This window comes from Aeromicrobium sp. IC_218 (assembly GCF_004336805.1).
GTDB lineage: Bacteria > Actinomycetota > Actinomycetes > Propionibacteriales > Nocardioidaceae > Aeromicrobium.
In genome coordinates, this window is record NZ_SJXM01000017.1 from 1 (window position 1) to 55540 (window position 55540).

53 protein-coding genes (1 of these 53 cut by a window edge) are annotated in these 55540 nt (G+C 72.1%); 30 read left to right on the forward strand and 23 right to left on the reverse strand.

The window, feature by feature from the left end; genetic code table 11:
- Window positions 1-73 precede the first annotated feature (73 nt).
- Window positions 74-1477 carry a VWA domain-containing protein gene (locus E0W78_RS14885; protein ID WP_131404721.1) on the reverse strand — a complete coding sequence of 468 codons (1404 nt, stop codon included), beginning with the start codon at window positions 1475-1477 and terminating at the stop codon, window positions 74-76.
- Window positions 1478-1487: 10 nt separating this feature from the next.
- The gene (locus E0W78_RS14890; protein ID WP_131404722.1) at window positions 1488-2369 is read right to left on the reverse strand and encodes a MoxR family ATPase; all 882 of its coding nucleotides are present in this window, start codon (window positions 2367-2369) and stop codon (window positions 1488-1490) included.
- Between the two features lie 50 nt (window positions 2370-2419).
- Here E0W78_RS14890 and E0W78_RS14895 point away from each other — a divergent pair, with 50 nt between their 5' ends.
- Together E0W78_RS14895 and E0W78_RS14900 are read left to right on the forward strand one after the other, a co-directional pair.
- Window positions 2420-2821: an SRPBCC family protein gene (locus tag E0W78_RS14895; protein ID WP_131404723.1), complete on the forward strand. Its 402-nt coding sequence runs from the start codon at window positions 2420-2422 to the stop codon at window positions 2819-2821.
- A gap of 43 nt (window positions 2822-2864) precedes the next feature.
- Window positions 2865-4160: a M20/M25/M40 family metallo-hydrolase gene (locus E0W78_RS14900; RefSeq protein ID WP_131404724.1), complete on the forward strand. Its 1296-nt coding sequence runs from the start codon at window positions 2865-2867 to the stop codon at window positions 4158-4160.
- 63 nt (window positions 4161-4223) lie between these two features.
- Here E0W78_RS14900 and E0W78_RS14905 read toward each other — a convergent pair whose 3' ends face one another.
- Together E0W78_RS14905 and E0W78_RS14910 are read right to left on the reverse strand one after the other, a co-directional pair.
- Window positions 4224-4406, reverse strand: coding sequence for a DUF5703 family protein (locus E0W78_RS14905; protein ID WP_019145684.1), 183 nt, complete (start codon window positions 4404-4406; stop codon window positions 4224-4226).
- On the reverse strand, window positions 4406-5359 hold the full coding sequence (locus E0W78_RS14910) for an aldo/keto reductase (RefSeq protein ID WP_131404725.1): 954 nt from the start codon (window positions 5357-5359) through the stop codon (window positions 4406-4408). The genes E0W78_RS14905 and E0W78_RS14910 overlap by 1 nt, the downstream gene beginning before the upstream one ends.
- A gap of 48 nt (window positions 5360-5407) precedes the next feature.
- On the opposite strand from E0W78_RS14910, the gene E0W78_RS14915 reads away from it, so the two are divergent.
- Both E0W78_RS14915 and E0W78_RS14920 read left to right on the forward strand, forming a co-directional pair.
- Window positions 5408-6238 (forward strand): undecaprenyl-diphosphate phosphatase, encoded by an 831-nt coding sequence (locus E0W78_RS14915; protein ID WP_131404726.1) that lies wholly within the window; start codon window positions 5408-5410, stop codon window positions 6236-6238.
- An 11-nt stretch (window positions 6239-6249) separates the two neighbouring features.
- Entirely contained in the window at window positions 6250-6636 is a 387-nt protein-coding gene (locus E0W78_RS14920; protein ID WP_131404727.1) for a hypothetical protein, read from the forward strand.
- Window positions 6637-6639: 3 nt separating this feature from the next.
- Here E0W78_RS14920 and corA read toward each other — a convergent pair whose 3' ends face one another.
- Entirely contained in the window at window positions 6640-7605 is a 966-nt protein-coding gene (gene corA / locus E0W78_RS14925; protein ID WP_207392780.1) for a magnesium/cobalt transporter CorA, read from the reverse strand.
- An 83-nt stretch (window positions 7606-7688) separates the two neighbouring features.
- On the opposite strand from corA, the gene mshC reads away from it, so the two are divergent.
- A complete protein-coding gene (gene mshC / locus E0W78_RS14930; protein WP_131404729.1) occupies window positions 7689-8912 on the forward strand; it encodes a cysteine--1-D-myo-inosityl 2-amino-2-deoxy-alpha-D-glucopyranoside ligase in 1224 nt (407 codons plus the stop codon).
- Here the strand turns inward: mshC and E0W78_RS14935 are convergent, their stop codons facing one another.
- The 5 genes from E0W78_RS14935 to metH all read right to left on the reverse strand — a co-directional run bounded on the left by E0W78_RS14935 (window position 8913) and on the right by metH (window position 16402).
- Window positions 8913-9755, reverse strand: a complete 843-nt coding sequence (locus E0W78_RS14935; protein WP_131404730.1) for a PAC2 family protein — start codon at window positions 9753-9755, stop codon at window positions 8913-8915.
- Window positions 9756-9814: 59 nt separating this feature from the next.
- Window positions 9815-11311, reverse strand: coding sequence for an FAD-dependent oxidoreductase (locus tag E0W78_RS14940; protein WP_131404731.1), 1497 nt, complete (start codon window positions 11309-11311; stop codon window positions 9815-9817).
- A gap of 11 nt (window positions 11312-11322) precedes the next feature.
- Window positions 11323-11535: a CDGSH iron-sulfur domain-containing protein gene (locus E0W78_RS14945; RefSeq protein WP_131404732.1), complete on the reverse strand. Its 213-nt coding sequence runs from the start codon at window positions 11533-11535 to the stop codon at window positions 11323-11325.
- Window positions 11528-12478 (reverse strand): iron-containing redox enzyme family protein, encoded by a 951-nt coding sequence (locus tag E0W78_RS14950; protein WP_131404733.1) that lies wholly within the window; start codon window positions 12476-12478, stop codon window positions 11528-11530. Before E0W78_RS14950 ends, E0W78_RS14945 begins: the two co-directional genes overlap by 8 nt.
- Before the next feature lie 150 nt (window positions 12479-12628).
- Window positions 12629-16402, reverse strand: coding sequence for a methionine synthase (gene metH, locus E0W78_RS14955; RefSeq protein WP_131404734.1), 3774 nt, complete (start codon window positions 16400-16402; stop codon window positions 12629-12631).
- A gap of 167 nt (window positions 16403-16569) precedes the next feature.
- Between metH and E0W78_RS14960 the strand changes: the two genes are divergently transcribed.
- Complete coding sequence (locus tag E0W78_RS14960; protein WP_131404735.1) at window positions 16570-17214, forward strand: HAD family phosphatase; 645 nt, start codon at window positions 16570-16572, stop codon at window positions 17212-17214.
- A gap of 108 nt (window positions 17215-17322) precedes the next feature.
- On the opposite strand, the gene E0W78_RS14965 is transcribed toward E0W78_RS14960, so the two are convergent.
- A complete protein-coding gene (locus E0W78_RS14965) occupies window positions 17323-18171 on the reverse strand; it encodes a PD-(D/E)XK nuclease family protein (protein WP_131404736.1) in 849 nt (282 codons plus the stop codon).
- 84 nt (window positions 18172-18255) lie between these two features.
- On the opposite strand from E0W78_RS14965, the gene E0W78_RS14970 reads away from it, so the two are divergent.
- Together E0W78_RS14970 and E0W78_RS14975 are read left to right on the forward strand one after the other, a co-directional pair.
- Window positions 18256-19188, forward strand: a complete 933-nt coding sequence (locus E0W78_RS14970) for a site-2 protease family protein (protein ID WP_131404737.1) — start codon at window positions 18256-18258, stop codon at window positions 19186-19188.
- A gap of 42 nt (window positions 19189-19230) precedes the next feature.
- A complete protein-coding gene (locus tag E0W78_RS14975) occupies window positions 19231-20151 on the forward strand; it encodes a tRNA (adenine-N1)-methyltransferase (protein ID WP_131404738.1) in 921 nt (306 codons plus the stop codon).
- 15 nt (window positions 20152-20166) lie between these two features.
- Here E0W78_RS14975 and E0W78_RS14980 read toward each other — a convergent pair whose 3' ends face one another.
- Together E0W78_RS14980 and E0W78_RS14985 are read right to left on the reverse strand one after the other, a co-directional pair.
- Window positions 20167-20709 (reverse strand): dihydrofolate reductase family protein, encoded by a 543-nt coding sequence (locus E0W78_RS14980; RefSeq protein WP_131404739.1) that lies wholly within the window; start codon window positions 20707-20709, stop codon window positions 20167-20169.
- Window positions 20710-20816: 107 nt separating this feature from the next.
- Window positions 20817-22127 (reverse strand): HNH endonuclease signature motif containing protein, encoded by a 1311-nt coding sequence (locus tag E0W78_RS14985; protein WP_131404740.1) that lies wholly within the window; start codon window positions 22125-22127, stop codon window positions 20817-20819.
- 567 nt (window positions 22128-22694) lie between these two features.
- Between E0W78_RS14985 and arc the strand changes: the two genes are divergently transcribed.
- From arc to E0W78_RS15015, 6 genes are all read left to right on the forward strand, one after another.
- Window positions 22695-24419, forward strand: coding sequence for a proteasome ATPase (gene arc / locus E0W78_RS14990; protein WP_131404741.1), 1725 nt, complete (start codon window positions 22695-22697; stop codon window positions 24417-24419).
- 50 nt (window positions 24420-24469) lie between these two features.
- Window positions 24470-24886 carry a GNAT family N-acetyltransferase gene (locus E0W78_RS14995; RefSeq protein ID WP_131404742.1) on the forward strand — a complete coding sequence of 139 codons (417 nt, stop codon included), beginning with the start codon at window positions 24470-24472 and terminating at the stop codon, window positions 24884-24886.
- 89 nt (window positions 24887-24975) lie between these two features.
- Window positions 24976-25659, forward strand: a complete 684-nt coding sequence (locus E0W78_RS15000) for a TetR family transcriptional regulator (protein WP_131404743.1) — start codon at window positions 24976-24978, stop codon at window positions 25657-25659.
- Complete coding sequence (locus E0W78_RS15005; RefSeq protein ID WP_131404744.1) at window positions 25656-26579, forward strand: TIGR01777 family oxidoreductase; 924 nt, start codon at window positions 25656-25658, stop codon at window positions 26577-26579. The genes E0W78_RS15000 and E0W78_RS15005 overlap by 4 nt, the downstream gene beginning before the upstream one ends.
- Before the next feature lie 54 nt (window positions 26580-26633).
- Entirely contained in the window at window positions 26634-28136 is a 1503-nt protein-coding gene (dop, locus tag E0W78_RS15010) for a depupylase/deamidase Dop (RefSeq protein WP_131404745.1), read from the forward strand.
- 50 nt (window positions 28137-28186) lie between these two features.
- On the forward strand, window positions 28187-28483 hold the full coding sequence (locus tag E0W78_RS15015) for a hypothetical protein (RefSeq protein WP_131404746.1): 297 nt from the start codon (window positions 28187-28189) through the stop codon (window positions 28481-28483).
- Window positions 28484-28487: 4 nt separating this feature from the next.
- Here E0W78_RS15015 and E0W78_RS15020 read toward each other — a convergent pair whose 3' ends face one another.
- On the reverse strand, window positions 28488-28895 hold the full coding sequence (locus E0W78_RS15020; RefSeq protein ID WP_131404747.1) for a VOC family protein: 408 nt from the start codon (window positions 28893-28895) through the stop codon (window positions 28488-28490).
- 92 nt (window positions 28896-28987) lie between these two features.
- Here E0W78_RS15020 and E0W78_RS15025 point away from each other — a divergent pair, with 92 nt between their 5' ends.
- From E0W78_RS15025 to E0W78_RS15075, 11 genes are all read left to right on the forward strand, one after another.
- Window positions 28988-29182 carry a ubiquitin-like protein Pup gene (locus E0W78_RS15025; RefSeq protein WP_131404748.1) on the forward strand — a complete coding sequence of 65 codons (195 nt, stop codon included), beginning with the start codon at window positions 28988-28990 and terminating at the stop codon, window positions 29180-29182.
- Window positions 29183-29998, forward strand: a complete 816-nt coding sequence (prcB, locus tag E0W78_RS15030; RefSeq protein ID WP_131404749.1) for a proteasome subunit beta — start codon at window positions 29183-29185, stop codon at window positions 29996-29998.
- A gap of 24 nt (window positions 29999-30022) precedes the next feature.
- The gene (gene prcA, locus E0W78_RS15035; RefSeq protein WP_131404750.1) at window positions 30023-30718 is read left to right on the forward strand and encodes a proteasome subunit alpha; all 696 of its coding nucleotides are present in this window, start codon (window positions 30023-30025) and stop codon (window positions 30716-30718) included.
- Between the two features lie 67 nt (window positions 30719-30785).
- The gene (pafA, locus tag E0W78_RS15040) at window positions 30786-32147 is read left to right on the forward strand and encodes a Pup--protein ligase (RefSeq protein ID WP_131404751.1); all 1362 of its coding nucleotides are present in this window, start codon (window positions 30786-30788) and stop codon (window positions 32145-32147) included.
- Window positions 32148-32240: 93 nt separating this feature from the next.
- On the forward strand, window positions 32241-33158 hold the full coding sequence (locus E0W78_RS15045) for an FKBP-type peptidyl-prolyl cis-trans isomerase (RefSeq protein ID WP_131404752.1): 918 nt from the start codon (window positions 32241-32243) through the stop codon (window positions 33156-33158).
- A gap of 12 nt (window positions 33159-33170) precedes the next feature.
- On the forward strand, window positions 33171-34133 hold the full coding sequence (locus E0W78_RS15050; RefSeq protein WP_131404753.1) for a WYL domain-containing protein: 963 nt from the start codon (window positions 33171-33173) through the stop codon (window positions 34131-34133).
- The gene (locus tag E0W78_RS15055; RefSeq protein WP_131404754.1) at window positions 34130-35116 is read left to right on the forward strand and encodes a WYL domain-containing protein; all 987 of its coding nucleotides are present in this window, start codon (window positions 34130-34132) and stop codon (window positions 35114-35116) included. The genes E0W78_RS15050 and E0W78_RS15055 overlap by 4 nt, the downstream gene beginning before the upstream one ends.
- Window position 35117: 1 nt before the next feature.
- A complete protein-coding gene (tatA, locus tag E0W78_RS15060; protein ID WP_131404755.1) occupies window positions 35118-35342 on the forward strand; it encodes a Sec-independent protein translocase subunit TatA in 225 nt (74 codons plus the stop codon).
- Window positions 35343-36158 (forward strand): twin-arginine translocase subunit TatC, encoded by an 816-nt coding sequence (tatC, locus tag E0W78_RS15065; RefSeq protein WP_242686374.1) that lies wholly within the window; start codon window positions 35343-35345, stop codon window positions 36156-36158.
- 10 nt (window positions 36159-36168) lie between these two features.
- Window positions 36169-37041: a diacylglycerol kinase family protein gene (locus E0W78_RS15070; RefSeq protein WP_131404756.1), complete on the forward strand. Its 873-nt coding sequence runs from the start codon at window positions 36169-36171 to the stop codon at window positions 37039-37041.
- A 29-nt stretch (window positions 37042-37070) separates the two neighbouring features.
- On the forward strand, window positions 37071-39794 hold the full coding sequence (locus E0W78_RS15075) for a DEAD/DEAH box helicase (RefSeq protein ID WP_131404757.1): 2724 nt from the start codon (window positions 37071-37073) through the stop codon (window positions 39792-39794).
- 110 nt (window positions 39795-39904) lie between these two features.
- Here the strand turns inward: E0W78_RS15075 and E0W78_RS15080 are convergent, their stop codons facing one another.
- Complete coding sequence (locus E0W78_RS15080; RefSeq protein WP_131404758.1) at window positions 39905-40837, reverse strand: 5'-3' exonuclease; 933 nt, start codon at window positions 40835-40837, stop codon at window positions 39905-39907.
- Between the two features lie 41 nt (window positions 40838-40878).
- On the opposite strand from E0W78_RS15080, the gene E0W78_RS15085 reads away from it, so the two are divergent.
- Both E0W78_RS15085 and lnt read left to right on the forward strand, forming a co-directional pair.
- A complete protein-coding gene (locus E0W78_RS15085) occupies window positions 40879-41970 on the forward strand; it encodes a Xaa-Pro peptidase family protein (RefSeq protein ID WP_131404759.1) in 1092 nt (363 codons plus the stop codon).
- Window positions 41971-42263: 293 nt separating this feature from the next.
- The gene (lnt, locus tag E0W78_RS15090) at window positions 42264-43742 is read left to right on the forward strand and encodes an apolipoprotein N-acyltransferase (protein WP_165570531.1); all 1479 of its coding nucleotides are present in this window, start codon (window positions 42264-42266) and stop codon (window positions 43740-43742) included.
- 86 nt (window positions 43743-43828) lie between these two features.
- Here the strand turns inward: lnt and E0W78_RS15095 are convergent, their stop codons facing one another.
- The 3 genes from E0W78_RS15095 to E0W78_RS15105 all read right to left on the reverse strand — a co-directional run bounded on the left by E0W78_RS15095 (window position 43829) and on the right by E0W78_RS15105 (window position 46461).
- Window positions 43829-44206, reverse strand: a complete 378-nt coding sequence (locus tag E0W78_RS15095) for an RNA polymerase-binding protein RbpA (RefSeq protein WP_131404761.1) — start codon at window positions 44204-44206, stop codon at window positions 43829-43831.
- Between the two features lie 90 nt (window positions 44207-44296).
- The gene (locus E0W78_RS15100) at window positions 44297-45673 is read right to left on the reverse strand and encodes an MFS transporter (protein ID WP_131404762.1); all 1377 of its coding nucleotides are present in this window, start codon (window positions 45671-45673) and stop codon (window positions 44297-44299) included.
- Window positions 45670-46461 carry a glycerophosphodiester phosphodiesterase gene (locus tag E0W78_RS15105; protein WP_131404763.1) on the reverse strand — a complete coding sequence of 264 codons (792 nt, stop codon included), beginning with the start codon at window positions 46459-46461 and terminating at the stop codon, window positions 45670-45672. The genes E0W78_RS15100 and E0W78_RS15105 overlap by 4 nt, the downstream gene beginning before the upstream one ends.
- A 60-nt stretch (window positions 46462-46521) precedes the next feature.
- On the opposite strand from E0W78_RS15105, the gene E0W78_RS15110 reads away from it, so the two are divergent.
- On the forward strand, window positions 46522-47142 hold the full coding sequence (locus E0W78_RS15110; RefSeq protein ID WP_131404764.1) for a hypothetical protein: 621 nt from the start codon (window positions 46522-46524) through the stop codon (window positions 47140-47142).
- Window positions 47143-47146: 4 nt separating this feature from the next.
- Here E0W78_RS15110 and E0W78_RS15115 read toward each other — a convergent pair whose 3' ends face one another.
- From E0W78_RS15115 to E0W78_RS15125, 3 genes are all read right to left on the reverse strand, one after another.
- Complete coding sequence (locus E0W78_RS15115; protein WP_242686375.1) at window positions 47147-48658, reverse strand: UDP-N-acetylglucosamine 1-carboxyvinyltransferase; 1512 nt, start codon at window positions 48656-48658, stop codon at window positions 47147-47149.
- Between the two features lie 87 nt (window positions 48659-48745).
- Complete coding sequence (locus E0W78_RS15120; RefSeq protein ID WP_131404766.1) at window positions 48746-49387, reverse strand: MBL fold metallo-hydrolase; 642 nt, start codon at window positions 49385-49387, stop codon at window positions 48746-48748.
- 91 nt (window positions 49388-49478) lie between these two features.
- Entirely contained in the window at window positions 49479-51107 is a 1629-nt protein-coding gene (locus tag E0W78_RS15125; RefSeq protein WP_207392782.1) for a M20/M25/M40 family metallo-hydrolase, read from the reverse strand.
- Between the two features lie 219 nt (window positions 51108-51326).
- Between E0W78_RS15125 and E0W78_RS15130 the strand changes: the two genes are divergently transcribed.
- Window positions 51327-52109 (forward strand): siderophore-interacting protein, encoded by a 783-nt coding sequence (locus tag E0W78_RS15130; protein WP_131404767.1) that lies wholly within the window; start codon window positions 51327-51329, stop codon window positions 52107-52109.
- On the opposite strand, the gene E0W78_RS15135 is transcribed toward E0W78_RS15130, so the two are convergent.
- The gene (locus tag E0W78_RS15135; RefSeq protein ID WP_131404768.1) at window positions 52106-52435 is read right to left on the reverse strand and encodes a hypothetical protein; all 330 of its coding nucleotides are present in this window, start codon (window positions 52433-52435) and stop codon (window positions 52106-52108) included. The two genes, E0W78_RS15130 and E0W78_RS15135, sit on opposite strands and share 4 nt — an antisense overlap.
- A 210-nt stretch (window positions 52436-52645) precedes the next feature.
- Here E0W78_RS15135 and E0W78_RS15140 point away from each other — a divergent pair, with 210 nt between their 5' ends.
- Window positions 52646-55024: an excinuclease ABC subunit UvrA gene (locus E0W78_RS15140; RefSeq protein WP_131404769.1), complete on the forward strand. Its 2379-nt coding sequence runs from the start codon at window positions 52646-52648 to the stop codon at window positions 55022-55024.
- 54 nt (window positions 55025-55078) lie between these two features.
- Here the strand turns inward: E0W78_RS15140 and E0W78_RS15145 are convergent, their stop codons facing one another.
- Window positions 55079-55540: the 3' portion of an SDR family oxidoreductase gene (locus E0W78_RS15145; protein ID WP_131404770.1), read on the reverse strand. 264 nt of this gene lie beyond the right edge of the window; 462 of the gene's 726 nt are visible here — the last part of the coding sequence; the start codon falls outside the window, past its right edge — the gene reads right to left on this strand; it ends in the stop codon at window positions 55079-55081.

Consider the following 55540-nt stretch of genomic DNA (forward strand, 5'->3'; position numbering starts at 1 on the left):
GGGAAGGGTGGGGAAGCTCACCGGTCAAGGATAGGTCGGATTCCCGGGAAACTCGCATCGGCGACCGGGTGTGTCAGGCGGGCAGCAGACGGGTGACGAAGCGGCTGAGCTGGTCGACGTTGCAGCACTCGTGCATGGGCACCACGTCGGCGTACTCCAGCGCCACGGAGTCGCCCAGTCCCCAGCGTCCGGCCGCCTCCGGGTTGAGCCAGAACGTCCGTCGCGAGCGCTGCGCGACCTGGTGGAGCGCCTCGAGGTTGGGGTCGAGGTTGTTGTTGCGGGCGTCGCCCAGCACCAGCACGGCCGTCCGCGGGCCGACGGCGTCGAGGTGGTCGGCGACGAAGTCCGCGAAGGCCTCGCCGTAGTCGCTGCTGGTGTGCCACTTGGTCACCCGGGCCTCGGCGCGGATGCGGTCGGTGAGGTCGTCGCCTCCGGCCTTGACCAGGTCGGTCACCTCGGCCATGGCGTTCACGAACGCGAAGACCCGGATCTTGCTGAACTGGTCGCTCAGCGCCTGCACGAGCAGCATCGTGAACTCCGAGAACCCGGCGACCGAGCCCGAGACGTCGCACAGCAGCACGAGCTCGGGGCGGGTCGGCCGCGGACGCTGCCAGGCGGGCTTGACCGGGACGCCACCGGTGGACGCCGCGCGGCGCAGGGTGCGGCGGACGTCGATGCGTCCGCGCCGGGCGGCCCGGCGGCGGGACGCGAGCCGGGTCGCCAGCTTGCGTGAGAGCGGCCGGACGGTGAGCCGCAGCCGGCGCAGCTGCTCGTGGTTGGCGGCCAGGAAGTCGACCTGGTCGCTGTTGCGCTGCACCGCGTGCTTGGCGACCACCTCACGTCCGCGGACCTCGGCGGTGCGGCGCCGCGCCTCGGCCTGCACGCGTCCGCGGAACAGCTCGACGGCCTCGCGCACCTCGGGCCGGTCCAGGCGGGAGGTGAACCCCGAGGTGGACGCCTGGCCCGTGCCGGCACCGGCCGAGGCCCCGCCGGAGCCACGCAGCTGCAGCGCGCGGGCGACCAGCGTCTGCGGCGCCAGCCGGTCGAGCGTCTGGTACGCCGACCAGCCGCCGCTGCCCTGGTCGCCGACACCGCCGAGCAGGTCGACGGCCACCTGGGCGAGCCGGTCGAGCGCCGCGCCGTCGCCGTCAGCGAGCGCCTCGGCCAACCGATCTCGGAGGCGGGCCAGGTCCAGGCCCTCCTCCTGGGCCTCGCGCACGGCCTCGCCGGCACCGACGCCGGCCGGGAAGTACAGGTCGAAGACGGTGTCGAACACGTCCCGCTGGCCGCCGCGGCGCACGAGCGCGGCCGCGAGTCCCTCGCGCAGCAGGCCGCGGTCGTGCATCCCCAGCACGCGCACCACGGCGGCCGCGTCGACGGTCTCGCTCGGTCCGGCCGGGACGCCCTTGGCCCGCAGCGCCTCGACGAACGCGACCAGGCGGCGGGGGACGCTCTCGGCGTCCGGCGACGTGCTCATGCGGCGCCGGTCATGAGGAGGCGAGCACCGTGTCGAGGTCGAGCCCGGCGGTGGCCCGCTCGATGTCGTGGGTGTGCTTGAGCACCACGTTGAGCGTCCGGCGGACGACGTCGGCGTCCAGCCCCGTGGCGCCCAGCGTCAGCAGCGTGCGGGCCCAGTCGACCGACTCCGAGACGGACGGCGCCTTGCGCAGCGGCATGGCGCGCAGGGCGTCCACCACGCGCACCAGCGAGGTGACGAGCACGTCGTCCAGCTCGGGGACCTTCAGCCGCACGATCTGCTCCTCGAGGTCGGCGTCGGGGAACCCCACGTGCAGGAACAGGCAGCGCCGGCGCAGGGCCTCGCTGAGCTCGCGCGTGGCGTTGGACGTGAGCACGACGAACGGCCGGCGGGACGCGGTGATGGTGCCGAGCTCGGGCACCGTCACCTGGAAGTCGCCGAGCACCTCCAGCAGCAGGCCCTCGATCTCGACGTCGGCCTTGTCGGTCTCGTCCACGAGCAGCACGGTGGGCTCGGTCTGCCGGATGGCGGTGAGCAGCGGGCGGGGGAGCAGGAACTCCTCGCTGAACACGTCCGTGCGCGTGTCCTCCCACGACTCGTCGCGGGCCGCGGTGATGCGCAGGAGCTGCTTGGCGTGGTTCCACTCGTAGAGCGCGCGAGCCTCGTCGACGCCCTCGTAGCACTGCAGGCGCACCAGGGCGGCGTCCGCGGCCCGGGCCACGGCGCGGGCCAGCTCGGTCTTGCCGGTGCCGGCCGGTCCCTCGACCAGCAGCGGCTTGCCCAGCTCGCTGGCCAGGAAGACGGTGGTGGCGATCGCGTCGGACGCGAGGTAGTCGGCGTCCGCCAGCTGTTGCTTGACGTCCTCGACGGACGTGAACGGCATCGTGCCCATGGGGGTCCTCTCGTCGGGCGGGAGCGCCGCCACGTTCCTACCATCGTGGCGTGGCGCTCATCCAGGTGGACCGTGACCCCGACCTCACTCCCGAGCAGGTGTGGGAGCGGGTGACCGACTGGCGCCGTCACGGCGACGTCGTCCCGCTGACCACGGTGACGGTCGACGGCGACCGGTTCACCGCGCGCACGGGCATCGGCCCGGTCGGGTTCGACGACGTGATGGAGGTCGTCTCGTGGGACCCGCCCCGTCGCTGCCGCATCGAGAAGCGCGGCCGGCTCGTGCGCGGGTGGGCCGAGATCGACGTCCGCCCCCGGGCCGACGGGGGAGCGCACCTGACCTGGCGCGAGGACGTCCACGTGCGAGGCGTCCCGCGTTTCCTGGCAGCGGTCGAGGCGTTCGCCGGACGGCTGCTGTTCACCCGCACCGTGGACGCCCTGCTCGCCGCTTGAGCCGTCCGCGCGCGGCTCGCGACCGCGCGCCTAGGGTGGGCACATGGCGCACGCACCGGAGTCCGAGACGGTCCAGATCGTCCGCGACCTGATCCGCATCGACACGTCCAACTACGGCGACTCGTCCGGTCCCGGCGAGCGCGAGGCGGCCGAGCTCGTCGCGACGCTGCTGGACGAGGTGGGCATCGAGTCGACGATCGTGGAGTCCGAGACCGGACGCGCGACCCTCGTGGCCCGCTGGGGCAACCAGGACAGCCCCCGTCCCGGGCTGCTGATCCACGGCCACCTCGACGTCGTGCCGGCCCAGGCCGCCGACTGGACGGTCGACCCGTTCGCCGCCGAGATCGTCGACGACCACCTGTACGGCCGCGGGGCGGTCGACATGAAGGACTTCGACGGCATGCTGCTCTCGGTCGTGCGAGCCCGTCAGCGCGACGGACGCATCCCCGACCGGCCCATCACGCTCGTCTTCACCGCCGACGAGGAGGCCGGCGGCGTCCTGGGCAGCCGCTGGCTGGTCGAGAACCACCCCGAGCTGCTGGAGGGCTGCACCGAGGCCGTCGGCGAGGTCGGCGGCTTCTCGACCGAGGTGGGCGGCAAGCGCCTGTACCTGCTCGAGACCGGCGAGAAGGGCATCGCCTGGATGCGCCTGACCGCCAAGGGCACCGCCGGCCACGGCTCGATGCAGCAGCACGACAACCCGATCACGCACCTGTCCGAGGCGCTGGCCCGCCTCGGCACCCACGCCTGGCCGGCCGAGCCGGGCCCGTCGATGCAGCACCTCATGGCCACCATCCGTGAGCTGACCGGCGAGACGTCCACCGACCCGGACGAGGTGCTGCGCCACGTCGGCCCGGCGATCCGCATGGTCGGCTCGGGCATCCGCAACTCGACCAACGCGACGATGCTGGCCGCCGGCTACAAGCACAACGTCGTGCCCGGCGAGGCCACCGCGTACGTCGACGGCCGGTACCTGCCCGGCCACCAGGACACCTTCGTCCCGGCCGTCCGGGAGCTGCTGGGCGACCGCGTCAGCGTCGACCTGCACCACACCGACGACGCGCTGGAGTACCCGTTCGGCGGCGACCTGGTGGACGCGATGACGGTCTCGCTGCTCAAGCACGATCCCGCGGCGCACGTCGCGCCGTTCCTCATGAGCGGCGGCACCGACGCCAAGGCGTGGGACCGGCTCGGCATCACGTCCTACGGCTTCGTGCCGCTGGCGCTGCCGGCCGACCTGGACTTCACCGCGCTGTTCCACGGCGTCGACGAGCGCGTGCCGGTGGCGAGCCTGGAGCACGGCTCCCGGGTGTTCGACACCTTCCTCGACCTGGTCTGAGGCCGCCGTTCCCTGAGCTTGTCGAAGGGCCCCTTCGACAAGCTCACAGAACGGAACCGGTGCTCAGAGGGTGGCGCGCATCCGGATGATCTTGCGGCGCAGCACGACCGTGCGCTTGCCGGTGCGGTCCTTGCGCAGCCGCGCGAGCTCCCAGCCCTGGTACTCGGCGTAGTCGGTGAGCAGCTTGCGCACGGCGTTGCGCGACTCGCTCCGGTCGATGGTCAGGTTCCGGAACTCGTACTCCACTAGCGCGCTCCTTCGGAGACGTCGTCCAGGGCCTGGACGATCTCGACGGGCAGCTCGACGTGCTCGGAGGCGAGCGCGTGCTCGAGCTGGTCGGTGGTGCGGGCGCCCAGCAGCGCGGACCCGACCTGGGGTCGGTCGCGGAGCCAGGCGAGCGCGACGTGCGTGGGGGAGACGTCCAGGCCCTCGGCGGCGCGGGCGACGGCCTCGACGATGCGCGAGCGCGCCGGCGTCAGGTAGGCGCCGACGAACGACTCCCACTCCGGGTGCGCGGCGCGCGAGTCACCGGGGACGCCGCCGCGGTACTTGCCGGTGAGCACGCCGCGACCGAGCGGTGACCAGGCCAGCAGGCCGAGCCCGTGCGCCGCGGCGGCGGGCACGACGTCGGTCTCGACCGAGCGGCGCAGCAGCGAGTACTCCACCTGCGTGGCGGCCACCTGGACGTGGTCGGGCCGGGCGGCGAGCCAGCCGGCGGCCCAGGACGTCTGCCAGGCGCTGAAGTTGGAGACGCCGACGTAGCGGGCGCGGCCCGTACGCACGGCGTGCTCGAGCGCGGCGAACGTCTCCTCGGCCGGAGTGGCGTCGTCCCAGACGTGGACGAGCCACAGGTCGAGATGGTCGGTGCCGAGGGCGGCCAGCGTGCGGTCGAGCTGGGTGAGCAGGTGCCCGCGCGACGTGTCGCGGACGACGTCCTCGCCGCGACGGCGCAGGCCGGACTTGCTCACCAGCTCGAGGTCGTCGCGGCAGCCGAGCTTGTCGACGAGCTCGCCGAGCAGGCCCTCCGCGCGTCCGTCGCCGTAGAGCGCGGCGGTGTCGACGAGCGACCCGCCGGCGTCCAGGAAGGCCGTCAGCTGCTCGCCCGCGGTCGCCGCGTCGACGCCGCGGCCCCACTGCATCGTGCCCAGGCCGAGGCGCGAGACCTCCAGCCCGGTGCGTCCGAGACGACGTCGCTCCATGCGGCCAGGCTAGTGGGCGCCCCGCGACGGCGTCGGTAGGCTCGCGCCGTGGATCTGTTCAAGACCGTGGTTCTCGGCGTCCTCCAGGGCCTGACGGAGTTCCTCCCGATCTCCAGCAGCGCCCACCTCGCGATCTTCCCGAAGTTCTTCGGCTGGGACGACCCCGGCGCGGCGTTCACCGCCGTGGTGCAGATCGGCACGGAGATCGCCGTCGTCCTGTACTTCTGGCGCGACATCTGGACGATCGCGACCGGCTGGCTGCGCGGCGTGGCGAAGCCGGACGCGCGCGACACGCTCGAGTGGCGCATGGGCTGGTTCGTCATCGTCGGCTCGGTGCCGATCGTCATCCTCGGCCTGCTGCTGCAGGACCTCATCGACAGCGAGTTCCGCAACCTGTGGGTCATCGGCACCACGCTGATCGTGCTGGGCGTCGTGCTGGGCGTCGCGGAGCGCGTCGGGCGCAAGACGCGGCCGATCGAGTCGCTCACCTGGGGCCACGCGGTGCTGTTCGGCCTCGCCCAGGCGGCGGCCCTCGTCCCGGGCGTCTCGCGCTCCGGCGCCACCATCTCGATGGGCCTGTTCCTGGGCTACGAGCGGGCCGCTGCGACCCGGTACGCGTTCCTTCTCGCCATCCCGGCCGTCGTCGGCGCCGGCCTGTTCAGCCTCAAGGACATCCCGGGCGGCGAGAACGAGTACGGCACCGTGCCGACGCTGGTGGGCACCGTCGTGTCGTTCGTCGTCGGTCTCGCGGTCATCCACTGGCTGCTCAAGTACGTCAGCACCCGCTCGTACGCGCCGTTCGTGGCGTACCGGATCGCCCTGGGCAGCCTGGTGCTGATCCTGGCGGGCGCGGGCGTCATCACCGCCGGCGTCGCCTGAGCGGCCGCGCGATGGTGTTCTTCCGGCGCCGGCCCGCCGTGCCCGAGGATCCCGCGGTCGCGCCGATCGAGGCACGGCTCGACGCGCGGGCGACCCGCCGGGAAGACCGGTCGTCCGTCGCCGCGACCCACGTGCTCTGGCTCTGCCTCTGCTACGCGGACGAGGCACCCACGTTGCTCGTCCACGACGACGATGACGGGCGTCTGTGGTGGTGCCGCGTGCCCGACCGGACGAGCATCACCGACCTCGCCGACGGCCCTTTCTTCGCCGGCGGTCACACCGATCCGGCGTACGTGCTCGACTGGCTCGAACGTCGGGCCCACGATCCATGGGCCGACGGAGGCAACGACCCCGACCCCGAGGTGCTAGACGCCTTCGGCCCGCGCCTGCGCGACTGAGTCCTACAGCCAACCGGAGCGCTTGAAGCGCCAGTAGATGTAGCCGCAGACCGCGCCCATGAAGGCCAGGCACAGCGGGTACCCGTACGTCCAGGTCAGCTCGGGCATGTGCTCGAAGTTCATGCCGTACACGCCGGCGATCGCGGTCGGGACGGCGAAGATCGTGGCGCCGGCGGTGAGCTTCCGCATGTCCGCGTTCTGCTGGACGCTGAGCTGGGCCAGGTGCGCGTTGAGCGCGTTGTCGAGCAGGTGGTCGATGTTGTCGATCGTGTCCGACGCGCGGTTGAGGTGGTCGGACACGTCGCGGAAGTACGGCCGGCTTGGCTCGGGCATCGCGCTGGTGGCGAACCGGTGCAGCGGCTCACGCAGGGGGAGCACCGCGCGCCGCAGCTCGAGGGTCTCGCGCTTGAGCCGGTAGATGCGGGACGAGTCGGACGTCCGCTCGCGCGAGAACACCGACGTCTCGACCTCCTGCACGTCCGTCTCGAGCTCGGCGGCGACCGCCTCGTACTGGTCGACGACGTGGTCCAGGACGGCGTAGAGCGCCGCGACCGGACCGTGCTCGAGCTCGTGGTCGGCCCGCTCGGCCGAGCGACGGGCCTCGCGCAGGTCGCCGCCCGCGCCGTGCCGCACGGTGAGCAGGTAGTGCTCGCCGAGGAAGGCGTTGATCTCGTGGGTCCGCACGTCGTCGTCGCGGTAGGTGACCGTCTTGACGCTGGCGAACAGGTGGTCGGAGTAGCGCTCGACCTTCGGACGCTGGTGCGCCTCGATCGCGTCCTCGACGGCCAGGGGGTGCAGCTGCAGCGGTCCGGCGACGGCGTCGAGCTCCTCGCGCGTGGGCTCGTGCATCCCGATCCACAGGAAGTCGCACGCGTCGTCCAGCTCGGCGAGCGCGGCCTCGAGGGCGGCCGGGTCGGTGCCGACCTCGTGCCGCTCGCCGTGCCGGTAGACCGCGCAGTCGATGATCATGTGCGCCATTGTCGCGGGCGGCGTCGAGCGCGGCGCGGCGGCGGGGGCCGTGCGGCTCGCGGACGTCCCGATAGGCTCGGGGCATGCGTTCGTGGTCGGCACCTGACATCCCCTCGCTCGACGCTCTCGGACTGGGCCGCGGCCCGGCCCCGCAGGTGCACGACACCGCCGCCGGCGCGCCCCGCGAGCTCGACCCCGAGGGCACCGCCCGCATGTACGTCTGCGGCATCACCCCCTACGACGCGACGCACCTGGGCCACGCGTCCACGTACCTGGCCTTCGACCTGCTCCAGCGGGTCTGGCGTGACCGCGGGCTCGACGTCACCTACGTCCAGAACGTCACGGACGTCGACGACCCGCTGCTCGAGCGCGCCGACGCCACCGGCGAGGACTGGGTCGCGCTCGCCGAGCGCGAGACCGAGCTCTTCCGCACCGACATGACGGCGCTGCGCATCATCCCGCCCCAGCACTACATGGGCGCGGTCGAGGCGATCGACCTCGTGATCGACCTGATCGGACGTCTGGAGGAGGCCGGCGCGGTCTACCGCGTCGACGACGACCTCTACTTCGACGTGCACGCCGACCCCGGCTTCGGCGACGTCTCGCACCTCGACGCGGCCGCGATGGCCGAGGTCTTCGCCCAGCGCGGCGGCGACCCCGAGCGCGAGGGCAAGAAGCACCCGCTCGACTGCCTGCTGTGGCTGGCCGAGCGTCCGGGCGAGCCGTCCTGGGACAGCCCCTACGGCAAGGGACGCCCCGGCTGGCACGTCGAGTGCTCGGCGATGGCGCTGCACCACCTGGGCACCGGGTTCGACGTGCAGGGCGGCGGGTCCGACCTGGTCTTCCCGCACCACGAGATGTCGGCGTCCGAGGCGCAGGTCGCCACGGGTGAGCCGTTCGCGCGGGCGTACGTCCACGCCGGCATGGTCGCGCTCGACGGCGAGAAGATGAGCAAGTCCAAGGGCAACCTCGAGCTCGTCTCGCGGCTGCGCGAGGCCGGCCACGACCCCATGGCCATCCGCCTGGCCCTGCTCGGCCACCACTACCGCACCGACTGGGAGTGGTTCGCCGGTGACCTCGAGGCGGCCGAGCAGCGCCTCGCCCGCTGGCGCGCCGCCGTCGAGCGTCCGGCCGGACCCGACGCCGGGTCGCTGGTCGCCGACGTCCGCGACGCCATGGCGTCCGACCTCGACGCCCCGCGGGCGCTCACGATCGTCGACGAGTGGGCCGCGTCCGAGGGCACGGACGAGTCGGCGCCCGCCACCGTCCGCGCCGTCGTGGACGCCCTGCTGGGCGTCGCGCTCTAGCTACTCGCCGGTGCCGCGCCGGCGCAGGTAGCGCTCGAACTCGCGCGCGATCGCGTCCCCGGACGCCTCGGGCAGCTCGCTCTCGTCGCGCTCGCTCTCCAGCGCCTGCACGTACTCGGCGACGTCCGGGTCGTTCTCGAGCAGCTCGTCGGCCCCGCGCTGCCACGCGTCGGACATCTCGGGCAGCACGCCCTGGGGGAGCGGCACCTGCATGACGTCCTCGAGCCGGTGCAGCAGCGCCAGCGTCGCCTTGGGGCACGGCGGCTCGGCCAGGTAGTGCGGCACCGCCGCCCACAGCGAGACGACGCCCATGCCCTGCTCGGCCGCGGAGTCCGCGACGACCGAGTTGATGCCCACGGGCCCGGTGTACGTCGACTCGGTGAGCGAGAGCCGGTCGGACATGACCGGGTCGGTGCTCTGGCCCTGCACGGGCACGGGGCGCGTGTGCGGGCTGTCGGCCAGCAGGGCGCCGAGCAGCACGACGTCCGTCGCACCCGCCAGGCTGGCCAGCCCGGTGAGCGTCGAGGCGAACAGGCGCCAGCGGTAGTTGGGCTCCAGGCCGCGCACGAGCAGGACGTCACGGTCCCAGCCGGGCGGGGAGGCGTAGTAGATGGCGCTGGTCTGCCACTGGATCACGCGGTTGCCGTCGTCGTCGCGCACCATGTGCGGGCGGCTCACCTGGAAGTCGTAGAAGTCCTCCGGGTCCATCTCGACCAGCGGCTTGGCGTCCCACTCGTCGATCAGGTGGTCGACGACGCCCGACGCGGCGTCGGCCGCGTCGTTCCAGCCCTCGAAGGAGGCGATGAGCCAGGGCTGGCGGAGCTCGGGGATCTCAGGTTCCACGTCTCCACCCTACGGGCCGGACGCGATGCGGCGCGCCGACGCGCAGGGCGGGACGTGCGTCAGGGCCGCGGGGACTCGGTGCGGGACAGCGGACGGGTCGCCGGCCCCTCGAGCACGGTGCCGTCGGCGCCGAACCGGGACCCGTGCAGCGGGCAGTCCCAGCTCTTCTCGGCGTCGTTCCACGCCAGGACGCCGCCGAGGTGGGTGCACACGGCGCTGACCGCGCACGTGCGTCCGTCGACGGTCGACACGGCGACCGGCTTGACGCCCCGACGGCCGACGACGCCCTCGCCCTCGGCCGGGGCCTGGGCGGGGAGCGGGGCCAGCTCGGCGCGGACGTAGCCCTTGGCCAGCTCCAGCCCGACCTTGGCGTTGGTCATCGCCGCCTTGGCCGCGCCGCTGAGCGTCGGGATGCTCGCCCGCATCGGGCGGGCCCACTCCGGGTCGTTGCCGAGGATCCAGGACGACACGGCGCGCGCCGCGGCGACGCCCTGCGACATGCCCCACTTGTCGTAGCCGGTGGCGACGAAGATGCGTCCACCCGACCCGGGCAGCTCGCCCACGTACGGGATGTGGTCGGCGGGGGAGTAGTCCTGGGCGGACCAGGCGTGCGTCTCGACCGCGCCGGGGAAGTTCTGCTGGGTCCAGGCGCGCAGCTCGTCCAGGTGCTTCGCCGGGCTCGGGTCACGGCCCACGTCGTGGCCGGAGCCGCCGACCATGAGGAGCGTGCCGTCGGCCCGCGGGACGTCGCGGACGGACCGGCTCGGCTGACCGGCCGACAGGTACATGCCCTCGGGCGCGTGGACGCCGGAGAACGTCAGCGCGTACGAGCGCTTCGGGTCGAGCCGGGCGAAGTGCAGGCCACGGTCGAGGAACGGGGTGCCGGTCGCGACGACCAGGTGCCGGCCGACGACCGTGCGTCCGTCGGTCACCTCCGCCCGCACCTCGTCGCCGTGGACGCGGACCTTGGCCACACGGGTGCCCTGCACGATCGTCCCGCCATGGGCGTGCAGGTCACGGGCCAGGGCGGTGACCATCTGGCCGGCCTCGACCTGGCCCTGGCCGGCCAGCACGGTGGCGCCGAACAGCTCGAACGGGACGTCGAGGCGGTCGTGCCAGCGCACCTCCAGGCCCAGGGACGACGCCGCCTCGTGCTCACGACGGACGGTCGAGACCTGCTGCGGCGACGACGCGTACGTGACGGCCGGGCGGATCTGCGCGTCGACGTCGTGGTCCTCGCAGAACCGCAGCAGCCACTGCTGGCCCTCGCGATTCGCCTCGACGTAGTCGCGGGCCACGGACGGCCCCCGGCGGCTCAGCACCTGCGAGAGCTTCGTGCCCTGCAGCAGCGACACCTTCGCGGTGGTGTTGCCCGTGGTGACGGCGCCGGGCGTGCGCGCCTCGACGACACACACGCTCTCGCCGGCCCGGGCCAGCAGCAGGGCGGTGGTGAGGCCGGTGATGCCGGCGCCCACGACCACGTGGTCGTAACGGGCGCCGTCGTCCAGCGGGTCGGACGGGTCGTGCGGGAGGTCAGCGGTCCAGACCGAGGTCATCGGGTCTCCGTTCAGGGTCGGTCGCGCTCGGGGAGCACCTTGTGGGTGCCGTCGCACCACGGCTGGAGCGCGGACTTGCCGCAGCGGCACACCGCGCTCACCGGTCGCCGGGTCTCGTGCAGGTTGCCGTCGGCGTCCTCGACGACGTGCTTGCCGCGCAGCAGCATGGGCCCACCGGGGCACATGACGACCGTCGGCGTGGGGCTCGGGGTGGGCTCACGCATCGACCGCACCCCACCGAGCGAGGGCCGCCTCCGCGAAGCGGTCCTCCAGGTCCAGGCAGGTGAAGGCACCGAGGACGACGTCCTGCACCAGCGACGGGTCCTCGGCCACGACCGCGCCGGCGATCGTGCGGACGGCGAGCTGCTCGTGGACGGCGTCCGCCTCGACGTGCTCGTCGTAGTAGGCCGACATCTCGGCCGGGAAGCCCAGGCGGCTCAGGCCGCGCGACATCCGCCGCGACGGGCCCGAGCTGGTGGCCTCGAACGCCGCCAGGTGACCCAGCGACGCCGCCCGCAGGCGGCGGTGCAGGGCGAACAGGCTCATCGCGTTGTTCTCCTCGAGCACCTCGACCGGGGCCTCGTCGATGTACGCGCCGTAGTCGGGACGCAGCCCGCTCGCCGCCAGCCCCTGCGCGAACAGGTGCGCGTGCAGCAGCTGCGGGTCGCCGTTGCCGAACTCGTCGTACTGCAGCTCCATGAGCGCGGCCTTCGGGCCGGGCGAGAGCCGCGGCACGACCCACGCCTGCGGGTCGCTCTCCTTCAGGTGGTAGATCGAGCGCCAGCGCAGCAGGTCCATGACCTGTTCGTGGGTGGCGTCGCGCTGCACGAAGCGGGCGACGGACGGTCCGTCGTGCTGCTCGATGAACGAGAACAGGCCGGCGGCGAAGTCGTCGCCCAGGTCGACCTCGGGGCACCGTTCGCGCAGGTCGGCCTCGAGCTCGGCCTCCAGGCCGGCCCGGACGGCGAGCAGGTCGGGGTGCCACTCGAGGGTGTCGTCGACGTCCTCGAAGCCGCGGTAGTGCAGCTCGTACAGCGACCACAGCGTGACCTGGGCGTCCTCGGGCCCGTCGGGCTCGACGTCGCGCAGCGTGGGGGAGACCTGACCGGACGTGAGAGCGGCGAGCACCTGCTCGCTGAGCGAGCCACGGGCCTTCGGGGCTAGCAAGCGGCACCTGCCGGGGGAAGCTGGTTCGTCATCGCGACCTCCATGAATCGACTGCTCCCACTCTGCCCGCCGGGGGGCGGGTCCGCTCGTCGAGACGGACGTGACGAACGGCTCCCGGACGAGGGCTGGAGGGGCGGTCGAGGAGGGCGGTCAGTCCTCCGGCTCGTAGCCCAGGTTCGGGCCCAGCCAGCGCTCGGCCTCGGCCATCGTCCAGCCCTTGCGCTCGGCGTAGTCCTCGACCTGGTCCTGGCCCACCCGGCCCAGGACGAAGTACTGCGACTGCGGGTGCGAGAAGTACAGGCCGCTCACCGAGGCGCCCGGCCACATGGCCATCGAGTCGGTGAGCTGGATGCCGGTCGCCACCTCGACGTCGAGCAGCTCCCAGATGGTGCGCTTCTCGGTGTGCTCGGGGCAGGCCGGGTAGCCCGGGGCCGGGCGGATGCCGCGGTACTTCTCGGCGATCAGCTCGTCGTTGCCCAGGCCCTCGTCGGGCGCGTACGCCCACAAGTCGGTGCGGACGATCTGGTGCAGCCGCTCGGCGAAGGCCTCGGCGAGACGGTCGGCCAGCGACTCGAGCAGGATCGCGCTGTAGTCGTCCAGCTCGGCCTTGAACGCGGCGATGCGCTCGGTGCTGCCGAGGCCGGCGGTGACGGCGAAGGCGCCGACGTGGTCGGCCAGACCGGACTCGTGCGGGGCGACGAAGTCGGCCAGGCTGCGTCGCGGTGAGCCCTCACGGCCCTCGGTCTGCTGGCGCAGCTGGTGCAGCACCGTGCGGACCTGCGAGCGCGACTCGTCGGCGTACACCGCGACGTCCTCACCGCCCACGCGGTCGGCCGGGAACAGCCCCACGACCCCGTTCGCGGTCAGCCACTTCTCGGCGACGACCTTGTCGAGCATCTGCTGGGCGTCGTCGTAGAGCTTGCGGGCAGCCTCGCCGGACGCCGGGTTGTTGAGGATGTCGGGGAACCGGCCGCGCATCTCCCAGGCGTTGAAGAACGGCTGCCAGTCGATGTACGGACGCAGGTCGTCGAGCGGGTGCTCGTGCAGGTGGCGGACGTACGGGCCGGTCTCGGCGCCGCATCCGTCACAGGCGGTGACGCCCTGGTCGAGCATCGGCGGGCGGGGCGGCTCGTAGCCGGTCCAGTCGATCGGGGTCGCCTGGGCGCGCGCCTGCTCCAGCGACAGGAGGCGGCGCTTGTCCTGACGTCCGGCGTGGCGCTCGCGCAGCTGGACGTAGTCGGCCTCGACCTCGGCCAGCAGCGCGTCCCGGCGGGTCTCGGACATGAGCGCGGAGACCACGGGCACCGAGCGCGACGCGTCCTTCACCCAGACGACCGGCCCGTGGTACTTCTGGTCGACCTTGACGGCGGTGTGCGCGCGCGATGTCGTCGCGCCGCCGATGAGCAGCGGCAGGTCCAGGCCCTGACGTTCCATCTCGGCTGCGAACGACACCATCTCGTCCAGCGACGGCGTGATGAGGCCGGACAGCCCGATGACGTCGGCGTCGTGCTCCTTGGCGGCGTCGAGGATCTTCTGCGCGGGCACCATGACGCCGAGGTCGATCACCTCGTAGTTGTTGCACTGCAGCACGACGCCGACGATGTTCTTGCCGATGTCGTGCACGTCGCCCTTCACCGTGGCCAGCACGACGGTGCCGGCGGTGTCGCGCGTGCTCGTGCCCTGCTTCTCGGCCTCGATGAACGGGATGAGGTAGGCGACGGCCTTCTTCATCACGCGGGCGGACTTCACGACCTGGGGGAGGAACATCTTGCCCGCGCCGAACAGGTCGCCGACGACGCCCATGCCGTCCATGAGCGGGCCCTCGATGACCTCGATCGGCCGGGCACCGCGGTCGGCGAGCTCGGCCCGCAGCTCCTCGGTGTCGGCCTCGACGTGGTCGTCGATGCCCTTGACCAGGGCGTGCGTGATGCGCTCGGCGACGGGCAGCGAGCGCCACTGCTCGACCGCGGCCTCCTCGACCGAGCCGTCGCCCGCGTGCTCGGCGGCGATCTCGAGCAGCCGCTCGCCGGCGTCCGGGCGCCGGTTGAGGATCACGTCCTCGATGCGGTCGCGCAGCTCGGGGTCGACGTCGTCGTAGACCACCAGGGCGCCGGCGTTGACGATGCCCATCGTGAGGCCCGCCTCGACGGCGTGGAACAGGAAGACGGCGTGGATCGCCTCGCGCACGGCGTTGTTGCCGCGGAAGGAGAACGAGACGTTGGAGATGCCGCCGGACGTGCGCGCGTGCGGCAGGTTCTCGTTGATCCAGCGGACGCCCTCGATGAAGTCCTGGCCGTAGGTGGCGTGCTCCTCGATGCCCGTCGCGACGGCGAAGACGTTGGGGTCGAAGACGACGTCCTCGGGCGGGAAGCCGACCTCGTCGACCAGGATGCGGTAGGCGCGGCCGCAGATCTCCTGGCGGCGCTCCAGCGAGTCGGCCTGGCCGTCCTCGTCGAAGGCCATGACCACCGCGGCGGCGCCGTACTTGCGGCACAGCCGGGCGTGGGCGACGAACGCCTCCTCGCCCTCCTTGAGCGAGATCGAGTTCACGATGCTCTTGCCCTGGACGTTCTTGAGGCCGGCCTCGATGACCTCCCACTTGGAGGAGTCGATCATCACCGGCACGCGGCAGATGTCGGGCTCGGAGCCGACCAGGCGCAGGAAGTGCACCATCGCCTCGACGCCGTCGATCATGCCCTCGTCCATGTTGACGTCGATGACCTGCGCGCCGTTCTCGACCTGCTGGCGGGCCACCTGGAGCGCGGTCGTGTAGTCGCCCTCCTTGATCAGCCGGCGGAAGCGGGCCGAGCCGGTGATGTTGGTGCGCTCGCCGACGTTGACGAACAGCGAGTCGTCGTCGACGGTCAGCGGCTCCAGGCCCGACAGGCGCAGCGCCGGCGTGACCGCGCTCGGCACCCGCGGCCTCGCCCCGGCGACGTCGCGCGCCATGGCCGCCACGTGCTCGGGCGTCGTGCCGCAGCAGCCGCCGACGAGGTTGACCAGACCGCTCTCGGCGAACTCCTGGACCGTGCCGGCGGTGTCGTCGGGCGCCTCGTCGTACTCGCCGAACGCGTTGGGGAGTCCGGCGTTGGGGTAGGCGTGCACGAAGCAGTCGGCCACCCGGGCGAGCTCGGCCACGTACGGGCGCAGCTCCTTGCCGCCCAGGCTGCAGTTGAGCCCGACCATGAGCGGACGCGCGTGCCGCACGGAGTTCCAGAAGGCCTCGGTGGTCTGGCCGGTGAGCGTGCGGCCGGACGCGTCGGTGATCGTGCCGGAGATGACGACCGGCCAGCGGCGTCCCTGCTCCTCGAACAGCGTCTCGGCGGCGAAGATCGCCGCCTTCGCGTTGAGGGTGTCGAAGATCGTCTCGATGAGCAACAGGTCGGCGCCCCCGTCGACCAGGCCGCGGGCCTGCTCGAGGTAGGCCTCGACCATGGTGTCGAAGTCGATGTTGCGCGCGGCCGGGTCGTTGACGTCGGGGGAGATGGACCCGGTGCGGTTCAGCGGGCCGATCGCGCCGGCGACCCAGCGCGGGCGCTCGTCGGTGGCCACGGCGTCGGCGGCCTCGCGGGCCAGCCGGGCGGACTCGAGGTTGAGCTCGTAGGCCAGCGCCTGCATCCCGTAGTCGGCGAGCGAGACCCGCTGGGCGTTGAAGGTGTTGGTCTCCACCACGTCCGCGCCGGCCTCGAGGTACTCGCGGTGGATCTCGCGGATGACGTCGGGCTGGGTCAGGCTCAGCAGGTCGTTGTTGCCGCGGACGTCGCTCGGCCAGTCGGCGAACCGCTCGCCGCGGTAGTCGGCCTCCTCGAGGCGGCGGCGCTGGATCATCGTGCCCATGGCGCCGTCGAGGACGAGCACGCGCTCGCGCAGGGCGGCGGTCAGTGCCTCGGTGGCGTCGGGGCGGTGAGCGGCAGAGACGTTCAAGGAGGGTCCTCGCAGTCGTGGGGCAGTGCCACGGTACTCGCGGCGGGCGACTTCGCACGGCACCGTCTCTAGGCGTGGTCTCACGTGTCGGTCAGGTGTCTCGCCAGACGGACGCGCCGGTCCGTGCCGGCCGTCGGCGCCCCGGCCCGTCTCCGTAGGCTGACGTCATGACCGCGCTCGCTGCCGTCCTGTGGGACATGGACGGGACCCTCGTCGACACCGAGCCGCTCTGGATGGCGGCAGAGGGACGCATCGCCGCCGAGCACGGCAAGGTCTGGACCGAGCAGGACGGGCTCGACCTGGTCGGCAGCGCGCTCGAGGTGAGCGGCGAGATCATCCGCACCAAGCTCGACCTGCCCCTGACGTCGGCCGAGATCGTCGACCGGCTGGTCACCGAGGTCGCGGCCGGCCTCGCCGGCGGCGACGCCTCGTGGCGGCCCGGCGCGATGGAGCTGGTCAAGGCGCTGGACGCCGAGGGCGTGCCGCAGGCACTGGTGACCATGTCGTACGTGCCGCTCGCGAAGGTCGTGGCCGACCAGCTCCCGTTCGCCGCGGTCGTGACCGGCGACGCCGTGACGCACGGCAAGCCGCACCCCGAGCCGTACGAGACGGCGGCGCGGATGCTGGGCGTCGACCCCGCGGCCTGCGTGGCGGTGGAGGACTCCTCGACGGGCGCGACGTCGGCCAACGCCGCCGGCTGCCACGTGCTGGCCGTGCCGAACATGGTCGCCGTGCCGCAGGCGCCGCTGCGGACGCACCGCACGACGCTGGCCGGCATGACCCCGGACGACCTGCGCGCCCTGCTCGGCTGAGCTCCCTTCGACGAGCTCAGGGAGCGGCACCCTTTGGCTGAGCCTGTCGAAGCCGGGGCGGCTCAGCAAGCGGCACCCGCTGGCTGAGCCTGTCGAAGCCGGGGCGGCTCAGGACGCGGCGGCGGGGAGCTCGTGGCCCGGGTACGGCGGCGGCGTGCCGCCCCAGGCCGGGCACAGCGCCTGGAACGAGCACCAGCCGCACAGCGGCCCCTTACGGGGCAGGAACTCCCCGGTGCGCGTGGCCGTCTCGATCGCGGCCCACAGCGCCGTGACCCGCCGCTCGGTGGCGAGCAGGTCGGCCTCCTCGGGCACGTAGTGCAGGAAGGTGCCGTCGCCCAGGTACATGAGCTGGAGCAGCGACGGCATGACGCCGCGGGTGCGCCAGACGACGAGCGCGTAGAACCGCATCTGGAACATGGCCTTGTCGGCGAACCGCTCGTTCGGGGCCTTGCCCGTCTTGTAGTCGACGACCCGGATGCGTCCGTCGGGCGCCACGTCTAGCCGGTCGACGATGCCGCGCAGGCGCAGACCGCCGTCGAGGACGTGCTCGACCTTGATCTCGCGCTCGGTCGGCTCGACCCACTGCGGGTCCTCCATGCGGAAGTAGCTGGCCAACAGCTGCTCGCACTCGGCCAGCCAGGCGGCCTCGCGCTCGGCGTCCGCGTCGAACAGCGAGCCGCAGCGGTCGTCCTCGTCGGCCAGCTCGGCCCAGCTGCCGGGCAGCAGGCCGCGGGCGGCGTCGAGCGTGCGCTGCGGGGCCTCGGCGTCGAACAGCTTCTCGAGCACGGCGTGGACGAGGGTGCCGCGCACCGCCACGGGGTCGAGCGGCTCGGGCACCTTGTCGATGACGCGCAGGCGGTACTTGAGCGGGCAGGCGGTGAAGTCGGAGGCGCGGCTGGGCGACAGCGACCCCACGACGACGGGGTCGACGGTCTCGCTCGGCACGGTCTCGGTCATGCCTGGAGCCTAGTCGCGGCCACCGACAGACCCCGGACGCGCGGCGGGCGCGCCGCGTGGGGGAGCGACCTCTAGGTTGGTCGCGTGAGCACGAGACTGCCCGGCGGGCTGAGGCTGGGCCGCGTCGCGGGCGTCGACGTGCTGGTCCGCCCGTCGTTGCTCGTCATGGCGGTCGTCCTGGTCGTCCTGTTCGCGCCGCAGTTCGAGCTGGTCGGCTACTCCTCGCCGGTGCTCGCGGCCTTGGTGCTCGTGGTCGTCCTCTACGTCTCGGTGTTCCTGCACGAGTGCGCGCACCTGGCCGCCGCCCGGCTGTACCGGATGCCGGTCTCGTCCATCACGCTGCACCTGCTGGGCGGCGAGACGGTCATCGAGGGCGAGAGCCGCACCCCGGCGCAGGAGCTGTGGACGTCCGTCGTCGGTCCGCTCACGTCGCTCGCGCTGGGCGGCCTCTCGCTGGTCGCCGCGCCGCACACCCCGCCCGCGGTCGAGGGCATCCTGCTCGCCAGCGCCTACGTGAACCTCGTCGTCGGCGTCGTCAACCTCGTCCCGGGCCTGCCGCTGGACGGTGGGCACGTGCTGCGCGCGGTGCTGTGGGGTCTGCTGCGCGACCAGTCCCTCGCCACGGTGGTGGCCGCCCGGTGCGGCCAGGTGTTCGCGGTCGCGGCCCTGTCGCTGCCGTTCGTCCTCGCCCGCACCCGTGGCACGTCCGTCCAGCTGTTCGACGTCGCGCTCGCCGCGCTGATCGCGTGGTTCCTGTGGTCGGGCGCGGTGCAGAGCCTGCGCGCCACCCGCTGGGCCGAGGCGCTGGACGTCATCGTCGCGCGCGAGCTCGCACTGGCGGAGCCGGCGCCCGACGACGCACCGCCGCTGCCGGCCGACCTGCGGGGCGTCGCCCTGCTCCGCTCGGTCGCGATGAACCCGGCGCCCGTGTACGTCCTGGTCGACGACGGGGGCCGTCCGGTCGGCTCGCTGCGCGCGTCCGACGTCGACGCCGCCTACCGGCGTGCGACCGACTGACCCTGTCGTCCCGGGCGCGCCCGCGGCTGGGAGGATTCACCCATGAGCCAGGACCCCGCGACCGACGCCGCCCAGCCCGAGCCCACCTGGTCCGGGGTGCGCCGCGGACCGATGGCCGTGGGCGACTGGGTCCGGCTCGTGGACGCCAAGGGCCGCAAGCACAACATCCAGCTCGTGGCCGGCAAGGAGTTCTCGACCAAGAAGGGTCAGATCAAGCACGACGACCTGATCGGACGTCCCGAGGGCGTCATCGTGCGGTCGTCGCTCGACGGCGAGTACCAGGTGTTCCGCCCGCTGCTGAGCGAGTACGTGGTGTCGATGCCGCGCGGTGCCGCGATCATCTACCCCAAGGACGCCGCGCAGATCCTGGTGCAGACCGACATCTTCCCCGGGGCCCACGTGGTCGAGGCGGGCGCCGGCTCGGGCTCGCTCACCTCGTACCTGCTCCGGGCCATCGGTCCGACCGGCCGGCTCTCGTCGTACGAGATCCGCGAGGAGTTCGCCGAGACCGCGCGCAAGAACGTCCACCAGCTGCTGGGCGAGCACCCGGCCTGGAACCTGACCGTGGGCGACCTGCGCGAGACGTGCACCGACACCGACGTCGACCGCTTCATCCTCGACATGGTCGACCCGTGGACGTGCGTCGAGCTCGTCGCCGACCGGTTGACGCCCGGCGGCATCGTCTGCGCCTACGTGGCCACCACGACGCAGATGTCGCTGTTCGTGGAGACCGTCCGTGCGCACGGCGGCTTCACCGAGCCGCACGCGTTCGAGACCCTGACCCGCGACTGGCACCTCGAGGGCCTGGCCGTCCGCCCGGCCCACGGTGCCGGCGCCCACACCGCGTACCTGGTCACCGCCCGCCGCATGGCTCCGGGGGAGCGCTCGCTGGGCAAGACTCGCCGTCCGGCTCCGGGCGCCTACGGGCCGGACTACAAGGGCCCGCGTCCCGAGGGAGCCTGACCTGCGAGCCGCGGCCTAGCGCCGCGGCTCGTACCGCCGGGCGACGACACCCGAGCCGACGTCCTCGGTGCCGACCAGCACGAGGTCGAGCGGCTCGGACAGGCCATCGAGCAGCCGCGGCCCCTGTCCGTAGACGCGGGGGTGGACCACCAGCTCGTACTCGTCGATGAGTCCCAGCTCGGCGAGCGCCAGCGGCAGCTGCACCCCGCCCGTGCGCAGGTCGTCGACCTCGTCCTTGATCGCCCGCACGGCGTCGCCCAGGTCGCCGCGCACCAGCTCGGCGTTCCAGTCGACGCTCGGCAGCGTGCTGGAGACGACGTACTTGCGGGCCGCGTCCATGACCCGCGCGAACGGCTGGGTCCACTCCGGCATCGCGTCGGACGCCGGCGGCCGCCAGGCGTCCTCCATCATCTGGAACGTGACGCGGCCGAAGATCAGCGCGTCGGCGCTCGCGAGCCCCTCCATGGCGTGCCGGTGCAGCGCCTCGTCGGCCAGTGCGGACCGGTGGTCGACGCAGCCGTCGAGGGTGACGTTGATCGAACACGTGAGCCGTCCCATGCCAGGACGCTAGCCGCGTGCGGGGTGCGTGAGGTCGGATTCGCGCCTTCGACAGGCTCAGGCAGCGACTCGCTCCTTGAGCTTGTCGAAAGGAGCCTTCGACAAGCTCAGGCGGGTTCGACGACTCGGGGTCGGTGCTCGACGTGGCGGGCGTGGCGCAGGGGTCGCTGCTGTGGGTCGATCCGGGGTGGTGGGACGACCTCGACGATTCCGTCCATCGCCAAGCGCGCTGACCAGTCGGAGTCGTGGAGCAGGTGGTGGTGGAAGAAGCAGAACAGGGCGCCGTTCTCGATCGACGTGGCTCCACCTTCGCTCCACGGTCGGAGGTGGTGCGCTTCGCACCATCCGGGTGGCCGGTCGCAGCCCTTCCACGAGCAGCCACCGTCCCGCTTGGCCAGGGCGGCTCGTTGGTGCTGGTCGTGAAGTCGCTTGCGCCGGCCGACGTCCATCGACTGGCTCGCGCCGTCGAGAACCATGGGGATGATTCCGGCGTTGCAGGCCAGCCGCCGGGCTTGGGAGGCGGAGAGTCCGGTGTCGGTGGAGAGCATCGCCCGGCCGAGGTCACGGACCAGGTCGTCGTGCTTCATCGAGACCGTCACCGTGGCCGCAACACCGCCGGCCTGCGGAAAGCAGTCGCTCGGGAGGTGCTCGACCAGCTCGCACAGCGCCAGTCCCATCCGGCGGGCGTGGTCGAGCCGTCCGATCTCTTGGTCGGAGTGGTCGCCGTCGACGTCGCGGAAGATCGCACCGTCCCTACGGGGTGAGCCGAGGCCTTCGAGGACGGTCTTGAGCATGTCGGCCTGCACGTCCGGCAACACACCACGAATGAACGAGCGTCCCTTGCCCATGCGAGTGATCGACAGGTGGGTCTCGTCCCAGGCCTGCTTCTCCTGCCGCTCCAGCTGGGCGCCGATGATCTCGTCGGCACTGTCCGGGTCGACGACCTCCACGATCCGGTTCGCCAGCCGGCGCAGGTCGTCCGCCCCGAACTCGCGAGCGTGCTCCAGCAGGGTGGCCTCGGCGTCGTCGTGCTGCTCGTCCACGAACCACTCCGGCAGGGCGTCGAGGGCCTTCAGGATGATGTGGGCCTGCTCGGTCGTCAGTTCGCCGGCGTCCCACCGCTCGCGGGTGACGGCACCGCGCGTGGAGTCCAGCCGGGTCAGCGACACGAACTTCGACGCCTCGCGCTTCGAGACGTTCGTGGTGGCGGCCAGCCACACCGTGGGCGACGTGCAGCCGTCCTCACGGGGCAAGCCACGATCCTCAGCAGCCGCGGTGAGCCGGACGGTCAGCGCCTGGAGCGCGGCCGCGGCCTGGGCGGCGGCTCGCAGCTCAGCGCGGATCTCGCGGTCGGTCAGCGTCCACGGCTCGAGCGCGCTGGACTCCTCCAGCAGTGCCGCCACCTGATCGCTGATCATCCGAAACCCCCGTGTCGAACGTTTGTTCTAGTCTACCTCGCAGGGGTGACAGGAACAACGCGATATCCACTGGAATCTCAGACGATTTCGGGATTTCGACATGTCCTTTCGACAAGCTCAGCGAGCGGGGGCAGGCGAGCCGACAAGCCGAAGCGCTCGCGCACCCACCCGCCTCGTCATCAGCCCCTCGGGCGACCACGCACCCAAGCTCCTTTCGACAAGCTCTAGGAGCGGGGAGGGCGAGCCGACGAAGCAAGGCGAGCGAACACCCGACCGCCTCCTCATCAGCCCTCGGGCGACCACGCACCCAGGGCTCCTTTCGACAAGCTCATGGAGCGGGGAGGGCGAGCCGACGAAGCAAGGCGAGCACCGCCCATCGCCTCGTCTCCAGCCCCTCGGGTGACCACGCACCCAACCTCCTTTCGACAGGCTCTAGGAGCGGGCTTGGGCGAGCCGACGAACCAACCGGGCCACCTCCACACGCCGCAACCGAGCCGCAACGTCCGTGCAACGCACGTGCTGGCCCGATCCTTGTAGGGTCGTTCGCAAGAGCCCAGGAGGTGCACGATGAGCGACCAGCAGCAGCCCTCTTTCCACGCCCTCGAGCAGGAGGCGGCCCAGCTCCGCGCCGAGGTCGAGCACCTGCGCCGGCGGGTCTCGCACGAATCCGGGACGGACACCCGGCTCGCCGAGCTGGAGCACCGGCTGTCGACCACCGCGGCGCAGAACGAGCGTCTCGGCGCCACCCTCCGCGAGGCGCGCGACCAGATCATCGCGCTCAAGGAGGAGGTCGACCGGCTCGCCCAGCCGCCCACGGGCTTCGGCACCTTCCTGCAGGGCAACGACGACGAGACCGTCGACGTGTTCACCGGCGGCCGCAAGCTCCGTGTCAACGTCAGCCCGGCCGTCGACCGCGAGGGTCTGCGCAAGGGCCAGGAGGTCATCCTCAACGAGGCGATGAACGTCGTCGCCGCGCTCGACTTCGAGCAGACCGGCGACGTCGTCATGCTCAAGGAGCTGCTGGCCGACGGCGACCGCGCGCTCGTGCTCGGCAACGCCGACGAGGAGCGCATCGTCCGGCTGGCCGACTCGCTGCGCGACACCAAGCTGCGCGCCGGCGACTCGCTGCTGCTCGACGCCCGCTCCGGCTACGTGTACGAGCGCATCCCCAAGAGCGAGGTCGAGGAGCTCGTGCTGGAGGAGGTGCCCGACATCGACTACGAGTCCATCGGCGGCCTGCGCGGCCAGATCGACTCCATCAAGGACGCCGTCGAGCTGCCCTACCTGCACCCGGACATGTTCATCGAGCACGAGCTGAAGCCGCCGAAGGGCGTCCTGCTCTACGGACCGCCCGGCTGCGGCAAGACGATGATCGCCAAGGCGGTCGCCGCGTCGCTGGCCAAGAAGGTCTCCGAGCGCACGGGGGAGGAGGGCCGCTCCTACTTCCTCAACATCAAGGGCCCCGAGTTGCTCAACAAGTACGTGGGCGAGACCGAGCGGCACATCCGGCTCGTCTTCCAGCGCGCGCGAGAGAAGGCCAGCGAGGGCACGCCGGTCATCGTCTTCTTCGACGAGATGGACTCGCTGTTCCGCACCCGCGGCTCGGGCGTCAGCTCCGACGTCGAGAACACGATCGTCCCGCAGCTGCTCAGCGAGATCGACGGCGTCGAGGGCCTGGAGAACGTGCTCGTCATCGGCGCCTCCAACCGCGAGGACATGATCGACCCGGCCATCCTGCGTCCGGGCCGCCTCGACGTGAAGATCAAGATCGAGCGTCCGGACGCCGAGTCCGCCCGCGACATCTTCAGCAAGTACCTGCGCCCGTCGCTGCCGCTGCACGCCGACGACCTGTCCGAGTGGGGCGGCGACCGGGTCGGCTGCGTGAACGCGATGATCCAGCGGGTCGTCGAGCACATGTACGCCGAGACCGAGGCGAACCAGTTCCTGGAGGTGACCTACGCCAACGGCGACAAGGAGGTCATGTACTTCAAGGACTTCAACTCCGGCGCCATGATCCAGAACATCGTCGACCGCGCGAAGAAGATGGCGATCAAGGACCTGCTCGACCACGGCAGCAAGGGCCTGCGTGTCCAGCACCTGCTGCAGGCCTGCGTCGACGAGTTCAAGGAGAACGAGGACCTGCCGAACACCACGAACCCGGACGACTGGGCCCGCATCTCGGGCAAGAAGGGCGAGCGCATCGTGTTCATCCGCACGCTCATCTCGGGCAAGGGCGGCAACGAGCCCGGACGCTCGATCGACACCGTCGCGAACACGGGACAGTACCTCTGAGCACCATCACGCTGCGCGTCGGTGCCTACGACGACCCCGAGGTCGTGGCCATGACGCACGAGGTCCAGGGCGAGTACGCCGTGCTGTACGGCGGTGACGGCGACACCGCGCCGATCGCCGCGGACGAGTTCGTGGCCCCGCACGGCCACTTCGTCGTCGCCGAGGTCGACGGCGAGGCGGCCGCGATGGGCGGTTGGCGGCGTGGCGGTCCGCAGCCGGGCGACGCGGAGATCAAGCGGATGTTCGTGCGCAGGCGCTTCCGCCGGCAGGGGCTCTCGCGGCTCGTGCTTGCCGAGGTCGAGCGCACCGCGGCCGAGGCCGGGGTGGCCCGGCTCGTGCTCGAGACCGGGCTAAAGCAGCCCGAGGCGATCGCGCTGTACCGGGCCAGCGGGTACGAGGACATCCCGCCGTTCGGCTACTACGCCGAGTCGCCCAGCAGCGTCCCGCTGGCCAAGTCGCTGACCTGATCCCGGGCGACTCGCCGCCACACCTGAACGCGTTCAAGTGCGATGCGCTACGGTGCAGTTGAACACGTTCAACTGAGAGGTGGACCGAGATGGCACGGACCGGGGCGGAGACCCGCGAGCTGCTCGTCGACACGGCGCTCCGGCTGTTCCGCGAACAGGGCTTCGACGGCACGACGATGCGCGGCATCGCCACGGAGGCCGGGGTCTCGCTCGGCAACGCGTACCACTACTTCGCCGGCAAGGACGAGCTCGTGCAGGAGCTCTACCGGGTCGTGCAGGTCGAGCACCGCGACCGGACGCTGCCGCGGCTCGACCCCGGTGCGCCGCTGGCCGAGAACCTGCGGACGACGCTCCACACCGGCCTGGACGTCATGGCGCCCTACCACGCGTTCGGCCAGGCGTTCGTGCGCGTGGCGCTGCCGTCGTCGTCGCCGGCGAGCCCGTTCTCGCCGGAGTCGGCCGGGCCGCGCGACCTGGCGGTCGACCTCATGCGGACGGTCGTGGAGTCGTCGAGCACCCGCGTCCCGGCCCGGCTCCGGGAGCGGCTGCCGCACCTGCTCTGGCTGGCCTACCTCGGCGTGACGCTGCACTGGGTCACCGACGGCTCTCCGGACCAGCGCCGCACCCGCCGGCTGGTCGACGGCCTGGCACCGGTGGTCGGTCGAGCCCTCTCGCTCTCGCGCCTGCCGGTCGCCCGCGGCCTGGTCGACGACGTCCTCACCCTCGCGACCGGCCTCGACGGGGCCGACCGCCCCACGAAGGAGCACGCATGAGCCGCACCGTCGTCATCGCCGGAGCCTCCGGCTTCCTCGGCCGGCACCTGAAGGGTCGCTTCGAGCAGGACGGCGTCCGGGTGCGCACCATCGGCCGCGGAGCCGCTGCCGACGCCGACTGGAGCGACGACGCGCACCTGGCCGCCGTCCTCGACGGCACCGACCTGCTCGTCAACCTCGCCGGACGCTCGGTCAGCTGCCGCTACACGAAGCGGACGGCCGACGAGATCTTCTCCTCCCGGGTGCAGACCACCGCCGCCCTGGGCCGCGCGCTGGCCGCCTGCGCCGCCCCACCCCAGCTGTGGGTGAACGCCAGCACCGGCACGATCTACCGCGACTCGCGGGACCGGCCGATGGACGAGCCCACCGGCGAGATCGGCACGGGCTTCTCGGTCGCCGTGGCCCAGGCGTGGGAGCGGACCCTGTTCGAGTCGCCCGCGCCGGTGCGCAAGGTCGCGCTGCGGATGTCGATCATCCTCGGCCCGGGCGGGGGCGCGGTGAACCCGCTGATCGACCTCGCGCGCGTCGGGCTCGGTGGCCACATGGGCGACGGCGGTCAGGTCTTCAGCTGGGCCCACGCGGACGACGTCCTGGGCGCCGTCGAGCACCTCGTCGCCCACCCGGAGATCTCCGGCCCGGTCAACGTCGCCACCGACGACCACGTCACCAACGCCGAGCTCATGGCCCAGGTGCGGGCGGCCGTCGGACGCCGACGGGGCGTGCCGACCCCTGCCTGGCTGCTCGAGCTCGGTGCCCGGGTCATCCGCACCGAGCCGGAGCTGGTGCTGAAGAGCCGCTGGGTGGATCCGCGCGTGCTGCGCGAGAGCGGGTACGCCTTCGTCCACCCGACGCTCGCGGGCGCCTTGGACGACGTGGTGGCCGGGTCGCCGCGCGGTCTTCTGCCCGTGCAGCTGGGGTAGGCGCCCCTAGGGTGGGGGCATGAGCGTGCGAGTCGTCGAGACGGAGGCCTGACCGTGACCGTCCGCCGGGTGCAGGGCAGCGAGGTCGAGTACGGCATCGCCGTGCAGGGTCAGCCGCGCGCCAACCCGATGGTGAGCTCGACCCACCTGGTCAACGCCTACGCGGCCGCGCACGGCCTCACCCGCCGGGCGCGCTGGGACTTCGAGGAGGAGAGCCCGCTGCGCGACGCCCGCGGGTTCGACCTCTCGCGCGACGCCGCCGACCCGACGCAGCTCACCGACGAGGACCTCGGGCTGGCCAACATCATCCTGACCAACGGGGCGCGGCTGTACGTCGATCACGCGCACCCGGAGTACTCCAGCCCCGAGTGCACGAACCCGCGCGACGTCGCCCTGTGGGAGAAGGCCGGCGAGCTGGTCATGGGACGCGGCGCCGACCTCGCCGGACAGGTGCCCGGCCAGCCCGCGCTGCTGCTCTACAAGAACAACATCGACAACAAGGGCGCCTCGTACGGCTCGCACGAGAACTACCTGATGGACCGCCGGGTGCCGTTCGACCGCATCGTCGCCCAGCTGACGCCGTTCTTCGTCTCGCGCCAGGTGTTCACCGGCGCCGGACGCGTCGGGCGCAAGCAGGACGGCAGCGAGAGCGGCTTCCAGGTCAGCCAGCGCGCCGACTACTTCGAGGTCAACGTCGGGCTCGAGACCACCCTCAAGCGTCCGATCATCAACACCCGCGACGAGCCGCACGCCGACGCCAAGAAGTACCGCCGGCTGCACGTCATCATCGGCGACGCCAACCTCAGCGAGACCGCCATCTACCTCAAGCACGGCACGACGTCGCTGGTGCTCGCGATGATCGAGGCCGGGTTCCTGGCCGACGTGCCCGTGCTCGCCAAGCCGGTGCCGGCCCTGCACGCGATCTCGTACGACCCGACGCTGCGCGCCACCGTGCCGCTCGACGACGGCCGCGCCGTCACCGCGCTGCAGCTGCAGCGCTGGTACCTGGAGCAGGCGCAGAAGTTCGTCGTGGCCGAGGGCGGCGACGACATGACCGACGACGTGCTGCGCCGCTGGGACGACGTCCTGACCCGGCTCGAGCGCGACCCGATGGAGTGCCGCAGCGAGCTGGACTGGGTGGCGAAGCTGTCGCTGCTCGAGCGTTACCGCGAGCGCGACGGCCTGGACTGGGACCACGCGAAGCTGCACCTGGTGGACCTGCAGTACCACGATCTGCGCCCGGCCAAGGGGCTGTTCCACCAGCTCGTGCGCACCGGACGCATGCAGCGGCTGTTCACCGACGACGAGGTGCGCGCCGCGGTCGAGAACCCGCCCGAGGACACGCGGGCGTACTTCCGCGGACGCTGCCTGGCCAAGTTCTCGCGCGACGTCGCCGCCGCGTCGTGGGACTCGGTCGTGTTCGACCTGCCCGGGCACGACTCGCTGCAGCGCGTGCCCACGATGGAGCCGCTGCGCGGCACGCGCGAGCACGTCGGACAGCTGCTCGACGACTGCGACACCGCGACCGAGCTCGTCCGCACCCTCACCGGTCGCTGAACGACGCTGGTCCAGGTTCGTCCGCCACGCCGCGCCACTAGGGTCGGGGCGTGACCGAGCACCCCGAGACCACGTCCCCGCGGCGTGCCTGGCTCCGCCGGGCCTTCGACGACATGGGCGAGGCCGACTGGACTCGTGGCTGGGTCCTCTACGTGCTGTCGACCCTGCTGGGGGCGATGCTCGTCGGCGACCGTTCGATCTCGGTCAGCGACGCGTTCTGGGGGATCCTCCCGGCGATGCTCGCAGCCTGGCTCTGGCGCCGCGAGCATCGCGTCGCCGCCCTGCTCGTCGGCGCCCTCATGCTCGGTCTCGGCTTCGCGGCGGGCGCTTCGCAGGGATCCTGGTGACCGTCTAGCCGACGAACAGGCAGAACGGGTGCCCGGCCGGGTCGGCGTAGACGTACAGCGCCTCCTCCGGGTCGTCGGACTCGTCGAGCAGCAGCCGCGCGCCGAGACCGAGGATGCGCTGGTGCTCGGCCTCGAACGAGTCCTGGTCGGGCACCGTGAGGTCGAGGTGCAGCTGCTGCGGCACGCCGTCCTCGGGCCAGGTGGACTCCGGCAGGGTCGGCACCTGCTGGAAGCAGACCTGGACGCCGCCGCCCGGCGGCACCAGCGTCAGCCAGCCGTCGCCCTCGTCGGGCGTCTCGTCGCCGTCGCGGTACTCGTAGCCGAGCAGCTCGCGGTAGAACTTGGCGAGGGCTCGGGTGTCGGTCGTGTCGAGCACCACCTGTCGCAGGGACGCTCGTGCGTGCTGGGTCATGGGACCACCTCCGGCTCCGAGCGTCGCACGCCGCGCCGACACCGGCACGCGATCCACCGAGCGCGCCTCCGGGTGCGTACTAGGGTGGCGCCATGGCCGAGCAGCAGCACCGGAGCACCCGCAAGAGCAACGAGGACGAGGTCCGGACCGACGTCCCCGAGGTCGACGCCGAGCGCCGCGAGAAGCTCGACGACGACGTGGACGCGATCCTCGACGAGATCGACGACGTGCTGGAGGAGAACGCCGAGGAGTTCGTCCGCAGCTTCGTCCAGAAGGGCGGCGAGTAGATGCTGCCGGAGGAGTACCGAGCCGTCGGTGGTTCCTCGTTCGCAGACTTCCTCGCCTCCCGGGCACCGGACATGCTGCCGGGCGCCCGCTACAACGGCACGACCGAGCTGGAGGGCGTCACCCACGGCACGACGATCGTGGCCGCGACGTTCGACGGCGGGGTCGTCATGGCCGGTGACCGCCGGGCCACCATGGGCAACGTCATCGCCCAGCGCGACATCCAGAAGGTCTTCCCGACCGACGAGTACTCGTGCGTCGGCATCGCCGGCACGGCGGGCATCGCGGTCGAGATGACCCGGCTGTTCCAGGTCGAGCTCGAGCACTACGAGAAGATCGAGGGCGCCACGCTGTCCACGGACGGCAAGGCGAACCGGCTGGCCGCGCTCATCCGCGGCAACCTCGGCATGGCGATGCAGGGCCTGGCCGTCGTGCCGCTGTTCGCCGGCTATGACCTCGACGCCGGTGTCGGGCGCATCTTCGCCTTCGACGTCACCGGCAACAAGAACGAGGAGCGCACCTTCCACTCGGTGGGGTCGGGCTCGACGTTCGCCCGCGGCTCGCTGAAGAAGCTCTACCGGGCCGGCATGAGCGAGGCCGACGCCGTCACCGCGGTCGTCCAGGCGCTGTACGACGCCGCGGACGACGACACCGCCACCGGCGGGCCCGACCTGGCCCGGCGCATCTTCCCGCTCGTCTCGGTCATCACCGCCGACGGCTACCGCGCCTGGACCGAGGAGCAGACCGCCGCGGTCGCCGACCAGGTCATCTCGGCGCGTATGCACGCGCCGGACGGACCGCACGCCCCGCTGACCTGACGGCCGCTCGACCAGGAGACTCCCATGACCGCACCTTTCTACGTCTCGCCCGAGCAGCTCATGAAGGACCGGGCGGACTTCGCCCGCAAGGGCATCTCGCGCGGCCGCAGCGTCGTCGTCGTGCAGTACGCCGACGGCATCCTGCTGGTGGCCGAGAACCCGTCCAAGGCGCTGCACAAGATCAGCGAGATCTACGACCACATCGGCTTCGCCGCGGTCGGCCGCTACAACGAGTTCGAGAACCTGCGCATCGCCGGCATCCGGCTGGCGGACGTCCGCGGGTACTCCTACGACCGCCGTGACGTCACCGGCCGCAGCCTGGCCAACGCGTACGCGCAGACGCTCGGCACGATCTTCTCCTCGGGCGCCGAGAAGCCCTACGAGGTCGAGCTGTTCGTCGCCGAGGTCGGGCACGCGCCCGAGGACGACCAGGTGTACCGGCTGACCTACGACGGCTCGGTCGCCGACGTCCAGGGCTACGGCGTCATGGGCGGGCAGAACGAGCTCGTCGAGACCTACCTGGGGGAGCACTACGCGGCCGGCCTCGACCTGGCCGGCGCGCTGCGCCTGGCCGCGTCCGCGCTCGGGGCCGACAGCACCCCGGCCCGCACGGTCACCGCGGAGTCCCTCGAGGTCGCCGTGCTCGACCGCACCCGCTCCCAGCCGCGCAAGTTCAAGCGGCTCGGGGACGCCCGGGTGGCCGAGGCGCTGCAGGGCTGACCCACGCCACGCCGCGCCCGCCGTGAGATCACCTGGCGCGACCTGGCCCGCGGACTAGGGTTCCTACATGGACCGGCGGATCTTCGGGATCGAGAACGAGTACGGGGTCACCTGCTCGTTCAAGGGCCAGCGCCGACTGTCGCCCGACGAGGTGGCGCGCTACCTGTTCCGTCGGGTGGTGTCGTGGGGGCGCAGCAGCAACGTGTTCCTCAAGAACGGCGCCCGGCTGTACCTGGACGTGGGCAGCCACCCCGAGTACGCGACGCCCGAGTGCGACGACATCGTCGACCTGGTCACCCACGACCGCGCCGGCGAGCGCATCCTCGAGGGACTCATGCTCGACGCGCAGAACCGGCTCGCCGAGGACGGCGTCGAGGGCGACATCTACCTGTTCAAGAACAACACCGACTCGGCCGGCAACTCCTACGGCTGCCACGAGAACTACCTCGTGGGCCGGCAGGGGGAGTTCAGCCGGCTGGCCGACGTCCTCATCCCGTTCCTGGTGTCGCGCCAGATCATCGTCGGCGCGGGCAAGGTGCAGCAGACGCCGCGCGGCACCGTGTTCTCGGTGAGTCAGCGGGCCGAGCACATCTGGGAGGGCGTCTCGAGCGCCACCACCCGGTCGCGGCCGATCATCAACACCCGCGACGAGCCGCACGCGGACGCCGAGCGCTACCGCCGGCTCCACGTCATCGTCGGCGACTCGAACATGAGCGAGACGACGACGATGCTCAAGGTCGCGTCCACCGACCTGGTGCTGCGGATGATCGAGGCCGGCGTCCCCATGCGCGACATGACGCTGGAGAACCCGATCCGGGCGATCCGCGAGATCGCCCACGACATGACCGGACGCCGCAAGGTGCAGCTGGCCAACGGCCGTGAGCTGTCGGCGCTGGAGATCCAGGCCGAGTACTTCTCCAAGGCCGCCGACTTCGTCGACCGCACCGGGCTGTCGTCGCCGACCCTGCTGCGTGCCCTCGACCTGTGGGAGCGCACGCTCAAGGCGGTCGAGTCCGAGGACCTCTCGCTCGTGGAGCGCGAGATCGACTGGGTGATCAAGTACAAGCTGCTCGAGCGCTACCGCTCGACGCACGGCCTGACCTGGTCGGACGCGCGCATCGCCCAGCTCGACCTGGCCTATCACGACATCCGCCGCGACCGCGGCCTGTTCCACCTGCTCGAGCGGCGCGGCTCGGTCGCCCGCGTGTCGCGCGACCTGGACGTGTTCACCGCCAAGAGCGTCCCGCCGCAGACCACCCGCGCCCGCCTGCGCGGAGAGTTCATCAAGCGCGCGCAAGAGCGCCGGCGCGACTTCACGGTCGACTGGGTGCACCTCAAGCTCAACGACCAGGCGCAGCGCACGGTGCTGTGCAAGGACCCGTTCCGGGCCCACGACGAGCGCGTCCAGAAGCTCATCGACGGCATGTGACGGGCTGCCGGAGACACACAGCCGGCTGTCAGCATCCTCTTGGCCTCCGTCGCTAGGGTGGGGGAGGTTTTCCCGTCCTCCAGGAGGTACTTCGTGCGCCGTCTTCTCGCTGTGGCCCTCGGGTCGATGCTCGTCCTGTCCGGCTGTGGTGGTGGTGACGACGCCGGCTCCAAGGCGCTCTCCGACGTGAAGGTGACCGGCGCGGCCGACAAGGAGCCGAAGGTCGACCTGGAGAAGGGCCTCGAGGTCGACTCGACGTCCACGAAGGTCATCGAGGAGGGCGACGGCGAGGAGCTGAAGGAGGGCGACGTCGTCAAGCTGAGCTACGTCGCGTACAACGGCCGCACCGCCAAGGAGGTCGACAACTCCTGGAAGGCCGACCAGCGCCTGGTCGCCACCCTCAAGGAGGGCGCGATCCTGCCCGGCTTCGTCAAGGGCCTGACCGGCCAGAAGGTCGGCAGCCGCGTGCTCGTCGGCATCGCCCCGAAGGACGGCTTCGGCCAGGCCAACACCCAGCTCGACCTGAAGAAGGACGACTCGATGGTGTTCGTCTTCGACGTCGTGGCGAAGCTGCCCACCGAGGCGACCGGCGCCGAGCAGAAGGTGCCGAGCACCGTCCCGACCGTCGAGCTGGACGACCAGGGCCACCCGAAGGGCTTCAAGGCGACCAAGCAGACGCCGAAGAAGGTCTCCAAGCAGGCCGCGTACGTCGCGATCAAGGGCGACGGCCCCAAGGTCGAGAAGCAGCAGGCCATCACCATCAACTACACCGGCCAGGTCTACCCCCAGGGCGCCGTCTTCGACGAGTCGTGGTCGAAGGGCCAGCCGTTCACGAGCACGATCGGCACCGGCCAGCTCATCCCGTGCTGGGACCAGCTGATCGGCCAGACCGTCGGCAGCCGCGTGCTGCTGGTCTGCCCGGCCGACACCGCGTACGGCGACCAGGGCCAGGGCGACATCAAGCCGGGCGACACGCTGCTGTTCGCAGTGGACGTGCTCGACGCCGACTGACATCCTGCGGGCATGGTGGCGCGCAAGACCGAGCGGTTGATGAACCTGGTCATCGCGCTCCTGGTCTCACGACAGTTCCTCACGAAGGACCGGATCCGTCAGGTGGTCGAGGGCTACCGCGACCAGTCCGACGAGGCCTTCGACCGGATGTTCGAGCGTGACAAGGACGAGCTGCGCGAGATCGGCATCGTCATCGAGACCGGCTCGCACGACAAGCTGTTCGACGACGAGGTCGGCTACCGCATCAGCCGCGGCGACTTCGAGCTCGGCGACATCGACCTCACGCCCGAGGAGGCGGCCGTCGTCGGCCTGGCCGGACGCGTGTGGGAGCACGCGGGCCTGGCCGGGGAGTCGGGCCAGGCGCTCGTGAAGCTCAAGGCCGCCGGCATCGAGGTCGACGACCGCGTGCTGTCGATGGTCGAGCCCCGGCTGTCGGCCAACGAGCCGTCCTTCGACGCTGTCTGGGACGCCGCCACCCGCCGGGTCCCGATCTCGTTCGAGTACCAGCGTCCCGGCCGTGAACCGTCCACGCGCCACGTGCAGCCGTGGGGCGTCCTGTCCTGGCATGGCCGCTGGTACCTGGCCGGCTTCGACGTCGACCGTGACGCGCCGCGGGTCTTCCGCCTGACGCGAGTGACGGGCGACGTCACCCGCACCGGCGCGCCCGGCTCCTACGACGTGCCGGCCGACCTCGACCTCAAGGCGCTCGCGCACGAGCTGTTCCCGGCCCCGGCCGTCGAGCCGGCCCGGCTGCGCGTGCGCCGCGGGCGGGGCAACTCGCTGCGCCGCACCGCGCAGAGCACCGTCCCGGTCGACGACGAGTGGGACGAGATCATGGTCGCCTACGCCTCGCCGTGGGAGCTGGCCTCCGAGGCCGCGTCCTTCGGCCCGGACGTCGTCGTGCTGGAGCCCGAGGACGTCCGCGCCCAGACCGTCGCGCGCCTGCGCGCCGCCGCCGAGGAGGCAACCAGATGACCGGCGGTTCGTCGCGTGACCAGCTCGCGCGGATGCTGACGCTCGTGCCGTACCTGCACGGACGCGACGGCATCCCGGTCAAGCAGGTCGCCCAGGACTTCGGCGTCAGCACCAAGCAGATCGTCAAGGACCTCAACGTGCTGTGGTTCTGCGGCCTGCCGCAGGCGATGCCCGGCGAGATGATCGACGTCGACATGGACGCGCTCGAGCTCGACGGCATCGTGCGCATCGACAACGCCGACTACCTCGACCGTCCGCTGCGCCTGGACCGTGGTGAGGCCGCCGCGCTCATCGTCGCCCTGCGCACGCTGCGCGCGTCCTCGACGCAGGCCCAGTCCGACGTCATCGACGGCGTGCTGGCCAAGCTGGAGGCGCTCGTCGGCGAGCTGGCGACGTCGCCGGCCCACGTGCACGTCGAGGAGGCCGACCCGGTCGTCCAGGACACGCTGACGCGCGCGCTGGCCGAGCACGAGGCCGTCCGCATCACCTACGCCACCCCGGCCCGTGACGAGGTCACCGAGCGCACCATCGAGCCGCTGCGTCTGTTCGCCGCGCAGGGCCGCCGCTTCGTCGAGGCCTGGTGCCGCCGGGTCGACGACCTGCGCACCTTCCGGCTGGACCGCATCGAGACGGCGGAGCCGACCGGTGACCACTACGAGCCGCGCGAGGTGGCGCCCGAGGCGATGTCCGAGGGCACCTTCCGGGTGGGGGAGCAGACGCCGTCCGCGGTGCTCGACCTGCGCCCGGACGCCCACTGGCTGACCGAGTACTACGACGTCGAGCACGTGGGCGAGCCCGAGCCCGACGTCGTCCGCATCCGCCTGCACGGCAGCACGATGGACTGGCTCCGCCGGCTCGTGCTGCGCAACGGCGGCGCGGTCACCGTCGTGGAGCCGCGCGAGCTCGCGGAGGCGGTCACCGCCACCGCCGCGCAAGCACTGGCGGCGTACGATGAACAGACGTCCCCCCACGAGGAGAACTGACATGCGAAACATCGGCCCGACGGAGATCCTGCTGATCCTGGCGGTGGTCGTGCTGCTGTTCGGCGCGAAGAAGCTCCCCGAGCTCGCGCGCGGCTCCGGTCGCGCCCTGCGCATCTTCAAGTCCGAGGTGCGTGGGCTGGAGGAGGACGACAAGCGTCACGACGCGGCGACCCAGCACGAGGCGATCGACCCGCTCGAGGTCGACAAGAAGACCGACCGCCCGTAGGTGGCGCTGTTCAAGCGCCGCCCGGTCTCCGCGCCGGGCGGCACCATGACGCTGGTCGAGCACCTCGCGGAGCTGCGGAACCGGCTGTTCCGGTCGGTGCTGGCCATCGCGATCGGCACCGTGGTCGGCTGGTTCCTGTACCCGCAGGTCCTGGACCTGCTGACCAAGCCCTACGAGACGGGCATCGCCCCGCTGCTGCGTGAGCAGGGACTCGACGCGACCCTCGCCATCACCGGCGTGGGCGGAGCCCTGCAGTTCCAGCTCAAGATCTCGGTCATCGTCGGGCTGGTCATCTCCAGCCCGGTCTGGTTCTGGCAGATCTGGGCCTTCGTGCTGCCGGCCATGCACAAGCACGAGAAGAAGTGGGCGGTGCTGCTCACCGGCACCGGCGTCCCGTTGTTCCTGGCCGGCGTCGGCGTCGGCTACCTCGTGCTGCCGAAGGGCATCGAGGTGCTGCTCGGCTTCGTGCCCGAGGGCTGGGAGTCGATCCTCACGGCGGCCGACTACCTCGACTTCGTCACCCGCATGCTGCTGGTGTTCGGCCTGGCCGCCGAGATCCCGCTCGTGGTCATCCTGCTCAACCGCATCGGCGCGGTCAGCCACAGCGCCCTCGTGCGTGCGCGGCCGTGGATCGTCATCGGCATCTTCGTGTTCGCCGCGGTGGCCACCCCGACGACCGATCCGGTCACGATGATCTTCCTGGCGGCCCCGATGACGGTGCTGTACTTCATCGCCGAGGTCATCACGCTGTTCACCGACCGCCGTCGCGCGCGTGAGTCGTCGCAGTGGTCCGACGACGAGGCCTCGCCGCTCTAGGGTGAGCGCCATGCGTCTCGCCGTCGTCGTCAACCCGCTCTCCGGCCGCCAGCAGGGCGACCGTGTCGCGGGGGAGGCCGCCGCCCTCCTGGGCCGGGCGGGACACACCGTCGTGGTGGTCCCCGGACAGACTGCCGCCGAGCGCCGCGCGGCGCTGAGCCTGGAGCTCGACTCCGGACTCGTCGACGGCGTCGTCGTGGTCGGCGGTGACGGTGCGCTGCACGGCGTGCTCGACGCCGTCGCCGGCACGGGCGTCCCGGTCGGCCTGGTGCCCGCCGGCACCGGCAACGACGTGGCCCGCACCCTCGACCTCCCGCTGCGCTCCGTGCACGCGGCCGTCGACGTCGTCCACGCCGGACGCACGCGGTCCATCGACCTCATGGACGTCGGCGGCATCCTCGTCGCGTCCGTCGTCGCGTCCGGCTTCGACTCCAAGGTCAACGAGCGGGCCAACGCGCTGCGGTGGCCGCACGGCCGGCTGCGCTACCTGCGGGCCGTGGCCCAGGAGCTGCGCGTGTTCGAGCCGCTGCCGTTTGAGCTCGACCTGGACGGCGAGCGGCTGAGCACCGAGGCGATGCTCGTGGCGGTCGGCAACGGCGAGTCGTTCGGTGGCGGGCTGCGCATCTGCGCCGGCGCCGTGCCCGACGACGGACTGCTCGACGTCGTGGTGATCAAGCCGGTCTCCAAGGCCGAGCTGCTCAAGGTCTTCCCGCAGCTGCCGTCGGGACGGCACGTCGACCATCCGGCCTTCGAGCGTCACCGGGTGCGTCGCGTCCGGGTCGCGTCGCCGGGCGTCGTCGCGTACGGCGACGGCGAGCGGCTCGGTCCGCTGCCGCTCACCGCGGACGTCCGGCCGGGCGCGCTGCAGGTCTTCGTTCCGTGACCTCACGGCGCGCTCACTAGGCTGGAGGCATGAGCACGACGAGAAGTCCCGCCGAGGCCTACGCCCAGGCGCGGCGGGACCGGAAGCACCCCCATCTCGCCGAGTTCCGCGGCGGCTACCCGTTCGGGCTCGACCCGTTCCAGGAGGAGGCCTGCCGCCACGTCGAGGACGGGTCGGGCGTGCTCGTCGCCGCCCCCACCGGTGCCGGCAAGACCGTCGTCGGCGAGTTCGCCGTGCACCTCGCGCTCGCCCGGGGCCAGAAGGCGTTCTACACGACACCGATCAAGGCGCTGTCGAACCAGAAGTTCCACGACCTGGTCGAGCGTCACGGCGCGGAGAACGTCGGCCTGCTGACCGGCGACAACTCGATCAACGGCGAGGCGCCGATCGTCGTCATGACGACCGAGGTGCTGCGCAACATGCTCTACGCGGGCAGCCGGACCCTCGTCGGTCTGGCCTTCGTCGTCATGGACGAGGTGCACTACCTGGCCGACCGGTTCCGCGGCGCGGTGTGGGAGGAGGTCATCATCAACCTCCCCGAGTCCGTCTCGGTCGTCGCGCTGTCGGCCACCGTGTCCAACGCCGAGGAGTTCGGCGACTGGCTCACCGAGGTGCGCGGCTCGAACGTCACCGTCATGGAGGAGCGCCGGCCGGTCCCGCTGCACCAGCACGTGCTCGTCGGACGCCGGATGTTCCCGCTGTTCGAGGACGACGGCACCACGGTCAACAAGGCGTTGGAGCGCGTGGCCCGCGAGGACTGGCAGCTCTCGCGCATCCCGCGTGACCGGCGCCCGGGCAAGGGCGGCAAGCGTCCGCACGCCAAGCGCTTCCACACGCCGAGCCGGCCCGACCTGGTGGCCAAGCTCGACTCCGAGGCCCTGCTCCCGGCCATCGTGTTCATCTTCAGCCGCGCGGGCTGCGACGCGGCGGTGCGCCAGTGCGCCGACGCGCGCCTGACGCTCACCACGCCCGAGGAGCGCGAGGAGATCCGTGGCTACGTCGACGCCGCGGTCTCCGAGCTGTCCGAGGACGACCTGCACGTCCTGGGCTACCACGACTTCGCCGAGTCGCTCGTGCGCGGCGTCGCGGCCCACCACGCCGGCGTGCTGCCGACGTTCAAGGAGTGCGTCGAGAAGCTGTTCAGCCGTGGCCTGGTGAAGGTCGTCTTCGCCACCGAGACGCTGGCCCTGGGCATCAACATGCCGGCCCGCTCGGTCGTGCTGGAGAAGCTGACCAAGTGGAACGGCGAGACCCACGCCGACGTGACGCCGGGGGAGTACACCCAGCTGACCGGGCGCGCGGGCCGCCGCGGCATCGACGTCGAGGGCCACGGGGTGGTGCTGTTCCAGCCCGGCCTCGACCCGCGGCAGGTGGCTGGCCTCGCCTCGACCCGCACGTATCCCCTCAAGTCGAGCTTCAAGCCGTCCTACAACATGGCGGTCAACCTGGTGCACCAGGTCGGACGCTCGTCGGCCCGGGAGCTGCTGGAGCAGTCGTTCGCCCAGTTCCAGGCCGACCGCTCGGTGGTCGGCCTGGCCCGCCAGATCCACCAGGCCGAGGAGGCACTGGAGGGCTACGCCGAGGCCGCCACCTGCCACCTGGGCGACTTCATGGAGTACCAGGGGCTCCGGCGCCAGATCAGCGACCTCGAGGCCCAGGGCGCCCGCCGCCGCAAGGCGCAGGCACGCGAGCAGGTCGTCGACTCCCTGCTCGCGCTCAAGGTCGGCGACGTCATCGACGTGCCGGGGGGCAAGTTCTCCGGCCTGGCCGTGGTGCTCGACGGGGCCAGCCCGGCCGACCGCGACGGTCCGCGCCCGCTCGTGCTGACCGAGTCGCGGCACGCCAAGCGGCTGGGCACGATCGACTTCCCGGTGCCGGCCGAGCCGCTGCTGCGCATGCGGGTGCCGCGCCAGTTCAACGCGCGCAACGCCCAGGCCCGGCGCGACCTGGCCAACACGCTGCGCCTGCAGGCCGACAATGCCGACTACCAGCGCACCCGCCAGCGTCCGCGGCCCGCACGCGACGGCCACGACGACCCGGAGATCGCCGAGCTGCGCCGCCGCATGAAGGACCACCCCTGCCACCAGTGCCCCGACCGGGAGTCGCACGCGCGGTGGGCGGAGCGGCACCTCAAGCTCGACCGCGACACGTCCAACCAGCGCCGCCGGATCGAGCAGCGCACCAACACCGTGGCCCGCGAGTTCGACCGCGTGTGCGAGGTGCTGGAGACGCTCGGCTACCTCGAGGGCGACACGGTCACCGACGAGGGCCAGCGGCTGCAGCGGCTCTACAGCGAGTCCGACCTGCTCATCAGCGAGTGCCTGCGCCAGGGGCTGTGGAACGGGCTGGGCCCGGCGGAGCTGGCGGCGGTGCTGAGCGGCCTGACGTTCAGCAGCCGGGCCAACGAGGACACGCCCGCCCCGCGGTTCCCGAGCGACGGGCTGCGCGAGGTCGCGGTCGACATGGACCGGCTGGCCGGCGAGCTGGCGATGGTCGAGCGCGAGCACCGGCTGCGCTTCCTGCGCCCGCCGGACTTCGGCTTCGCCCACACCGCGTACCGCTGGGCGTCCGGTGCCGAGCTCGACGAGGTGCTCTACGAGGCCGACGTGGCCCCGGGCGACTTCGTCCGCTCGGTCAAGCAGCTCATCGACCTGACCGCGCAGGTGGCGGACGCTGCCGGTTCCGGCGACCTGGGGAAGACCGCCCGCGAGGCCGTGTCGCTGCTGCGTCACGGCGTCGTCGACACCGCCTGATCCGGGGGACCTCACCACCGCCGAGGGGTCGCCCTCGCGCTGAGCGTGACGTTCTGCACGCCATCCGCGGCGTGTCGCGGACAGAACGTCACACTCAACGGGACGGTGAGTCAGTCGTCGGTGGGGTGGCCCAGGGCGGTGAGCACCCGCTGGGCGGAGCCGCCGAGGTTCCAGCGCTCGGCGAAGGTGGCGAAGCCGTCCAGGTCCGGCGGCGCCATGGCCGGCTGCGGCAGGTTCGGCAGGTCCGGCTTGACGGTGACGACCTCCACGGCCGCCGTGATGTAGGCCAGCGAGTCGCGCAGGCTCTGGCGCACGCGCGGCTTGAGCGTCGAGCCGTCGTCGTGCGCGGCCTGCGCGATGGCCAGGACGTCCGGGTAGGTGCCGAGCAGCGTCGCCGCCGTCTTCTCTCCGATGCCGGCCACGCCGGGCAGCCCGTCGGACGCGTCGCCGCGCATGACCGCGTAGTCGACGTACTGGGCGGCCTCGATGCCGTACTTGTCGCGCACCCACGCCTCGTCGACCACGTCGTGCTGGCGGACGCCGCGGGCCGTGTAGAGCACCCGGACGGGCTTGGCGTCGTCGACGAGCTGGAAGAGGTCGCGGTCGCCGGTGACCACGTCGACCGGGCCGTCCCACGACACCGCGTAGGTGCCCAGCACGTCGTCGGCCTCCGCGTCCGGCGCCCCCACGACGGGGATGCCCAGCAGCCCGAGCGCCTCGCGGATGAGCGGCACCTGCGGCGCCAGCCCCTCGGGCGACTCCTCGGCCTGCTCGGAGGCGGGCGCCTCGGGATCGGCGAGCCGGTGCGTCTTGTAGGTGGGCAGCAGGTCGACCCGCCACTGCGGCCGCCACGCGTCGTCCCAGCACGCCACGACGACGTCGGGGGAGTGCGCGTCGGCGAGCGTCGCGACGAAGTCGAGCAGCCCGCGCACGGCGTTGACGGGCGTGCCGTCCGGCGCCTTGAGCGAGTCCGGGACGCCGTAGAAGGCACGGAAGTACAGGCTCGCGGTGTCGAGGGCGAGGAGGCGGGGGCGCGACGGCATGGCCGTGAGTCTAGTGAGGAGGGCGGCCGTAGGGTGGCCGCGTGACTTCTCGACTCGACCGTGCCCAGGCCCTCGCGCAGCGCGAGGGCGTCGACGCCCTGTTGGTGACCCCCGGAGCCGACCTGCGCTACCTCACCGGGTACGCGGCCAAGCCGCTCGAGCGCCTGACCTGCCTGGTCGTGCGCGCGTCGGGCGACCCCGTGCTGGTCGTGCCGCGGCTGGAGAAGCAGGCCGCGCTGGACTCCGGCACGTCCGTCGAGCTCGCGACGTGGGACGAGTCCGACGACCCGTTCGCGCTGGTCGCCTCGATCGTGGGCGACGCTGCCGGCACGGTGGCGCTGGACGACCAGATGTGGGCCTCGCGGGTCTTCGCCCTCGGCGAGGCGCTGCCCACCACCGACCAGGTGCTGGCCGGCCCGCTGCTCACCGAGCTGCGCATGCGCAAGGACGCCGCCGAGGTCGCCGCGCTCCGCGCCGCCGGCGAGGCGATCGACCGGGTGCACGCCCGCATGGGCGAGTTCCTGCGCGTCGGGCGCACCGAGCGCGAGGTGGGCGCCGACATCGCCCGTGCGATCCTGGAGGAGGGCCACGAGACGGTCGACTTCGTCATCGTCGGCTCCGGCCCGAACGGCGCGTCCCCGCACCACGAGGTCTCCGACCGCGTCATCGGCGCCGGTGAGCCGGTCGTCGTCGACCTCGGCGGCACGACCCCCGAGGGCTACTGCTCGGACTCCACCCGCAACTACGTCGCCGGGGGAGAGCCGCCCGCCGACTACCTGGCCAAGTACGAGGTGCTGCTCGCCGCGCAGGCCGCGCAGCGCGAGCACGCACGCGCCGGGGTCAGCGCCGAGTCGGTCGACGCCGTCGGCCGTGACCTCATGACCGAGGCGGGCATCGGTGAGCTGTTCCTGCACCGCACGGGCCACGGCATCGGCCAGGAGACCCACGAGGAGCCGTACATCATCGCCGGCAACGACCTCGCCCTCGAGCCGGGCATGGCGTTCTCGATCGAGCCCGGCTTCTACGTCGAGGGCTCCTACGGGGCCCGCATCGAGGACATCGCGGTCATCGGCGAGGACGGCGCGCTCGAGGTGCTGAACGTGCGTCCGCGCGAGCTCGTCCGGCTTCCCTGACCCGAAGGTCCCGGGCTCGGCCGAATCGCTTGACAGGCCGGCCCGCGGACCGGAAGAGTCGTCCCGTCCACCAACCGCCGCTGGACCGTCCGCGCCCCTGGCACGACGCAGCCTCCCGGTCTCCCGCCAAGACCGGGGACTGCGTCCGACAGGTCCCGCCGGGCCCCATGCGGTGGACGACGTCAAGGGCCCCGGCTCCAGTAGACAACGGCACCGCGCGGGCCTCCAGCTCGTTCGATGTCGGTCCGAAGGGGCCGGGCTCTTGGCGTGGACGATCCCTGTACGGTAACCGCGTGCGAACGACCGTGGCCCTGGTGGCGAGTGCCGCCGCCGGCGTCGTGTCGGCCCTGGCCTTCGACCCGCTCGCCGTCCCGTACGCGATGGTCGTCGGCGTCGCCGGCCTCCTGGTCGTCGTCCACCACCTGCAGCCGCGCCGCGCGCGGGTCACCCTCGCCGCCGGCGCCCTCTACGGGCTGGCGTTCATGGCCGTCCTCATCTGGTGGATGCGTGCGGTCAGCGACGGTGCGTACGTCGCCCTCGTCCTCGCCCAGGTGCCGTTCCTCGCCCTCGCCGCCCTCGGGCTGCGCCGCGCCATGCGCCTGCGCTGGTGGGCGCTGTGGGCCACGGGCGTGTGGGTCGGCGTCGAGATGCTCCGCGGTCGGGTTCCGTTCAGCGGCTTCCCGTGGGGCCGGCTCGGCCACACCGCCATCGACACGCCGTTCGAGTCCAGCGTCCGCTACCTCGGCGTGCCGGGCACCAGCGCGCTGCTGTTCGCGGTGTCGGCCGGCCTCGCCTCGCTGGTCATCGCGTTCAGCGTCCGCCGGGCCGTCGGCGTCGTGGCCGGGATCGCGGCGGCGACCGTCGTGTGCGCCGTGCTGCCGACCGGCGTCGCCGGCCCCAGCGGGACACGCCAGTTCTCGCTCGTGCAAGGCGACGTGCCCGGCGTCTTCCTGACCTGGCCACGCGGCGAGATCTTCGGCCTCCACGTCGCCGAGACGCGCCGGCTGGCCGACGACGTGCGCGCCGGCCGGGTGCCGCAGCCGGACGTTGTCCTGTGGCCGGAGAACGCCACCGACATCGACCCGCTCCAGGACGCGAACGCCGCCGCGGTGCTCGACGACCTCGTCGCCGACCTGGGCGCCCCGCTGCTCGTCGGCGGCATCCTCGACGGCCCCACCGACACCACCGCGCTCAACGCCGGCCTGGTGTGGACGGCGGACGGGCCGGGGGAGAAGTACGTGAAGCGCCGCCCGGTGCCGTACGGCGAGTACGTGCCGTTCCGCCAGCAGCTGGGCTCGATCGTGCCGCGCATCGACCGCGACATCCCGCGCGACTTCGTCGCCGGCGAGGACCCGGGAGCGCTGACCATCGGCGGCACCGAGGTCGGCGACACCATCTGCTGGGACATCGCCTACGACGACGTCGTCCGCGACGACGTCGAGGGCGGCGCCGAGGTGATGGTCGTGCAGACGTCCAACGCCGCCTTCACCGGCACCGCGCAGCCGGACCAGCAGTTCAAGATCTCCCGGCTCCGGGCCATCGAGACCGGACGCTGGGTGCTGGTGCCCTCGACGAACGGCGTCAGCGGCATCGTGGACGCCCACGGCGACGTGGTGGACGTCGCGCCGCGCCAGCAGCCCGCCACGCTCAGCGCGTCGGTGCCGCTCGCGACCGAGCAGACGGCGGGCGTCCGCTGGGGTCGCGAGATCGGCTGGCTCCTCGTGGCGCTCGGCGTGGTCGGGTTCGTCGGCCGCGCCCCGCGCCGCCGCTAGGCCCGGGACGCACGAAGGCCCCGGCCGGTGGCCGGGGCCTCGCGCACGGTCGACGTCGCCGGGGGAGAGCGGACGCCGCCGCGTTCCTAGGCGGGCTTCTTCTTGGTGCCGCGGTGCAGGTGCGGCGGGCCGATCTCACCGGCGCGGAGCATCTCCAGCCGCTCGGTCAGGATCTCCTCGAGCTCGTCGACGGAGCGACGCTCGAGCAGCATGTCCCAGTGCGTGCGTGCGGCCTTCTCGTCCTTGGCCTCGGGCTCGCCGGCGTCCTTGCGACGGGCCATGACCCCGGTCTTGGGGTCCTCCCACTCGTCGGGCACCTCGGCCTCGACGGACATGGTGACGGTGAACGTGCCGCCGTCGGGCAGCACGTACTCGATCTGCTGTCGGGGCGCCATCTCGACACCGCGCTCGTCCTCGAAGCTCTGGGTTCCGAGACGCGCTCCCCGTAGTGCGCGCTCTGCCATGCGTGCTCAACTCCTTCGTCCGTTACGTCAGTGTGAACGTCCGAGGGCCTCGTGAGATTCCCCGAAGGGGGTGAAGGTGTCCCCGAGATTTCACAGTACGGCAGGCTCGGCGTTGCCCGCCTCCCGAACTCCGCGACGCGGATCGACCTTGAGCAGCAGGGCGCCGCCGACGACGAAGAACACGATGAGCGCCAGGATCGCCGGCCGGTACGAGCCGGTCATCTGGTGGACGACGGCGAACACGAGGGTGCCGAACCAGCTCGTCCCGCGCTCGCAGGCCTGGTAGAGGCTGAAGTACTCCGCCTCGCGGCCGGGCGGGATGAGCTGGCTGAAGAACGAGCGCGAGAGCGCCTGCGTGCCGCCCATGACCAGGCCGATGCCGGCGGCCATGACCAGGAACGGGACGATCTGGCCCGCGGGCAGCACGTAGCCCGCGCAGACGATGAGGATCCACACCGCCAGGCCGCCCAGGATCGTCCGCCGGGCGCCGATGCGGGCGGCGACCCGGCCGAACAGCAGCGCGCCGCCGAAGGCGACGAACTGCACGAGCAGGATCGTGGCCATGAGGACGTTGGTGTCGAAGCCCAGCTCCTTCTCCCCGTACACCGAGGAGGCCGAGATGACGGTCTGGATGCCGTCGTTGAAGAACAGGTACGCGGCCAGGAAGAGCATGGTCTGCGGGTACGCACGCAGGCCGCGCAGCGTCGTCCAGAGCTGCACGAAGCTGCCGCGGACGGTCGCCGTGCCGGCCTCGGGGTCGACCACGGCCCGCGGCGGGTGGTCCTTGAGGCCGCGGAACGGGATGATCGTGAACCCGGCCCACCAGATCGCGGCGCTCAGCATCGAGACCCGGACGGCCTCCTGCGTCGTCATGCCGAGCGCGTCGTGCATGGTGACGACGGCCAGGTTCACCGCGAGCAGGATGGCGCCGCCCAGGTAGCCCAGCGCCCAGCCGCGCGAGGAGATGCGGTCGCGGTCGTCGGGCGGCGCGATGTCGACCAGGATCGCGTCGTAGACCACGATCGAGGACGCGAAGCACAGGTTGGCCCCGATGAGCAGGAGGGCGCCGAGCTCCCAGCTCGACCCGGTGACCAGGAACATGGCCGCGGCGAAGACGCTGCCGGTCCAGCCGATGCCGGCGAGCAGCTTGCGCTTGGACTCGGTGCGGTCGGCCAGCACGCCCACGACCGGCAGCAGGAGCGCCGACAGCAGCGTCGTGAAGGTGATGACGTAGAAGACCAGCGAGCCGGCCGAGAGGCTCAGGAAGCCGAGCACGTCGACGTCCTCGCGGCAGGGCCGGTCGGACGTGCCGGCGTACCCGCAGGCGGCCTGCTCGGCGACGCTGGTGAGGTACGGCGAGAACAGCACCGTGGCCGTCGTCGTCCAGTAGCCGCTGTTGGCCCAGTCGTAGAAGAACCAGGCCCGCTGCTCGCGGGTGATCGTCGGCTTGGGGGAGAGGGTGGTCATGCGGCGTCCTTCCACTGGCCCCGCTCGAGCAGGACGTCCTTGAGCAGGTCGGGCCGGTCGGTCACGAGGCCGTCCACGCCGAGGTCGAGCAGCGCGCGCATCTCGGCCGGGTCGTCGATCGTCCAGACGTGCACGACGCAGCCGGCGGCGTGCGCCCGCTCCACGAACCGGCGGGTCACGACGGTGAGCGGCCCGCGGGTGCGGGGCACCTGCAGGCAGCGGGCGCCCCGCCGGACGGGCCGCTCGCGCCACCGGCGTATCGGGGCCAGCACGAACGTCGCGACCTCGGTGCTGGCGAACGACGTGAGCGCCTGCGGCCGGGCGGCGCGCACCCGCTGGATGCGCTCGGTCGAGAACGACCCGAGGCACACCCGGTCGTAGGCGTCGTGCCGGTCGAGCAGGGCGAGGGCCGGGTCGACGACGTCGTCGGACTTGAGGTCGATGTTGAAGCGGGCGTCGGGCAGGGCCGTGAGGGCGTCCTCGAGCCGGACGAACGGCTCGGCGTCGCCGACGCGCAGCTCACGCAACTCGGCCTCCAGCATGCTCGCGATCGGGCGCTCGGCGCCGGCCAGCCGCAGCAGGTCGGCGTCGTGGCACAGGTACACCACGCCGTCCTGCGTGGCCCGGACGTCGGTCTCCAGGTAGCGGTAGCCGAGGTCGACGGCGCGCCGGAGCGCGGCGAGGGTGTTCTCCAGCCCCTCGTTGCCGGCCATCGCGGCCCCGCCACGGTGGGCGAAGGCGATCGGCCCGTCGACGTCGAGGTAGGGGTGGACGCGGGGGAGTGTCACGCAGGTCACGCTAGGGCACGGCCCGGGCCGCCTGGCCCGCGCCACGCCTAGGCTCGCGCCATGGCACTCATCCACGACGCGACGCTGAGTCCGGGCAAGCTCGAGCTGCTGGCCGGGTGGCTCCCGGGCCGCCCCTGGTGGCGGGGCGACGCGTCGGCGCTGACCAAGGTGGCCACGTTCCGGTTCGACGACCCGGACGGCGAGGTGGGCATGGAGACATTCCTGCTGCGCGGCGGCGACGGACCGCTCGTCCAGGTGCCGCTGACCTACCGCGCGGCGCCGCTCGAGGGCGCGGAGGCGGCGCTGGTCGGCACGATGGAGCACTCCGTGCTCGGCCCCCGCTGGGTGTACGACGCCTGCGCCGACCCCGTCCACATGCGCGTCCTGGCCACCACGATCGCCGGGGCGGGACGCGAGGCCGACCAGGAGCTGGCGACGTCGGACGGCACCCGTCCGCTGCCCGGCTCCGCCTCCGTGCGAGGCGACGGCGCGCCAGGGCTCGAGGTGCCCGGCGTCGTCCGGCCCGAGCCCGAGGACTCCGACGACGCCACGACCGTGCGCCTCGGCGACCACGTCCTGCGGGTGCAGCGCCGCCCCGGGACGTCCGTGGACGTCACCGGGGCGGCGCTGCGGCTGCGGCAGGACGAGGGCGACGGGCTGGTGCTCGCCACCCTGACCTAGCCGCTCAGATGTCGCGGAAGGTCTCGATGCTGGCGCCGAGCGCGTTGAGCCGCTCGGCCAGGTCCTCGTAGCCGCGGTTGATCACGTAGACGCTGCGCAGCACCGACGTGCCCTTGGCCGCGAGCATCGCGATGAGGATGACGACCGCCGGACGGAGCGCGGGCGGGCACACCAGCTCGGCGCCGCTCCAGTGCGTCGGGCCCTCGATGAGGACGCGGTGCGGGTCGAGCAGCTTCACCTGGGCACCGAGCTTGTTGAGCTCGGTCAGGTAGATCGCCCGGTTCTCGTAGACCCAGTCGTGCAGCAGGGTCTGGCCCTCGGCCGTCGCCGCGATGACCGCGAAGAACGGCAGGTTGTCGATGTTCAGGCCCGGGAACGGCATCGGGTGGATCTTGTCGATCGGCGCCTTGAGCGTGGACGGGTAGGTCGTGATGTCGACCAGGCGCGTGCGCTCGTTCTCGGCCGCGTACTCGGGGGAGCGGTCGTACTGGAAGCCCATCTCCTCCAGCAGCGCGAGCTCGATCTCCATGAACTCGATCGGGACGCGGCGCACGGTGATGCTCGACTTCGTGACGATCGCGGCCGCGATGAGGCTCATGGCCTCGATCGGGTCCTCGCTCGGCGCGTAGTCGACGTCGACGTTGATGCGCGGCTTGCCGGTGACCCGCAGCGTCGTGGTGCCGATGCCCTCGATTTGGACGCCCAGCTTGGTCAGGAAGAAGCACAGGTCCTGGACCATGTAGTTGGGGCTCGCGTTGCGGATGACGGTGACGCCGTCGTAGCGGGCCGCGGCCAGCAGCGCGTTCTCGGTGACGGTGTCGCCGCGCTCGGTGAGCACGATCGGACGCTCCGGGCCGACGCCCTGGGCGGTGGAGGCGTGGTAGCTGCCCTCGGTGGCGACGACCTTGAGGCCGAACGGACGCAGCGCGGTCATGTGCGGCTCGACCGTGCGGGTGCCGAGGTCGCAGCCACCGGCGTACGGCAGCTCGAAGTCGTCGTAGCGCTGCATGAGCGGGCCGAGGAACATGATGATGCTGCGCGTGCGGCGGGCGGCGTGCTCGTCCATCGCGGCCAGGTCGAGGCGCTCGGGCGCGACGAGCTCGAGGTCGTTCTCGTCGTTCATCCAGCGGGTCTTCACGCCGATGGACTCAAGCACCTCGAGCAGGCGGTTGACCTCCTCGATGCGGGCGACCTTGCGCAGCACCGTGCGGCCCTCGTTGAGCAGGGCGGCGCACAGCAGCGCGACGCCCGCGTTCTTGCTGGACTTCACGTCGATGGCGCCCGACAGGGTCGTGCCGCCGGCCACCCGCAGGTGGCTGGGGCCGGACGTGCCGACGCTGACGAGCTCGGAGTCGAGGGCGGCGCCGATGCGGGCGAGCATGTCCAGGGTCAGGTTCTGCTGACCCTTCTCGATGCGGTTGATCGCGCTCTGGCTGGTCTTCAGCTCGGTCGCGAGCTGCGCCTGGGTGAGGCCGCTGTGCTGACGGGCGTCGCGGATGAGCGACCCGATCCTCATGAGATAATCGTTGTCCCCGGTGTGATCCATGACCACCACGGTATCTCAGTCATGAGATAAGTCCAGGCTCAGCCGATGACGCGCGTGTCACACCTGCGTGGACTCGTCCGGCGCGAGCCGGCGGGCGTCGGCCACCCCGCCCAGGGTAGCGGTGTGGTTCCAGTAGATGTCGTACGCCGGCGGCGCGATCGTCGCGTCGTGCACGGGCAGGTAGGTCCGCGGGGCGACGCGCTGCAGGAAGTCGATCGTCTCCGACACCTTCGTCCACGGCGCGCTGAGCGGGAGGGCCAGCACGTCCACGTCCTCGGGCGCGACGGCGTAGGAGTCGCCCGGGTGGAACAGGGTCGGCTCGCCGGGCGCGGACACCAGCACGCCGACGTTGCCGACGCGGGGGAGCTGCGCGGCGATGACGGCGTGCAGCTCGCCGACGCCGGTCAGCGTCGCCCCGCGCACGGTCACCGAGCGGCCGTGCGCGGTGGGTGTCCAGGCGTCGCCCAGCTTCTCCTGCACCTGCGGCTCGGCCAGCAGGACCGCGTCGGGGTTGAGCGCGAGCAGCCCGGGCAGGCGGTCGTCGTCGACGTGGTCGGGGTGCTGATGGGTGACCACGACGGCGTCCAGGCCCTCGAGGGCGAAGGCCGCGTCGGGACTGAAGACACCGGGATCGACCAGCACGTGGGCCCCGCCGGTCTCGACGAGCAGGCAGGCGTGACCGTGACGGGTGAGACGCATGCGGCCATCATGCCCCCGCGGCCGGGACCGGGCACCCGCACGCGAGCGTCCGGCCCCGGGACGGACGCGGGACCGGACGCTCGTCGGTGCGTCAGCGACGCGGGCCGTGCTCGGCCGACCGCCACGTGCGGTCGCGGTGCTGCTTCTTGCCGTGGTGGCCGCGCGGGCGGTCGTCCCGGCTGAAGCCGTCCCGCGACGTCAGCAGCGTCCCGGTGGCGAACGCCGCGGCGTCCCCGAGCTCGGACAGCGCCCGGTTGCTCAGGTTCGACAGGTCGTCGCACGCCGAGTGGTAGCAGGCGTCGTACGCCTCGCCCGCCGTGCCGCCGTAGACCGCCGCCTGCTCGGGCGTCTTGACGCCCTCGGCGCCGCTGAACAGCCCGCCCGCCGGGATGCCGGCCGCGATGAACGGGCCGTAGTCGGACCGTCCGTCGAAGTCGGTGGGCTCCGAGGCCAGGCCGCGCCGGTCGAAGTAGTCGGTGAAGACCTCCTCGATCTGGGCCGAGCCCTCCGGTCCGGCCTCGCCGCCCTCCGACCCGTCGCCGTCGTAGACGAAGCGGACGTAGTTCGGCGAGCCGAGCATGTCGAAGTTGAGGTTGGCGTGGATCGAGGCCAGCTCGTCCGGGCTCAGCGACGCGACGTAGTGCTCCGAACCGAGCAAGCCGGCCTCCTCGGCGCCCCAGAACGCGAACCGGACGGGACGACGCAGGTCACGGAAGCCCTGGTCGGAGAGCTCCTCGGCGATCTCGAGGATCGTGGCCGAGCCCGACCCGTTGTCGTTGATGCCCGGGCCCTCGGTGACGCTGTCGAGGTGGGCGCCCACGACGACGACCTCGTCCTCGGCGAACCGCTGGCTGCGGTCGTGCCCCTTGCCCTTCGAGCCCTTCGAGCCCTTCGAGCCGTGCGAGCCGTGGTGACCCTGGCCGTGGTGGCGGGCCGGCAGGTCGGCGATGACGTTCTCGGTCTCGCGCTGCAGGTCGGTCTCGGTCTGGGTCGTCACGCGCACCTGGGCGCCGGCGGTCTGCGCCAGGGCGGATCCGTCGGCGAACGACAGCCCGACGACGGGCACCGTCACCGGGGCACCGAGCGTGCCGGTCGTGAGGTCGGTGCGGCCGGGATTGCCCTCGTTGAAGATGATCACCGCGTCGTAGCCGGCGGCGACCGCGTTCGCGACCTTCACCGCGAAGTCGCACGAGCCGCGCTGGACGAGCGCGACCGTGGGAGCGGCGGGGGCCGGCGTGAAGTCGGCGGCCTCGCAGCCGGACGTGCTGCTCGGCTCGGGCGTGGGCGGGAGCGTCAGGTCGACCGGCACGACGGCTCCGGTCACGTCCCCGCTGCCGGAGTAGGTGAACGACCCGGTCTCGTAGTCGACCGAGCCGGGCGCGGTCTGGGCGAGCGTCGGCGGAGCCACGTCGCGCCAGAACGGGAAGGTGAACGTCTGGCGCGTGACCTCGTAGCCGGCGCGCTCGAGGCGGGTGGCCACGTAGTCGGCGGATGCGTCGTAGCCGGGCAGGCCGGAGGCGCGGTTGCCGTCGTTGCGGTCGGCGATGCGCTGGAAGGCGCGGGCGTGCTTGAGCACCCCGTCGACGGTGACCGCGCGGGCGAGCCTGGTGCCCAGCTCGCGGTCCTGATGGCTCTTGCCGCCGTGGGCGAGAGCAGGCGTGCCGGCCGACAGCGCGGCCATGACTGCCACGGTCGTGGCTACGGCGATGGTTCGTCGCATGTGGATCCCCCCTGGATCTGGACTGTCTCGGCAACGTAAGCCCGGTCACACCGAAACGTCACGGAACGGGTGCAGCGCGCAACGGGAACCCGCCGAACCCGCAACGGTCCGCAACGTCCGAGCGGCGCCGCCTCCCCGTCGCAGCCCGGGCGCGAGGGCCGGTCCGGAGGCCAGCGGCTAGCCTGCTGGTCGCACCCGACGACGTCCTGGAGGAAGCCCGTGACCACGCCCGACGGCCCCCGCGCCGAGCACCTGGACCGTGAGCCGTCGGTGCACGGGCTGCGGCTGCTGCGGCGCGAGCAGGTGACCCCGCGGATGGTCCGGCTCGTGCTGGGCGGCGACGAGGTCGCCGCGCTGGAGCCCCGGACGCCGGACGAGCACGTGAAGATCATCTTCCCCGACGAGGACGGCTCGGTCCGGCTGCCGACGGTGGGGGAGAAGGGGCTGGAGTGGCCCCGCCCGTTCCCCGAGACCCGCGAGTACACGATCCGCCGGCTCGACCACGCGGCCGGCGAGGTCTGGATCGACTTCGTCGTGCACGAGGGCGGGCTGGCCTCGGACTGGGCGCAGCGCGTCGTGCCGGGCACCGACGTGTGGATCACCGGTCCGCGACCGACCTACCTGCTGCCGGACGCGTTCGGCCACCACGTCCTGCTCGCCGACCACACCGCGCTGCCCGCCGTGGCGCGCTGGCTCGAGGAGCTCGGACCGTCGACGACCGCCCAGGTCGCCGTCGCGGTGCCCGGCGCGGCGGACGAGCAGCCGCTGGCGGTGCGGGACGGGGTGCAGCTGACCTGGTTCCACGAGGACGAGCCCGGCTACGACCTCGGCACGCTCGGGCGCCACCTGGAGTCGCTGACGCTGCCCGAGGGCGTTCCCACGTACCTGTGGGCCGCGGGGGAGGCGAGCGTGCTCAAGCCGGTGCGTGTGTGGGCGCGCCAGCACGGGTTCGCGCGGGGGACGTGCGACATCGCCGGCTACTGGCGCCGGCCGCGCGGCTAGGCCTCGTTGCCGGCCGCCGGCACGCCGGCGTCGACCAGGGGGAGCAGGCCGAGCCGGTCGAGGTCGGCGTCGGTGAGGCCGTGGCGCGACCGCAGGATGGCCTCGGCGCGTCCGGCGGCGGTGCTCAGCAGCCCGACGGCGGTCGGGGCCCACGGCGCGGACGGGTGGGCGGCCTGCAGCTCGTCGACCTCGTGACGGGCCGAGACCAGGTCGCGGGCGACGTGGACGGCGTCGGGGTCGCCGGGCTCGAGCTGGAGCAGGTTGTCGACGAGCATGGAGGACCAGCGGACCGTGTTGCGCGCGCGGCGCTCGTCCACCTCGTCCATGTCGCTCGTCCGTTCCCCTCTGGACACCGCCCGGTCGCGGTGTCGACACGTCGACCCTACCGGCCCCGTCCGACGTCGGCGCCGTGTCCGGACCTCCTGGGACGATCGGACGGTCGCGCGCGAACCTGAGCCGCGGTCCCGTCGGACTCGCCCCGGCTGTCACCCGGGCCTGCGAGGATGCCTGCGACGTCCGCTCCCGAGAGGCAGGCCATGACCCAGACCGCCGACCCGTCCGCGCCGCACGCCGCCGACGCCCACGACCTCATCCGGGTGCGCGGCGCCCGGGTCAACAACCTGCGCGACGTGAGCCTCGACCTGCCCAAGCGCCGGCTCACCGTCTTCACCGGCGTCTCGGGCTCGGGCAAGAGCTCGCTGGTGTTCGGCACGGTGGCCGCGGAGTCGCAGCGGCTGATCAACGAGACGTACAGCGCCTTCGTGCAGGGGTTCATGCCGACGCTGGCCCGTCCGGAGGTCGACCTGCTCGAGGGCCTGACGACGGCGATCATCGTCGACCAGGAGCGCATGGGCGCGAACCCGCGCTCGACGGTCGGCACTGCCACCGACGCCAACGCCATGCTGCGCATCCTGTTCAGCCGGCTCGGCGACCCGCAGATCGGCTCACCCAACGCGTACTCGTTCAACGTCCCGTCGGTGCGGGCCAGCGGCGCGATCACGATCGAGAAGGGTGGCCGCACCAAGGCCGAGAAGGCGAACTTCCACCGCCTGGGCGGCATGTGCCCGCGGTGCGAGGGGACCGGGCACGTGCAGGACTTCGACCTGAGCGCCCTGTTCGACGCGTCGAGGTCGCTCAACGAGGGCGCCATCACGGTGCCCGGCTACACGATGGACGGCTGGTACGGACGCATCTACCGCGGCTGCGGGTGGTTCGACCCCGACAAGCCGGTGGGGGAGTTCACCGCCACCGAGATGGACGACCTGCTGCACCGCGAGGCGACCAAGATCAAGATCGACGGCATCAACGTCACCTACATGGGGCTCGTGCCGCAGATCCGCAAGACCTTCCTGTCCAAGGACGTCGAGGCGATGCAGCCCCACGTGCGCCGCTTCGTCGATCGTGCGATCACGTTCACCGCCTGTCCGGACTGCGGCGGCACCCGGCTGAGTCCCGAGGCCCTGTCGTCACGCATCCGCGGCCGGAACATCGCCGACCTGTGCGCCATGCAGATCACCGACCTGGCCGCCTGGGTGCGCGACCTCGACGAGCCGTCCGTCGCGCCGCTGCTGGCCGGCCTGAGCCACCTGCTCGACTCGTTCGTGGCGATCGGGCTGGGCTACCTCTCGCTCGACCGTCCGGCCGGCACGCTGTCGGGCGGCGAGGCGCAGCGCACCAAGATGATCCGGCATCTCGGCTCGTCGCTCACCGACGTCACGTACGTCTTCGACGAGCCGACGGTCGGGCTGCACCCGCACGACATCGACCGGATGAACGCCCTGCTGCTGCAGCTGCGCGACAAGGGCAACACCGTGCTCGTCGTCGAGCACAAGCCCGAGACGATCGCGATCGCCGACCACGTCGTCGACCTGGGCCCGGCGGCGGGCTCCGGCGGCGGCGAGGTCTGCTTCGAGGGCACCGTCGACGACCTGCGCCGGGCCGACACCGTCACGGGGCGTCACCTGGACGACCGCTCGCGGCTCAAGCCCGAGGTGCGCACGCCCACCGGCGTCCTGGAGGTCCGTGGCGCCTCGTCCAACAACCTGCGCGACGTCGACGTCGACGTGCCGCTGGGCGTGCTCGTCGTGGTGACGGGCGTGGCCGGGTCGGGCAAGAGCTCGCTCGTGCACGGCTCCGTCGCGTCCCGCGACGACGTGGTCGCGGTCGACCAGGGTGCGATCAAGGGGTCGCGCCGCAGCAACCCGGCCACCTACTCGGGCCTGCTCGAGCAGGTGCGCAAGGCGTTCGCCAAGGCCAACGGCGTCAAGCCCGGCCTGTTCAGCGCGAACTCCGAGGGCGCCTGCCCGGTCTGCAACGGCGCGGGCGTCGTCTACACCGACCTGGCGATGATGGCCGGCGTCGCGGCACCGTGCGAGGAGTGCGAGGGCCGCCGCTTCCAGGCCGCGGTGCTCGAGCTGACGTTCGGCGGCCGCAACATCGCCGAGGTGCTGGCGATGCCGGTCGACGAGGCCGCTCGCTTCTTCGCCGAGGGGGAGTCGCGGGTGCCGGCCGCGGCCAAGATCCTGGAGCGGCTCTCCGGCGTGGGCCTGGGCTACGTCACGCTCGGCCAGCCGCTGACGACGCTGTCCGGCGGCGAGCGTCAGCGGCTCAAGCTCGCGGTGCAGATGGGCGAGGGGAGCGGGGTGCTGGTACTCGACGAGCCGACCACGGGCCTGCACCTGGCCGACGTCGAGCAGCTGCTCGCGCTGCTCGACCGCCTGGTCGACGCCGGCACGTCCGTCATCGTCGTCGAGCACCACCAGGCCGTCATGGCCCACGCCGACTGGATCATCGACCTCGGACCGGGCGCGGGCCACGACGGCGGCGAGGTCGTCTTCGAGGGCCCGCCCGCCGACCTCGTGGCCCAGCGAGCGACCCTGACCGGCCAGCACCTGGCGGCCTACGTCGACGCCTGACCGCGCCGGCACCCTCGGGGCCGGTGGGCCTCCGGCGACGTGCGCCCGTGGGCTTCACCAGGGGACCGGGCCGGCGTCCTCGAAGAACCCGCCGCTCGGGCCGCCGTCGGGCAGCGTCGCCAGGCGGATGGGCGTCGCTGCTCCCTGCGCGGGCGTGCGGTGACCGCGGAAGCCGTTGAGGTCCGTGGCCACGAACCCGGGGCACGCCAGGTTGATGAGCACGTTCGTGTCGGCGAGCTCCTTGGCGTACTGCAGCGTGATGGCGTTGAGGTACGTCTTCGAGGGGGAGTAGACCGCCGAGAGCGGGCCCGTGTCGCCGCCGTCCTGGCTCTGCCGGGTCAACGAGCCGACGCTGCTGGACACGTTCACGATGCGTGGCGACGGCGACCGACGGAGCAGGGGGAGCAGGGCGTTCGTGAGGGCGACGACACCGATGACGTTGGTCTCCAGCACGGCACGCAGGTTGTCCGGCGAGGCGAGGGTCGGCGCCTGGGGCATCGAACCGGTGACCCCGGC

What these genes read in the sequence shown, in the direction of transcription:
- E0W78_RS14885 (WP_131404721.1), bottom strand. Translation starts at nt 1,477, where the DNA reads ATGAGCACGTCGCCGGACGCCGAGAGCGTCCCCCGCCGCCTGGTCGCG.
- E0W78_RS14890 (WP_131404722.1), bottom strand. Translation starts at nt 2,369, where the DNA reads ATGGGCACGATGCCGTTCACGTCCGTCGAGGACGTCAAGCAACAGCTG.
- E0W78_RS14900 (WP_131404724.1), top strand. Translation starts at nt 2,865, where the DNA reads ATGGCGCACGCACCGGAGTCCGAGACGGTCCAGATCGTCCGCGACCTG.
- E0W78_RS14910 (WP_131404725.1), bottom strand. Translation starts at nt 5,359, where the DNA reads ATGGAGCGACGTCGTCTCGGACGCACCGGGCTGGAGGTCTCGCGCCTC.
- E0W78_RS14920 (WP_131404727.1), top strand. Translation starts at nt 6,250, where the DNA reads ATGGTGTTCTTCCGGCGCCGGCCCGCCGTGCCCGAGGATCCCGCGGTC.
- corA (WP_207392780.1), bottom strand. Translation starts at nt 7,605, where the DNA reads ATGATCATCGACTGCGCGGTCTACCGGCACGGCGAGCGGCACGAGGTC.
- mshC (WP_131404729.1), top strand. Translation starts at nt 7,689, where the DNA reads ATGCGTTCGTGGTCGGCACCTGACATCCCCTCGCTCGACGCTCTCGGA.
- E0W78_RS14940 (WP_131404731.1), bottom strand. Translation starts at nt 11,311, where the DNA reads ATGACCTCGGTCTGGACCGCTGACCTCCCGCACGACCCGTCCGACCCG.
- E0W78_RS14945 (WP_131404732.1), bottom strand. Translation starts at nt 11,535, where the DNA reads ATGCGTGAGCCCACCCCGAGCCCCACGCCGACGGTCGTCATGTGCCCC.
- E0W78_RS14960 (WP_131404735.1), top strand. Translation starts at nt 16,570, where the DNA reads ATGACCGCGCTCGCTGCCGTCCTGTGGGACATGGACGGGACCCTCGTC.
- E0W78_RS14965 (WP_131404736.1), bottom strand. Translation starts at nt 18,171, where the DNA reads ATGACCGAGACCGTGCCGAGCGAGACCGTCGACCCCGTCGTCGTGGGG.
- E0W78_RS14975 (WP_131404738.1), top strand. Translation starts at nt 19,231, where the DNA reads ATGAGCCAGGACCCCGCGACCGACGCCGCCCAGCCCGAGCCCACCTGG.
- E0W78_RS14980 (WP_131404739.1), bottom strand. Translation starts at nt 20,709, where the DNA reads ATGGGACGGCTCACGTGTTCGATCAACGTCACCCTCGACGGCTGCGTC.
- E0W78_RS14985 (WP_131404740.1), bottom strand. Translation starts at nt 22,127, where the DNA reads ATGATCAGCGATCAGGTGGCGGCACTGCTGGAGGAGTCCAGCGCGCTC.
- arc (WP_131404741.1), top strand. Translation starts at nt 22,695, where the DNA reads ATGAGCGACCAGCAGCAGCCCTCTTTCCACGCCCTCGAGCAGGAGGCG.
- E0W78_RS14995 (WP_131404742.1), top strand. Translation starts at nt 24,470, where the DNA reads ATGACGCACGAGGTCCAGGGCGAGTACGCCGTGCTGTACGGCGGTGAC.
- E0W78_RS15000 (WP_131404743.1), top strand. Translation starts at nt 24,976, where the DNA reads ATGGCACGGACCGGGGCGGAGACCCGCGAGCTGCTCGTCGACACGGCG.
- E0W78_RS15005 (WP_131404744.1), top strand. Translation starts at nt 25,656, where the DNA reads ATGAGCCGCACCGTCGTCATCGCCGGAGCCTCCGGCTTCCTCGGCCGG.
- E0W78_RS15020 (WP_131404747.1), bottom strand. Translation starts at nt 28,895, where the DNA reads ATGACCCAGCACGCACGAGCGTCCCTGCGACAGGTGGTGCTCGACACG.
- E0W78_RS15025 (WP_131404748.1), top strand. Translation starts at nt 28,988, where the DNA reads ATGGCCGAGCAGCAGCACCGGAGCACCCGCAAGAGCAACGAGGACGAG.
- prcB (WP_131404749.1), top strand. Translation starts at nt 29,183, where the DNA reads ATGCTGCCGGAGGAGTACCGAGCCGTCGGTGGTTCCTCGTTCGCAGAC.
- prcA (WP_131404750.1), top strand. Translation starts at nt 30,023, where the DNA reads ATGACCGCACCTTTCTACGTCTCGCCCGAGCAGCTCATGAAGGACCGG.
- pafA (WP_131404751.1), top strand. Translation starts at nt 30,786, where the DNA reads ATGGACCGGCGGATCTTCGGGATCGAGAACGAGTACGGGGTCACCTGC.
- E0W78_RS15050 (WP_131404753.1), top strand. Translation starts at nt 33,171, where the DNA reads ATGGTGGCGCGCAAGACCGAGCGGTTGATGAACCTGGTCATCGCGCTC.
- E0W78_RS15055 (WP_131404754.1), top strand. Translation starts at nt 34,130, where the DNA reads ATGACCGGCGGTTCGTCGCGTGACCAGCTCGCGCGGATGCTGACGCTC.
- tatA (WP_131404755.1), top strand. Translation starts at nt 35,118, where the DNA reads ATGCGAAACATCGGCCCGACGGAGATCCTGCTGATCCTGGCGGTGGTC.
- E0W78_RS15070 (WP_131404756.1), top strand. Translation starts at nt 36,169, where the DNA reads ATGCGTCTCGCCGTCGTCGTCAACCCGCTCTCCGGCCGCCAGCAGGGC.
- E0W78_RS15075 (WP_131404757.1), top strand. Translation starts at nt 37,071, where the DNA reads ATGAGCACGACGAGAAGTCCCGCCGAGGCCTACGCCCAGGCGCGGCGG.
- E0W78_RS15080 (WP_131404758.1), bottom strand. Translation starts at nt 40,837, where the DNA reads ATGCCGTCGCGCCCCCGCCTCCTCGCCCTCGACACCGCGAGCCTGTAC.
- E0W78_RS15095 (WP_131404761.1), bottom strand. Translation starts at nt 44,206, where the DNA reads ATGGCAGAGCGCGCACTACGGGGAGCGCGTCTCGGAACCCAGAGCTTC.
- E0W78_RS15100 (WP_131404762.1), bottom strand. Translation starts at nt 45,673, where the DNA reads ATGACCACCCTCTCCCCCAAGCCGACGATCACCCGCGAGCAGCGGGCC.
- E0W78_RS15110 (WP_131404764.1), top strand. Translation starts at nt 46,522, where the DNA reads ATGGCACTCATCCACGACGCGACGCTGAGTCCGGGCAAGCTCGAGCTG.
- E0W78_RS15115 (WP_242686375.1), bottom strand. Translation starts at nt 48,658, where the DNA reads ATGAGGATCGGGTCGCTCATCCGCGACGCCCGTCAGCACAGCGGCCTC.
- E0W78_RS15120 (WP_131404766.1), bottom strand. Translation starts at nt 49,387, where the DNA reads ATGCGTCTCACCCGTCACGGTCACGCCTGCCTGCTCGTCGAGACCGGC.
- E0W78_RS15125 (WP_207392782.1), bottom strand. Translation starts at nt 51,107, where the DNA reads ATGCGACGAACCATCGCCGTAGCCACGACCGTGGCAGTCATGGCCGCG.
- E0W78_RS15135 (WP_131404768.1), bottom strand. Translation starts at nt 52,435, where the DNA reads ATGGACGAGGTGGACGAGCGCCGCGCGCGCAACACGGTCCGCTGGTCC.
- E0W78_RS15140 (WP_131404769.1), top strand. Translation starts at nt 52,646, where the DNA reads ATGACCCAGACCGCCGACCCGTCCGCGCCGCACGCCGCCGACGCCCAC.